Annotated in this window: 42 protein-coding genes; 18 read left to right on the top strand and 24 right to left on the bottom strand. The window is 60.5% G+C overall.

Annotated elements, in window-relative coordinates:
- Nucleotides 1–56: 56 nt before the first annotated feature.
- On the bottom strand, nt 57–557 hold the full coding sequence (locus ACNPM8_RS06125) for a hypothetical protein (RefSeq protein ID WP_448939457.1): 501 nt from the start codon (nt 555–557) through the stop codon (nt 57–59).
- A gap of 311 nt (nt 558–868) precedes the next feature.
- Nucleotides 869–1,747 (bottom strand): zinc metalloprotease HtpX, encoded by an 879-nt coding sequence (gene htpX / locus ACNPM8_RS06120; RefSeq protein WP_105656899.1) that lies wholly within the window; start codon nt 1,745–1,747, stop codon nt 869–871.
- A 238-nt stretch (nt 1,748–1,985) separates the two neighbouring features.
- Between htpX and rarD the strand changes: the two genes are divergently transcribed.
- Nucleotides 1,986–2,924, top strand: a complete 939-nt coding sequence (gene rarD, locus ACNPM8_RS06115; protein WP_448939456.1) for an EamA family transporter RarD — start codon at nt 1,986–1,988, stop codon at nt 2,922–2,924.
- A 94-nt stretch (nt 2,925–3,018) separates the two neighbouring features.
- On the opposite strand, the gene gabT is transcribed toward rarD, so the two are convergent.
- From gabT to ACNPM8_RS06100, 3 genes are all read right to left on the bottom strand, one after another.
- Nucleotides 3,019–4,362 carry a 4-aminobutyrate--2-oxoglutarate transaminase gene (gabT, locus tag ACNPM8_RS06110; protein ID WP_426733806.1) on the bottom strand — a complete coding sequence of 448 codons (1,344 nt, stop codon included), beginning with the start codon at nt 4,360–4,362 and terminating at the stop codon, nt 3,019–3,021.
- Between the two features lie 203 nt (nt 4,363–4,565).
- Nucleotides 4,566–4,709 (bottom strand): methionine/alanine import family NSS transporter small subunit, encoded by a 144-nt coding sequence (locus tag ACNPM8_RS06105; protein WP_332487043.1) that lies wholly within the window; start codon nt 4,707–4,709, stop codon nt 4,566–4,568.
- Nucleotides 4,710–4,711: 2 nt separating this feature from the next.
- Nucleotides 4,712–6,319, bottom strand: a complete 1,608-nt coding sequence (locus ACNPM8_RS06100; protein ID WP_426733804.1) for a sodium-dependent transporter — start codon at nt 6,317–6,319, stop codon at nt 4,712–4,714.
- Nucleotides 6,320–6,433: 114 nt separating this feature from the next.
- Between ACNPM8_RS06100 and ACNPM8_RS06095 the strand changes: the two genes are divergently transcribed.
- From ACNPM8_RS06095 to ACNPM8_RS06080, 4 genes are all read left to right on the top strand, one after another.
- On the top strand, nt 6,434–7,837 hold the full coding sequence (locus ACNPM8_RS06095) for a PucR family transcriptional regulator (RefSeq protein ID WP_400342025.1): 1,404 nt from the start codon (nt 6,434–6,436) through the stop codon (nt 7,835–7,837).
- 18 nt (nt 7,838–7,855) lie between these two features.
- Nucleotides 7,856–8,290: a hypothetical protein gene (locus ACNPM8_RS06090; RefSeq protein ID WP_105656905.1), complete on the top strand. Its 435-nt coding sequence runs from the start codon at nt 7,856–7,858 to the stop codon at nt 8,288–8,290.
- A complete protein-coding gene (locus tag ACNPM8_RS06085) occupies nt 8,290–8,802 on the top strand; it encodes an HIT family protein (protein ID WP_388022801.1) in 513 nt (170 codons plus the stop codon). Before ACNPM8_RS06090 ends, ACNPM8_RS06085 begins: the two co-directional genes overlap by 1 nt.
- Nucleotides 8,803–8,985: 183 nt before the next feature.
- Nucleotides 8,986–9,156 (top strand): hypothetical protein, encoded by a 171-nt coding sequence (locus ACNPM8_RS06080; RefSeq protein ID WP_166650716.1) that lies wholly within the window; start codon nt 8,986–8,988, stop codon nt 9,154–9,156.
- An 83-nt stretch (nt 9,157–9,239) separates the two neighbouring features.
- Here ACNPM8_RS06080 and ACNPM8_RS06075 read toward each other — a convergent pair whose 3' ends face one another.
- Nucleotides 9,240–10,337, bottom strand: a complete 1,098-nt coding sequence (locus ACNPM8_RS06075; RefSeq protein ID WP_133833595.1) for a polyprenyl synthetase family protein — start codon at nt 10,335–10,337, stop codon at nt 9,240–9,242.
- Between the two features lie 290 nt (nt 10,338–10,627).
- Between ACNPM8_RS06075 and ACNPM8_RS06070 the strand changes: the two genes are divergently transcribed.
- From ACNPM8_RS06070 to ACNPM8_RS06055, 4 genes are all read left to right on the top strand, one after another.
- On the top strand, nt 10,628–11,965 hold the full coding sequence (locus ACNPM8_RS06070) for an isochorismate synthase (protein WP_426733798.1): 1,338 nt from the start codon (nt 10,628–10,630) through the stop codon (nt 11,963–11,965).
- Between the two features lie 166 nt (nt 11,966–12,131).
- Nucleotides 12,132–12,920 (top strand): transporter substrate-binding domain-containing protein, encoded by a 789-nt coding sequence (locus ACNPM8_RS06065; protein WP_448939455.1) that lies wholly within the window; start codon nt 12,132–12,134, stop codon nt 12,918–12,920.
- A 98-nt stretch (nt 12,921–13,018) separates the two neighbouring features.
- On the top strand, nt 13,019–13,810 hold the full coding sequence (locus ACNPM8_RS06060) for an amino acid ABC transporter permease (protein ID WP_105656910.1): 792 nt from the start codon (nt 13,019–13,021) through the stop codon (nt 13,808–13,810).
- Between the two features lie 13 nt (nt 13,811–13,823).
- On the top strand, nt 13,824–14,606 hold the full coding sequence (locus ACNPM8_RS06055; RefSeq protein ID WP_133833593.1) for an amino acid ABC transporter ATP-binding protein: 783 nt from the start codon (nt 13,824–13,826) through the stop codon (nt 14,604–14,606).
- 71 nt (nt 14,607–14,677) lie between these two features.
- On the opposite strand, the gene menD is transcribed toward ACNPM8_RS06055, so the two are convergent.
- The 3 genes from menD to ACNPM8_RS06040 all read right to left on the bottom strand — a co-directional run bounded on the left by menD (nt 14,678) and on the right by ACNPM8_RS06040 (nt 19,769).
- Nucleotides 14,678–16,369, bottom strand: coding sequence for a 2-succinyl-5-enolpyruvyl-6-hydroxy-3-cyclohexene-1-carboxylic-acid synthase (gene menD / locus ACNPM8_RS06050; RefSeq protein ID WP_448939616.1), 1,692 nt, complete (start codon nt 16,367–16,369; stop codon nt 14,678–14,680).
- 155 nt (nt 16,370–16,524) lie between these two features.
- Nucleotides 16,525–18,648 carry a PhoX family protein gene (locus tag ACNPM8_RS06045; RefSeq protein ID WP_448939454.1) on the bottom strand — a complete coding sequence of 708 codons (2,124 nt, stop codon included), beginning with the start codon at nt 18,646–18,648 and terminating at the stop codon, nt 16,525–16,527.
- Between the two features lie 125 nt (nt 18,649–18,773).
- Entirely contained in the window at nt 18,774–19,769 is a 996-nt protein-coding gene (locus ACNPM8_RS06040; protein WP_448939453.1) for an o-succinylbenzoate synthase, read from the bottom strand.
- A gap of 80 nt (nt 19,770–19,849) precedes the next feature.
- Here ACNPM8_RS06040 and ACNPM8_RS06035 point away from each other — a divergent pair, with 80 nt between their 5' ends.
- The gene (locus ACNPM8_RS06035; protein ID WP_332503350.1) at nt 19,850–20,713 is read left to right on the top strand and encodes a phosphatase PAP2 family protein; all 864 of its coding nucleotides are present in this window, start codon (nt 19,850–19,852) and stop codon (nt 20,711–20,713) included.
- 25 nt (nt 20,714–20,738) lie between these two features.
- Here ACNPM8_RS06035 and ACNPM8_RS06030 read toward each other — a convergent pair whose 3' ends face one another.
- From ACNPM8_RS06030 to pdhA, 4 genes are all read right to left on the bottom strand, one after another.
- Complete coding sequence (locus ACNPM8_RS06030; RefSeq protein ID WP_448939452.1) at nt 20,739–21,764, bottom strand: hypothetical protein; 1,026 nt, start codon at nt 21,762–21,764, stop codon at nt 20,739–20,741.
- A 234-nt stretch (nt 21,765–21,998) separates the two neighbouring features.
- Nucleotides 21,999–23,408 carry a dihydrolipoamide acetyltransferase family protein gene (locus ACNPM8_RS06025; RefSeq protein ID WP_448939451.1) on the bottom strand — a complete coding sequence of 470 codons (1,410 nt, stop codon included), beginning with the start codon at nt 23,406–23,408 and terminating at the stop codon, nt 21,999–22,001.
- Nucleotides 23,409–24,491 carry an alpha-ketoacid dehydrogenase subunit beta gene (locus ACNPM8_RS06020; protein WP_448939450.1) on the bottom strand — a complete coding sequence of 361 codons (1,083 nt, stop codon included), beginning with the start codon at nt 24,489–24,491 and terminating at the stop codon, nt 23,409–23,411.
- Between the two features lies 1 nt (nt 24,492).
- Entirely contained in the window at nt 24,493–25,656 is a 1,164-nt protein-coding gene (pdhA, locus tag ACNPM8_RS06015) for a pyruvate dehydrogenase (acetyl-transferring) E1 component subunit alpha (protein WP_105656919.1), read from the bottom strand.
- 226 nt (nt 25,657–25,882) lie between these two features.
- Between pdhA and ACNPM8_RS06010 the strand changes: the two genes are divergently transcribed.
- The gene (locus ACNPM8_RS06010; RefSeq protein ID WP_013349765.1) at nt 25,883–26,335 is read left to right on the top strand and encodes an Lrp/AsnC family transcriptional regulator; all 453 of its coding nucleotides are present in this window, start codon (nt 25,883–25,885) and stop codon (nt 26,333–26,335) included.
- A gap of 76 nt (nt 26,336–26,411) precedes the next feature.
- Here ACNPM8_RS06010 and ACNPM8_RS06005 read toward each other — a convergent pair whose 3' ends face one another.
- The 9 genes from ACNPM8_RS06005 to ACNPM8_RS05965 form a co-directional block, all read right to left on the bottom strand.
- A complete protein-coding gene (locus ACNPM8_RS06005) occupies nt 26,412–27,197 on the bottom strand; it encodes an enoyl-CoA hydratase/isomerase family protein (protein WP_332595042.1) in 786 nt (261 codons plus the stop codon).
- An 18-nt stretch (nt 27,198–27,215) separates the two neighbouring features.
- A complete protein-coding gene (gene paaE / locus ACNPM8_RS06000; protein WP_105656922.1) occupies nt 27,216–28,376 on the bottom strand; it encodes a 1,2-phenylacetyl-CoA epoxidase subunit PaaE in 1,161 nt (386 codons plus the stop codon).
- The gene (paaD, locus tag ACNPM8_RS05995) at nt 28,373–28,870 is read right to left on the bottom strand and encodes a 1,2-phenylacetyl-CoA epoxidase subunit PaaD (protein ID WP_105657077.1); all 498 of its coding nucleotides are present in this window, start codon (nt 28,868–28,870) and stop codon (nt 28,373–28,375) included. The genes paaE and paaD overlap by 4 nt, the downstream gene beginning before the upstream one ends.
- A gap of 37 nt (nt 28,871–28,907) precedes the next feature.
- A complete protein-coding gene (gene paaC / locus ACNPM8_RS05990; RefSeq protein WP_388022829.1) occupies nt 28,908–29,768 on the bottom strand; it encodes a 1,2-phenylacetyl-CoA epoxidase subunit PaaC in 861 nt (286 codons plus the stop codon).
- Nucleotides 29,765–30,055 carry a 1,2-phenylacetyl-CoA epoxidase subunit PaaB gene (paaB, locus tag ACNPM8_RS05985; RefSeq protein WP_105656924.1) on the bottom strand — a complete coding sequence of 97 codons (291 nt, stop codon included), beginning with the start codon at nt 30,053–30,055 and terminating at the stop codon, nt 29,765–29,767. The genes paaC and paaB overlap by 4 nt, the downstream gene beginning before the upstream one ends.
- A gap of 1 nt (nt 30,056) precedes the next feature.
- Entirely contained in the window at nt 30,057–31,043 is a 987-nt protein-coding gene (gene paaA / locus ACNPM8_RS05980; RefSeq protein ID WP_105656925.1) for a 1,2-phenylacetyl-CoA epoxidase subunit PaaA, read from the bottom strand.
- A 141-nt stretch (nt 31,044–31,184) separates the two neighbouring features.
- Nucleotides 31,185–31,634 carry a DoxX family protein gene (locus ACNPM8_RS05975; protein ID WP_332489071.1) on the bottom strand — a complete coding sequence of 150 codons (450 nt, stop codon included), beginning with the start codon at nt 31,632–31,634 and terminating at the stop codon, nt 31,185–31,187.
- Between the two features lie 195 nt (nt 31,635–31,829).
- The gene (locus ACNPM8_RS05970) at nt 31,830–32,585 is read right to left on the bottom strand and encodes an amino acid ABC transporter ATP-binding protein (protein ID WP_105656927.1); all 756 of its coding nucleotides are present in this window, start codon (nt 32,583–32,585) and stop codon (nt 31,830–31,832) included.
- Nucleotides 32,582–34,048 (bottom strand): amino acid ABC transporter substrate-binding protein/permease, encoded by a 1,467-nt coding sequence (locus tag ACNPM8_RS05965; protein WP_388022837.1) that lies wholly within the window; start codon nt 34,046–34,048, stop codon nt 32,582–32,584. The genes ACNPM8_RS05970 and ACNPM8_RS05965 overlap by 4 nt, the downstream gene beginning before the upstream one ends.
- Nucleotides 34,049–34,250: 202 nt before the next feature.
- Here ACNPM8_RS05965 and ACNPM8_RS05960 point away from each other — a divergent pair, with 202 nt between their 5' ends.
- From ACNPM8_RS05960 to ACNPM8_RS05935, 6 genes are all read left to right on the top strand, one after another.
- Entirely contained in the window at nt 34,251–36,404 is a 2,154-nt protein-coding gene (locus ACNPM8_RS05960) for a S9 family peptidase (RefSeq protein ID WP_448939449.1), read from the top strand.
- Nucleotides 36,405–36,424: 20 nt separating this feature from the next.
- On the top strand, nt 36,425–37,438 hold the full coding sequence (locus tag ACNPM8_RS05955; RefSeq protein WP_400342009.1) for a GNAT family N-acetyltransferase: 1,014 nt from the start codon (nt 36,425–36,427) through the stop codon (nt 37,436–37,438).
- Between the two features lie 116 nt (nt 37,439–37,554).
- The gene (locus ACNPM8_RS05950; RefSeq protein ID WP_448939448.1) at nt 37,555–38,001 is read left to right on the top strand and encodes a hotdog fold thioesterase; all 447 of its coding nucleotides are present in this window, start codon (nt 37,555–37,557) and stop codon (nt 37,999–38,001) included.
- A 32-nt stretch (nt 38,002–38,033) separates the two neighbouring features.
- Nucleotides 38,034–39,353, top strand: a complete 1,320-nt coding sequence (locus tag ACNPM8_RS05945) for a phenylacetate--CoA ligase family protein (RefSeq protein WP_400342008.1) — start codon at nt 38,034–38,036, stop codon at nt 39,351–39,353.
- A 32-nt stretch (nt 39,354–39,385) separates the two neighbouring features.
- Nucleotides 39,386–40,003 carry a TetR/AcrR family transcriptional regulator gene (locus ACNPM8_RS05940; protein WP_105656933.1) on the top strand — a complete coding sequence of 206 codons (618 nt, stop codon included), beginning with the start codon at nt 39,386–39,388 and terminating at the stop codon, nt 40,001–40,003.
- Nucleotides 40,004–40,219: 216 nt separating this feature from the next.
- Nucleotides 40,220–40,948 (top strand): nicotinamide mononucleotide transporter, encoded by a 729-nt coding sequence (locus ACNPM8_RS05935; protein ID WP_448939447.1) that lies wholly within the window; start codon nt 40,220–40,222, stop codon nt 40,946–40,948.
- A gap of 83 nt (nt 40,949–41,031) precedes the next feature.
- On the opposite strand, the gene paaZ is transcribed toward ACNPM8_RS05935, so the two are convergent.
- Together paaZ and ACNPM8_RS05925 are read right to left on the bottom strand one after the other, a co-directional pair.
- Nucleotides 41,032–43,155, bottom strand: coding sequence for a phenylacetic acid degradation bifunctional protein PaaZ (paaZ, locus tag ACNPM8_RS05930; RefSeq protein ID WP_400342005.1), 2,124 nt, complete (start codon nt 43,153–43,155; stop codon nt 41,032–41,034).
- Between the two features lie 110 nt (nt 43,156–43,265).
- Nucleotides 43,266–43,982 (bottom strand): tyrosine-protein phosphatase, encoded by a 717-nt coding sequence (locus ACNPM8_RS05925; protein WP_448939446.1) that lies wholly within the window; start codon nt 43,980–43,982, stop codon nt 43,266–43,268.
- 140 nt (nt 43,983–44,122) lie between these two features.
- On the opposite strand from ACNPM8_RS05925, the gene ACNPM8_RS05920 reads away from it, so the two are divergent.
- Nucleotides 44,123–45,025: a serine protein kinase RIO gene (locus ACNPM8_RS05920; protein ID WP_448939445.1), complete on the top strand. Its 903-nt coding sequence runs from the start codon at nt 44,123–44,125 to the stop codon at nt 45,023–45,025.
- Nucleotides 45,026–45,056: the final 31 nt, after the last annotated feature.

Below are 45,056 nucleotides of genomic sequence, written 5' to 3'. Positions count from 1 at the left end.
GGAAACCCCCCCGCGCTGCCATTCTGCGCACCACTGGAGCATGGACCCGGAAAGGATCAGCGCTGATCCTCGTCGCGCTTCTGCTTCTTCAGCCTCTTTGCTTCTTCGCGGGCCTTCTTCGCGTAGTACTGTTCACGAGTCCTTTCCCTGGCCCGCCGCTTGATATCAGCAACATCATCAGCGAAGTGGTCCTGGGTCATGGCTTTGAATTCATTGAACTTCGCGGCCATCTCTTCCGGCGAAGGTCCCGGCACCCATGGTTTGATCCAGAGGATCTCAGCGGCGTTGCATGCGGCAACGAGCACTGTCACAAAACTGCTGTCACGCAATGAGCTGGTAACTGCATAGGCCGCAGCAAAGCTGACCACGATGGACACCACGAATGGAAGGACGACGTACAGCACTCCCCCGGGGTTGGGACGGCGTTCTTTCAGGACAATCGGTCGAGCGATGATGGCGCCGAGGATTTCCGAGAGGAGATACGAGATCGCCAGCGCGATAGCGAATGTGCCGAAAGCAGTGTCGAGGGCAATCCATGATGAGCAAATCCAGGCCACTAGCAGGCAAGCCAATCCTTTGACCGTTCCGGTGGCCAGTTGACCGGCTATGGCATCCCCAAGCCTGGGCAGAAGTGCCGCGTCGTCGTCTCGCGTCCTTGCTCCTTGCTCCTTCATCAGACGGCAGGGAGTCTTCTCCTCGGTGCCGCTACGATCAGCCTATTTTTGCCTAACTAGGGCAGACAAAGATCTTCACCTCATCCTTTAGTAGGAGGGTAGATAACTAACTGTTCAACGGGAAAGGCCCAAAACAAGCTAAAGGCCGCATCTCCATATGAGATGCGGCCTTAAGCCCAGGAGCTGCTTTGCACTTAGTACCCGCGTCCGCCAGCCATCGCTTCAAGCCGTGCGATGCGATCCTCCATAGGCGGGTGGGTGGAGAACATGCGCTTGAGGCGCGAGCCGAATGGATTGGCGATCATCAGGTGCGAGCTGTTGACCAGCTTCTGGTCATTGGAAGCCAGCGGAGCCTGCGTAATCCCCGATTCCAGTTTCCGAAGCGCGCTCGCCAACGCCAGCGGATCATTGGTCAGCTTGGCTCCGTCCTCGTCTGCATCATATTCGCGGGTGCGGCTCACGGCCATCTGGATGATCGACGCTGCCAGTGGCGCCAGCAGGGAAAGGGCAATCAAGGCGATCGGATTCACCCCGCGGTTGTCATTGCTGTTGCCGCCGCCGAAGAACATCAGGAACTGGGCAACGGAGGTGATAACGCCCGCAACCGCGGCGGCGACCGAAGAAGTGAGGATGTCCCGGTTGTAGACATGCATCAGCTCGTGACCCAGCACCCCGCGCAATTCGCGTTCGTTCAGCAATTGCAGGATGCCTTCGGTGCAGCACACCGCCGAATTCTGCGGGTTGCGGCCGGTGGCAAAGGCGTTCGGCGAAGTGGTTGGCGAAACGTACAGTCGCGGCATCGGTTGCTGCGCGTTCATCGACAGCTCACGCACGATTCGGTACATTCCCGGCTGTTCCGCTTCGCTGACCGGGTAGGCGTGCATCGAGCGCAGAGCCAGCTTGTCGCTATTCCAATAGCTGTAGGCAGTAGTTCCGAGGCCGATCAAGGCAAATATCCAAATGAACATTGAACGGCCGGTGCCCGCAGATATCAGCGAGCCAATGGCCAGCAGCAGGGCAAACATTCCGCCCATCAAAAAGGCGGTTTTGAGTCCGTTGTTATGTCCATGCACGGCGATGCACTCCCTCAATGAAGCAAACCAAGTTGGTGTTCTCTAGTCTAGTCAACGACTGGAATTCCATTTATGTTCCGGTGAAAATATCACAGTGCCGTGTGGAATGGCAGGCACCGCCGGCCTCGGGGAATATCCAGACGGCGGGAACGTTGTAGTTTTAAGATGCGGTTCCACAACTTATTTCCCGGTGGGCCGCTCCCTTGATCCATTTTGTTTCTGAAAGTGTGCGTCCTGCATGTCCGTAAGTACCGCTAAACCGATCCGTTCAGAACATAGCTACGGACTGATCCAAGGCACCACCGCGTACCTGATTTGGGGCATGCTCCCGGCTTACTTCCTATTGCTGCCTGACATCTCGGCCTTCGAATTCGTTGGCGTTCGCGTGATCTTCTCGCTGGTTTTCTGCCTGCTGCTGCTGGCGTTCACACGCCAGGTCAAGCAGTTCCTTGCGATGTTCAAGGATTCCAAGACCATCTGGCAGTTGGGACTGGCTAGTGTTCTGATTGCAGCTAACTGGACTCTCTATGCACTGGCGGTCTTGACCGGACATGTGCTGGAAGCCTCGCTGGGCTACTTCATCAACCCAATTGTGGCAATCCTTCTGGGTGTCGTCGTCCTGAAAGAAAAATTGCGTCGGCTGCAATGGATCGCTGTTGCCATAGCCACCGTTGCTGTACTTGTCTTGACGATCGGCTTGGGACAGGTCCCTTGGATTTCCCTCGGCTTGGCTTTCTCCTTTGGCTTCTATGGCCTGGTGAAGAACAAAGTGGGCCAAAGCGGAACTGCGCTGGGGTCCTTGACCATTGAAACCGTCTGGCTGACCCCGTTGGCCATCGGCTATCTGGTTTGGCTGGCCGTTGACGGGAAGTCTGCGCTGTTCTCGGCTGATGTTCTTGGCCTCTCGCTTTTGGCAGCGAGCGGCATCATCACCGCAGTACCGCTCCTGCTCTTCGGGGGTGCAGCTCGTCGCCTGCCTTTGAGCACCCTGGGCTCATTGCAATTCCTCGCCCCGCTCTTGCAGTTCATCCTGGGCCTGCTGGTCTTTGGCGAGCACATGCCATTCGAACGCTGGGTTGGTTTCGCCTTGGTATGGGTTGCGGTGCTCTTCGTGCTCGTGGACATGATGCGAATTCCACGCATTGGCTCCATGCCGGAACCGAAAAAGTTGGTCTGAACGCCCGGTTGCACTCACCGCCGATACAGCGAATGCCTCGAATCTCCCGTGGGAGGTTCGAGGCATTCGCCGTCTAGGACCAGTTTTGAGCTACTTAGGCGATAGCCTTGCGGATCGCATCTTCCAATACGTTGAATGCATCTTCGAGCAGCTCGTCGCCGATCACCAGCGGAGGCAAGAGGCGAACCACGTTGCCATAGGTGCCGCAGGTGAGGATCAAGACGCCCTGGGCCAGGCATTCGGCTGCGATGGCCTTGGTCAGCTCGGCGTCCGGCTCCTTGCCACCAGCCTTGACGAATTCCATTGCGACCATGCCGCCACGGCCACGGATGTCGCCCAGTTCCTTGATGTCCTTCTGCAGCGCACCGAAGCGGGTGAAGAACTTCTCTTCGATCTCGCGGGCGCGGCCCGCCAAGTCCTGCTCTTCCATGAACTTGATGGATTCCAGAGCCGCGGCCACAGCAACCGGGTTGCCGCCGTAGGTGCCGCCCAGGCCGCCACCGTGCACCGAGTCCAGCAGTTCGGCACGGCCGATAATGCCAGACAGCGGCATGCCGCCGGCGATGCCCTTGGCCAGGGTGATGATGTCAGGCTCAATGCCTTCGATGTCCGAGGCGAACCAGGCACCGGAGCGTGCGAAGCCTGCCTGGACTTCGTCGGCAACGAAGACAATGCCGTTTTCCTTGGCCCATTCGGCGATGCGCGGCAGGAAGCCGGTGGCCGGAACGATGAAGCCGCCCTCGCCCTGGATCGGCTCGATGATGATCGCAGCGATCTGGTCGCCGCCGATCTGCTTCTCCATTGCCAGGATCGCGCGCTCGGCTGCTTCCTTGCCGGAGATGTTCGGGTTCTCTTCGCGGTATGGGTAGCTCATTGGCATGCGGTAGATCTCCGGTGCCAGTGGGCCGAAGCCGCGCTTGTATGGGGCGGCCTTGGCGGTCAAGCCCATGGTGAGGTTGGTGCGGCCGTGGTAGGCGTGGTCGAAGGCGACTACTGCCTGGCGGCCGGTGGCAATGCGGGCTACCTTGATGGCGTTCTCTACCGCTTCGGCACCGGAGTTGAAGAAGACTGCACGCTTCTCGAAGTTGCCCGGAGTGATGGCAGCCAGCTTCTCGGCCAGCTCGATGTAGTTCTCGTACGGAGCGACCATGAAGCAGGTGTGGGTGAAGCGCGCTGCCTGTTCGGCGACGGCTTTGGCTACTGCCTGATTCGAGGCGCCAATGGTCGTTACGGCGATGCCGGAGCCCAGGTCAATCAGCTGGTTGCCATCGACATCGACAATGATGCCGCCATCAACCTCTGCCGCATACACCGGCAGGCTGGAAGCTACGCCGGCAGCAACTGCCTTGGCTCGGCGTGCGGTCAGTTCCTGCGACTTCGGGCCGGGGAACGGACCATTGATCTTGCGCTTCTGGTCAATGCGGTAGGTAACGTCCATGTGATTGTCCTTCCAGAAATTATTCGTGAGCTCACTGGCCCTATTGTCTCTATAACTAGAGAGTATTCTCCCGGCTGCCCGGCCACTACGCGGATCGGCACAACACGTTTCGTGTCGCATAGTGCATCTGCACAGGAAAAGGCCTCTTCATTCCAAGCCGGGGCTTGAAACGAAGAGGCCTTCGATCCAGATGCTTGCAGGTTCTAGTTGCCTGCCGAGCCAGCAGGCTCGATCACATCGTCATCGTGCTTTTCAGGATGGCGATTCAGGCTGATCAAGGCGATGGCCAGGCCTCCCCAAATGGTCAGCATGGAGATAATCATGAAGACAATCGCTATAGGACTCATGGCTAGTATTCCTTCCTGGACACTTCAGGGACTTCTTCTGCCTCGACGTTCGCACGATGCTGATCGAACTCGGGGTCGTTTTTCTTGGAGTTCTTGCTCCAAGGGACCAGGGACAGCAGGACCGCGCCGACAATCAATGCCCCGGCCATGCCCCAACCGAAGATCCCGAGGAACCAAACAGGGTAGTCCTCATAGGGAGTTGCAAGCTTGGTCTGGATTTCATTGATCAGCATGTAGCCCAAGACAGCTGGGCCCACGCCGCCGACCAGGACCATCCAGCCGGTACCCAGCTTGATGGAGCTGTGGCGGTTCAAGTGCTTGGCCAGCTTAGGCAGCATGCCCAGGCCTGCACCGAAGACGATCACGATCACCAGTGCGCAAGCGAGGATGCCGAACTGGTTCACGAACGCATCCATGGTGTCCAGCAAATACAATCCAGTGGTGGTTGGGAACAAGATCATGGAGATCAATGCCACTGGAACGACAACAACCAGGGTGGCCGACTGGCGCTTCCAGCCCAGCTTGTCCTGGAAAGCCGCAACAATCACCTCGAGGATCGAGATCAACGAGGTAATGCCGGCAAAGACCAGCGAACCGAAGAACAGCACGCCGATGACGCCGCCCAAGGGAGCCTGCGAAACGATGGTCGGGAAGGCGATGAAGGCCAGGCCGATTCCGCTGGTTGCCACATCGTCGACGGAGCTGCCGGCGTTGTACGCCATGAATCCCAGGGCCGCGAAGACGCCGATGCCGGCGAGCAGCTCGAAGCTGGAGTTGGCGAAAGCTACAACGTAGCCCGAACCGGTGAGGTCGCTCTTGCGCTTCATGTAGGACGAGTAGGTCACCATGATGCCGAAGGCCACCGACAGCGAGAAGAAGATATGGCCGAATGCCGCTGCCCACACCGAAGGATTCGACAGCGCCTCGAAGTTCGGCGTGAAGAAGGTATTCAAGCCGTCCACAGCACCTGGCAGGAAGACCGACTGGATAACGAGAATCAGGAACATCACGATCAGCAAAGGCATGAAGATCGCGTTGGCCCGCGAAATGCCCTTGTTCACGCCAGCAACCATGATCACGATGGCGATCAGCCAAACGCACAGCATCGGGAAGAAGACGCTGCCGACGAAGTCGAACCCGACAGTGACATCGTCCGCGACCTGCAGGAAGTCGCCCATGAAGAATCCGGCAGCCCCGTCCGGGTTCTTATCCCACGCCTTGGTGACCGAGAACCAGCAGTACATCGCGGCCCACGCAATGATGGCCGCGTAGTAGATGGCGATGATGAAGCAGACCAGCACCTGCCACCAGCCCAGGGCCTCGGCCTTGCGGTTGGCCCGGCGGTATGCCAGCGGAGCAGAGCCGCGGTAGCGGTGACCGATGGAGTAGTCGAGGAACAGCAACGGAATGCCGGCGCAGAGAATTGCGACCAGATATGGGATCAAGAATGCGCCGCCGCCGTTTTCGTAGGCGACGTAAGGGAAACGCCAGATGTTTCCCAGACCAACGGCCGAACCAATCGCTGAAAGGATGAACAACTTTCGGGAGCTGAAAGTTTCACGCTTCTCGGTTGCGAGTGGAGCGCCCTGTGATGAAGATGGAGTGCTCATGTGTCTAAGCTACTGCAAAATTTTCACATTGTGGTCATTTTTCGAGGTCGCGTGTCCATATTTTGAGCAATTTGCTGAATCGGGAACTTTTCGCCATCCCTCTAGAATGGCTACATGGCAATTAGTTTACGCGGTCTTCTGGAACATGACGAGCTCGACCTTCGACCGCTGACTGAACACACTCATCGCGATGGCATGGTCATCACCTGGGGTGCGGTGACCGAGCTGCTTGACCCGTCGCAGTTCCTCACCGGGCGAGAAATCGTGTTGACCACCGGGGTGCGCCAGAAGACCAAGGCCGCACAGCGGCAGTTCGTCAAAGTCCTTGCGGCCAACGATGCCGTAGCCCTGGGTTTCGGCACAGGCCTGGAACACGCCTCAGTCCCGCAAGCGACGGTTGAAGCGGCCCGCGAAGTAGGGCTTCCGGTCTTCGAGGTGCCCTATCAGATACCCTTTGCCGCAATTACCCGGCTGATCGCCGAAGCACTGAATTCCGACCACCTCAAGCGTGTTGAAAGCCTGCTGAAATCCCACCAGAAGCTGGCCCAGACACTGCTTTCCTCGGATCTGGACAGCATGCTCGAGGAACTCGAGCGAATGCTCGGCACCCAGGTAGCGCTGACTCTGCACGGCGAAGTGATCAGCGGGGACTATGATCCTGCACGTTCCTGGAATGAACGACCGGTGGCCACGGGTCTGCGTGATAAGTGCACCCTGCATATTGCAGAACCCTATGTCCACCATCCAGTGGTCGATTACGCGCAGTCGCTGATCGGGCTGGAACTGGCTAATAAATCCCGTCTGCGCGCCTCGCAGCGCCAGGCCAACGGCCAGGTGCTCGAGGACCTCGCCACTGGAGCCCTGGTTGGCGCCGATGCCGCTGGCCGGCTGGGGGCACTTGGCTTGAATACCCAGCGTGAGCACTCGGTCATCCTGGTGCAGGCTCCGGCACAGGTCGAGCGCTTGCAAACCCTGCCGCTGCCCGCCGATCTGTCCTCGCAGGTCTCAGCCATCATAGATGGCCGCTTGGCGATCATTGTCGCGCACAGCAAGCTGCAGCTGTCCATCAAGCACCTCGACGAGTATCTGCTCGCGGCCGGCCTTCCGGCTCGGGTGGGCTACGGCGGGCGCTACCCGAATACCACCGGCATCCGCTGGAGCTACTTCGAGGCCCTGGAGTCCCTGCGCCACGGAGAGCGGGTCAACGAACCCACCAAGCTTTCTCTCACCTCGCTCCTGCTCGCCGCCCACGATGTTCCGCTGCAGGATTTGGCCATCGAAGCCCTGGGCCCGCTGCAGGAATTCGACGCCTCCCACGATTCCGACCTATTGCTGACCTTGCGTGAATACCTCAACCGCGATGGCTCGGTGGGGGCCGTGGCCGAGTCCTTGGGCCTGCATCGCAACACAGTGCGCTACCGGATCCAGCAAATTTCAGATCTCTCGGGCTACGACCCGAATGTGACTAGCGACCGAGTCCAGCTCTGGATCGCGTTGAGTGCCCTTGAGCTGGGCTAATCTCGATAGGATAAGGACATGGCAGACATGTTTCTAGAGAAGTTCTGTTCCCTGGTTCCCAAGTACTTAGAAGACCAGTGGAACGAAGCCGATGGCTTGAGCGCCGAAGAATTGCGCGAAGGGCTGGCGCAGTCCGAGGTTTCAATTCCATTTGTCCTTGAAGAGTTCTATCGTGCTCTGGGCAACAATGAGGATTTCATGGAGGCCTACCACTACTTCTTCGACCCTGAAGAACTGGAAATCGAAGACGGCTACCTCCTGTTCCTGGAAGATGAGGAAGAGAAGTTCGTGTGGGGCTTCAAGGCATCCCAGCTCGATGTTCCGGATCCAATCGTCTACCGCCGCAGCAATGCCAAGGGAAAATGGACCAGCGAGGAAGGCACCTTCAGCGAGTTCACCCTGGACATGTACACCTGGGTGTTTGAAGAGCTGGCCGCCGAATTGGAGGACTAGTGCTCCACCGTTCCCATGAACCAGCCAACTACCAGTGTCCCTTCTGCGAGCTGGTCAACGACCAGCCTTTCAGCCAGGACAACTTGTGCGCGCCCACGGATCTGATCTACCAGACAGATCTGGTGGCAGCAATCATGGCTTGTGATGGGTTCGGCAATTACGGAGGGCACGTGATGATCATTCCGACCGCGCATCTGGAAGCGCTCTACGATCTGGATGAGCAGACCGGCGCCGCGATCATGCGGGAGACCAAGCGCGTTGCCTTGGCGATGAAGCTCGCCTGGAATCCCGAGGGCACGAGCACTCGGCAGCACAATGAGCCTGCGGGCAATCAGCATGTTTGGCATTACCATCAGCACGTTTTCCCGCGCTACGCCGATGACGAGCTCTATCGGCAGCTGCGCCACCGGGTATCGATCCAGGATCGGGCCAGCAAAGCGCAGCAGCTGCGCCAAGCGCTCTTTTCCCCCGAGCATCCGCAGCCGCTGGTCCCGGAGAACATCGTCCGATAAGCACGAGGGCATGACGCTGGCGCGCGCGGGCCCCGGGAACGAGAATTCGTTGCCGGGGCCTGCTTGCCACTTATGGGAGACCTCAGGCATTTTCCGCTCAGCACTAGGGCCATGCTCCCGGTTTACAGGAATATCATCATTAAGGTGGTACTGCATCTGTCAGGACCTTCATAAGATGTAAACATGAATCCCCTGGTCCCGAATACCTACGAACTGATTATTTTCTACATCATCCCGGCCCTCGTGGCCATTGGCCTGGTCATTCTCGCCGTCAGGTTCTTTACCGCCAGCAAGAATCGTCCTGGGAGTAAAGCGTCAACCGACGACGGGCAGAACTGCAACGACCAGCTCTAGCAGGGATCTGGCAGCAGCCGCGGGCAAAACAGAACCCCGGAAGACCTTTGCAGTCTTCCGGGGTTTTGCTTGTTCGAGCTTGCCTAGGCTTCGCGGGTAACAACCGCATCCGCGAAGGAAATCAGCGCCTGCTTCACGGTGCCCTCGGGCAGTGGAGCCAAGACGGCAATCGCGTCATCGGCCCACTGGCGTGCGGCCTTCCATGCATCATGGATTGCCTGGTGCGAGGTGACAGCTTCCACAGCGGCCGCCAGTGCTTCATCGGTGGCCAGATCCGCATCAACCAGCTCGATAGCCTGCTGCGCTTGCGCGTCGCCCTCGGCTGCTGCCTGGCGCAGCAGCAGAATTGGCAAGGTCGGCACGCCTTCACGCAAATCGGTGCCCGGAGTCTTGCCCGAGTCGGCTTCCGTGGATGCCAAGTCGATCACGTCATCGGCGACCTGGAAGGCAACGCCAACCTTTTCGCCATACTCGCGCAGTACCTCAATGTACTGCGGGGCGCCACCGAAACGGGCGCCGAAGGCTCCGGAGGTGGAGAGCAACGACGCGGTCTTGTCGCTGATTACCTGGATGTGGTGCTCGATGGCATCGTCGCCCTCGCGCGGGCCGATGGATTCATGCAGCTGTCCGAGGCACAAGCGCTCGAAGGTGCGCGACTGCCACATGACTGCTTCTGGGCCCAGCTCGGATCCGAAGACCGATGCACGGGCGAAGATCAGGTCGCCAGCGAGAATCGCCACCGAGTTGCCCCACACCTCGTGAGCAGTTGGTGCACCGCGGCGCATTGGAGCAGAGTCCATGACGTCATCGTGGTACAGGGTTGCCAGGTGGGTGAGTTCCACTACGGCAGCGGCCTTGATGACATCGTCATTCACGCCGTCGCCCAGCAGGGAAGTCAGCAGCACCAGCAGGGGACGCACTCGCTTGCCTCCGGCCTCAACGAGGTGGCGGCTGGATGCGTCGATCAAGGGGTCGGAGTTGGCCAGCGCGTCGCGCAGCAGCTTCTCCACCTTCGCCATGCCGATGGAAATAGCCGGACCGAAGTCCGGGTCCTCGGCCAGCAAAGCGAAGCCCGAGGGAAGATTGATGGCCGCAGCTAATGCAGCGGTTTCAGGATTCAGCTCAATCGAGTCGGACACGTCGTGTCCGGCTGCGGTCCAGTTGCTCTTCGAATCAGTCACTGTTCTACGGCTTACTTATCTTTCATCGGGTTGGCCATCGCGGTATGCGAAGGCAATCTGCCTGCAAGATGCACGCAAACATCTCTTCACTCTAGCCGATGCTTTCCACTGCACATTGCCGGCATGGCCAGACCGGGCATACCGGTCTGGTACCAGCGACCTAGGAGGTCGATTTAGAGTTTACCGGGTTCCCCCAGCACTTCTCACCAGACCCGGCCGATCTCACAGGGGTGACCACGGACACCCGCAAGCCTTTTCCCCCGGCATTGCGCGGTAGGCTTAGCGTTATCATGTCTGCAGATTCGCCCGTTCTCAGCGCCAGCGCTCATCAGCCGTCGGCTCCTGTTCTCACCAGCATCACCTTTGAATACCTTGATGCCCCCGAAACACTAATTGCCGACTCATTGCGTCACCGAAGCTTGGTCTGGACCCGCAATGGCCACGGGCTGGTTGGATTTGGCACTGCGGCCCGCTTGCACACCCACGGCGAAGAGCGCTTTGCGCGTGCCCGTGCCTGGCTTGCACAGGTAATAGAACAGGCACAGATCATTGACCCGATCGCCCGCCCCGGCAGCGGCCTGGTGTCCTTCGGTTCTTTTGCGTTCTCCTTCACCAGCGTCTTTGAATCGCGCATGGTGATCCCGCAGCTGGTGATCGGACGCGATGAGGAAAAGTCCTGGATTACCATCACCGGCAGCGCAGAGGAACTCGACGGGCTGACCTACCAGCAGGCTTTGGCACGCGCCGAAGCCGCGATGGCCGATGCGTCGTTGCCAGCGAGCGAACCGGGCAGCATTGAACTGACCAGCGGGCAGCTGACCGCCGGTTCCTACCTTGATGCCGTGGATCAGGCGCTGGGCCGTTTCGAGGAACGCGGAATTTCCAAGCTGGTGCTGGCCCGCGATGTGTTGGCGCATAGTTCCACCCCGATCAATCTTGCCCGCGTGGTCGATGCGCTGACCGAGCACTATGGCAATTGCTGGACCTATTCAGTGGACGGCCTGGTAGGCGCTACCCCGGAGATGCTGGTGCGCGTTACCGACGGCTTGGCCGAGGCCCGCGTATTAGCTGGCACGCTGGACCGCGCGGCCACTGGCGCCGAGGACCCCGGTTTCGCGCACCGCAACCTCTTTGAAGATCCGAAGCAGCGCAACGAGCACCAGCTGGCCATAGATTCGCTCACGGCTTCCCTGAATCCCATTTCGCACGGCATGAGCGCGCCGGAAGAACCTTTTATTCTGCAGCTTCCCAATGTTTGGCATTTGGCCAGCGACGTACGCGCCCAGTTGCGCGCCGATGCCGCCGGCGTTCTGCCTACCGCACTGGATGTTGCCGAGATTTTCCATCCGACCGCTGCCGTGTGCGGCACGCCGACCAAGAAGGCTGGCGTGCTCTTGCGCGAGCTGGAAGGCATGGACCGCGGACCGTATGCCGGCCCCGTGGGCTGGGTTGACAGCCGTGGCGATGGCGAATTCGGCATCGCGCTGCGTGGCGGAATCCTGGAAGACGAAAAGCTGATGCGCCTGTACGCGGGTTGCGGCATTGTTCCGGGCTCGGTGCCCGAGGATGAACTAGCCGAATCATGGGCGAAGATGCGCCCCATGCGCCAAGCCCTCGGAGCCGAGTAGGCGCAGGCTGCACAGCGGATCAAGGCCGCTAGGATCGCACTGAGCATAAATAATACTTAGCCTCGACGCGACATGTGTGAGGTGAATCTCAGCCTAGTGTTGCCCCGGTTATGATTGTGGCTACGCACTGATCCACTCGCATAACCCGAAAGTAGGTTCTGATCCTATGCGTAGTCTCAAGAAGAAGTTCGCCTCCGCTGTTGCCGTCACGTCCGTTGCACTGCTGGCTCTCACCGCCTGCGGTTCCGGCTCCAGTTCCGAAGGTGAAGCCGAAGCTGGTTCCTTCCCGCTCAACGAAGGCAAACTCACCATTTGCTCAGACATTCCTTACGAACCATTCGAATTCGTCAAGGACGGCAAGAACGTCGGCTTCGATATGGATATCGCTGCCGAGATTGCCAAGGATGCAGAACTGGATCTGAACGTCATCGACGCCAGCTTCGACTCCATTGAATCCGGCCTGTTCAGCACCCAGTGCGATATCGCGATCTCCTCGGTATCGATCACCGAAGAGCGTTCGGCCAAGATGGACTTCTCCACCCCTTATATGGATGACGATCTGGTGCTGATTTCGGCTGACGGTTCTGAAATCAAGGATCTTGAATCCGCCAAGGACAAGAAGGTCGGCGTCCAGCAGGCCACCACCGGCGAGAAGTACGCCAAGGAACAGGGCTTGAGCAACATCGTTGGCTTCGAGGATGCCGGTTTGCAAACCCAGGCACTTCTGGCTGGCCAAGTGGATGCATTGCTGGGCAACCAGTCGGTATTGGGCTACGCGATCAAGGATAAGGACGGCTTCAGCGTCGTGGCCGCCTTCAAGACCGGCGAGCAGCTGGGCATTGCAGTTCCGCAGGACCAGCCCAAGACCCTGGAACTGGTCAATGGCACCCTCAAGCGGCTGGCCGATGCAGGAACCATGGAAGAACTGACTGTGAAGTGGTTCGGCGAGAAGTAATTCTCGAGCATCAACTGATTCCAAGGCAAGCGGGGGCATGGACTGCACCCACAGGTTGGCAGTCCAGCTTCCGCTTCCTTTATGAGAGGTAATCAAGCATGGCAATGACTACACGTCAGCGCGCCCGCATGAGCAAGACCATTCAAATCGCCATCTTCATCATCGCGATCATCGCACTGGTCTTGGCCGTTGATTGGAACAAGGCCATTTATGCCTTCTTCTCCTTCGACAAATTGGGACCGATGTTCCCTGGCATGATCTTGGTCGGTCTGAAGAACACGATCTTCTACACGATCATCTCCTTCGCCTTCGGCCTCATCCTGGGTCTGCTTCTGGCCCTGATGAAAATGGCGTCCTTCGCGCCATATCGCTGGTTCGCCACTGCATTTATCGAATTCTTCCGCGGTATTCCAGCCATCCTGGTCCTATTGGCCTTCGGCTTCGGCTTGCCTCAGGCGTTCGGAACCCAGTGGCCGCAGCCGGTCAATGTCATGTGCGCCTTGGGCCTGGTCTCGGCCGCCTACATCGCTGAGACCCTGCGTGCAGGCCTGCAGGCGGTGCCCAAGGGGCAGACCGAAGCTGCCCGTTCGTTGGGCATGCCAGCGTGGCGTGCCATGGTCACCATCGTGATTCCGCAGGCGTTCAAGATCGTCTTGCCGCCCATGACCAACGAAATCATCTTGCTGACCAAGGACACCTCGTTGGCATTCATCCTCGGTGCGTCGATGGCCCAGTACGAAATGACCAAGTTTGGCCGTGACGGCATCTCGCAAATCGATGCCGGCATCACCCCGCTGGTCGTCGCCGGCCTGTTCTACTTGGTGATCACCATCCCGCTGAGCTTGGTGGCCCGCAAGTTTGAATCCCGCGCCGCCAAGACCAAGCGATAGATAGGACTTGAAAATGTCGACTGACACCAATGAACTTTCAGTCCATGCTTCGGGCGTGGAAATCACCGGACTGCGCAAGTCCTACGGTAGCAACGAAGTGCTCAAGGGCATTGACCTGAATGTTGCTCCGGGCGAGGTTGTCTGCCTGATCGGCCCATCCGGTTCAGGCAAGTCCACTCTGCTGCGTTGCGTGAATTTGCTGGAGCAGCCAAACGGAGGAACCATTATGGTCGGTGGCTTCAATGTCACCGATCCCGATGTGAACCTGGACAAGATGCGCCAGCAAGTAGGCATGGTCTTCCAGCAGTTCAACCTCTTCCCGCACCTGACCGTGCTGGAGAACTGCACGATATCCCCTATCAAGGTGCTCAAGCGCAAGAAGGCCGACGCCCAGAAGGTCGCGTTGCGCAATCTGGAACGTGTAGGCCTGGGCGACTTCGGCGATCGCTACCCCGACCAGCTTTCCGGCGGCCAGCAGCAGCGCGTGGCCATTGCCCGAGCGCTATCCATGGAACCAACGCTGATGCTCTTCGATGAGCCAACCAGTGCATTGGATCCGGAGACCGTGGGCGAGGTCCTGTCCATTATGAAGAATCTGGCCCAAGCGGGCATGACCATGCTGGTGGTCACCCACGAGATGGCTTTCGCCAAGGAAGTTGCTGACCGCGTGTTCTTCATGGACGGTGGCGTCGTGGTGGAAGAAGGCAAGGCCGTGGATGTCATTGGCAATCCGCAGCAGCCACGTACCCAGGACTTCCTGCGTCGCGTGCTCGATCCCACGCACGTGGATATCTGAGTTCAACTGCAAAAATTCCCCTGCGTTGCCCATCGTTGCCGATGGTCGACGCAGGGGAATTTCTTTTTTCCCTACAGCTCTGGCCAGGCTAGCTGCCCGATCTGTTGATTTAATTCAAGATTCTCGGCGCGCAGGCTGCTCCGCGACGCAGGCACTTCAATCAGGCGCAGGTTCGCCGGCTGCGTTGAAGCCAAGACGGCGCTGAGCTCTTCCTTGCTTGCGACTCTGGCGTACTGCCAGCCATAGGCTTCGGCGAGCGCAGGCAGGCTCAGCTGCTGCGGTGTGGCAAAGAACCGTTCCACCGCATTGGCGTACCGGCCCGAGGCATCCACGGCACCATGCTCCAGGGTGGAGAAGATTGCTCCTCCCCCGTCGTTGTAGACCACGATATCCACCATTGGCTGCTCTTCGCCGGGGGTCCAGGACAGCGAGCTGGCGTCATGGGCGAAGGTAATATCTCCCATCACCGCAAGCGTCCGCTTTTTGCTTCCCCGGGCCAGGCCCAGGGCGGTGGCAATGGTCCCATCGATTCCGGCAAGACCGCGGTTGGCGTGCACGGTCATAGTTGGTTCGGGTGCCGGTCGGGCCGCCAGGTCGAAGTCGCGAACGATGTTGGATGAGCCCAGCAGCAGGACTTCCGGCGCGTGATCCCAAATAGCTTCGGCAACATCTACCCCGTTAATCAGCGATTCGCGGCTTAGGCGTTGCCGTACTTCCAAAGCTTGGGCATCAAGCTGCTGCCATGCTTCCAGCCATCCCTTTGCACCGGTTCCGGCGAACTCCTGCAATTCGCTCCACGAGCTGACCGGTGTCTCGCGTCGCCGTCCCGCTTCATACCAGGCCGCTGGCGCAGGCTGCCAAATCACCGATTCGATCGCTGGGTTGGCCAGGAGCTGGCCCACCGGGCGGCTCAACGTCGGACGGCCAAAGAGCACCACGCGTTCAATGCGGTCCAGGCCTGCCGCGATCAGGGGACGGTAGTGGCCGATGGCGTTGGCCGAGAAGCGTGCGTTAGAAGATGGTTCGGCAAATAATGGCAGCCCCAAAGCCTGGGCGAAACGTTGCGCCTCTTCTCCGGCGCCATGCCCGGCAATGACAACACTCCGGCGTGGCTCCAGCTGCTGGACCGGCAAGCTCGCTCTGTCCAGCTGGTCGTGTGCCTTCCACTGCCCCGGCTCAACTGCCGTCCAGCTTTGGCTCTCGATCCTCTCGTCCTGTGCGGGGGTGAGCGGATCCCGGAACTGCAGATTCAATTGGACCGGACCTGCGGCAGTGTGCTGGTCACCGGCCAAGGCCAGTAATGCGCGTTGGACCTCGTGTTGCGGATTGGCCCCAGCGGGGACATTGGCGGCCAGGCGAACGTGCTCGCCAAAGAGGGTTTTCTGGCGCGTGCTCTGGCTGGCTCCGGTGCCGTGCAGTTCATCGGGACGGTCGGCAGAAAGGACCAGAAGTGGTGTCGCGGTGTGGTTGCCTTCCATTACTGCAGGCAGCATCTGCCCGATGGCCGAGCCGCTGGTGGCGGCGAGGGCTACCGGCCGCATGGTGCTTTGGGCGAGGCCCAGTGCCATGAAGGCCGCGGAGCGTTCGTCGATGCGCACATGGATATCCAGGATCCCCGCGGCTTCTGCCTCGGCTGCAGCATAGGCCAAGGGCGCGCTGCGCGAACCGGGAGAAATCACCAGATCCCTGATCCCGGCACTGATCAGGGCGGAGAGCACATGGCGAGCTGTAGTGATGGCGCGTTGCTCGCCAGGTTGCTGCATTCCCACGCCGCATGACTCCTTAGATTCCAAAGCTGAAGGCAATGATCCAAGTCTATGCCTTGACGTGCCGGTCAACCGACTTGGAACGGCAAAGGGCGCCGGCCGGATCCCGGAGAGGATCCTGCCGACGCCCTTGCACTGCAGGCTAGTCCGACTTATTTGTCGTGACCCTTGCCTTTGTCGTGTCCCTTGCCCTTGCCGTTTCCTTTGCCCGGCTTCGCATCTTGCTTGAAGACCTGGACGACCGATGGGCGCGGGCCGTAGAACTCGCCCTTGCCGGCTCCTCCTGCGTTCTTCACGAAGTCCGGGAACAGCGAGGTAGGGCTGGCGAAACTGCCGCCTTCACCCGGGTGCTGCACCGCGACGAAGACCGAGTTGTCCTTGTCATGGATCAGCGGGCCGCAGGTCTCTGCGCCGGTTGGCACGGCCAGGAACTGCTCGACACGGCCGCGATCCTTGCCGGTCAGGGTGACCTTGTGCAGTGCATCGGAGTAGCCGATGGTGCCAGGGGCGCCGTCGGTGGAGATCCACAGGTCGCCCTTGGAATCGAATGCCAGGTTATCCGGGCAGGAAATCGGCGAGACCTTGTCCGTTGGGTAGCCGGAGAAGTAGGTCGATCCGTTCACATTTGGATCACCGGCAACCAACAAGATGTTCCAGGTGAACTTCGCGGCGGTGGCGTCGTTGCCGGCTTCGGTGATTTCCAGGACGTGGCCGTCGCGGTTGCGTACCCGTGGGCTGACCTCGGTTGCGCCTTCCTTGCCGTCCTTGCCGCGGTCGGTGTTGTTGGTCAGTGCCACATAGACCTTGCCGGATACCGGGCTTGGCTCAACATCTTCGGGACGGTCCAGCTTGGTGGCGCCGACCTTGTCAGCTGCTTGGCGGGTGTAGACCAGCACCTCGTCGATGCCCATGCCCTCCACCTTGGATTCGCCGTTCTTCACCAGTGGCAGCCAGGTTCCCATGCCGTCGAAAGCACCATCAGACGGAACTGCGCCGCTGCCGTCGATCTCGCTAGCTGGAGAGTTGCCGGCGAACGTGGCAACGTACAGGTCGCCTTCGGAGAGCAAGCCCATATTGTGCTTGCGATCGTGCTTGGAGAAAGTGTTTTTCGAGACGAACTTGTACAGGTACTCGAAGCGCGAGTCATCGCCGGAGTAGGCAACAGCCTTGCCGTTCTTGGCAATGCGAACGTTGGCGCCCTCGTGCTTGAAACGGCCCAGGCTGGTGTGCTTGACCGGGGTGGACGAAGGGTCCTGCGGATCGATTTCGACTACCCAGCCGAAACGGTTGGCTTCGTTTTCGTAGCCTTCGTTGTGCAGGCCGAAGCGCGGGTCGCTTTCTTCCCAGCCGCGGTCGGTCGCGGTGGTGCCAATGCCGTAGCGGGATTCCTCGGCGGTGCCCTTGCCGCGGAAATACTGGTCGAAGTTTTCTTCACCGGAGAGTACGGTGCCCCATGGGGTGGTGCCTCCGGCGCAGTTGTTCAAGGTGCCAAGAACCTTGGTACCGGTTGGATCTGCGGCGGTCTTGAGCAGGTCGCTGCCTGCGGCTGGGCCATCGACCCGGAATTCAGTACTGGCGGTGATGCGGCGGTTGCGTTCGCCGCCCTGCACGTAGCTCCACTTCTTGTCATTCTTCTTGCGCTTGACCTCGACCACGGAGAAGCCATGCGCGTTCATCGCGATCTTGCGGGCTTCTTCCTGGTTCGCTTCGAACCAAGCCGAGTCGAACATCATGTCTTCATTGGTGTATTCGTGGTTGGCAACCAGCACGCCGGTGCGTCCCGAGTACTTGTCGACAATGATGTCCAGGTAGTCGCAGTTGTAGCCGAACTGCTCAGCCTGCTTGCGGGCGGACTGCTTGGAAGCATCGAATTCCGCGGTGTTCTTGAAGAGCGGGTCGCCCCAGCGGATGATGGCATTCCAGTCATAGCCTTCCGGGACGGAAACAGTATCCACCGAACGCGACACCGGCTCAATGGCGTCGAAGGAAAGGTGCCCGCCCTTGCCCGGCTTCATTGGCACCAGTGGTGCCGCGGTAGCGTCGGCTGCACCGAAAAGCTGCGGGCCGATGACCAGGGCTGAAGCACCGACGGCGCCCAGGCCCAGCATGCTGCGGCGGGAGAGCGATTTGTCGGCAATGTCCTTGAAGTAGCCGTTGGACGAAGTGTTGCAATCTGGCTTGGTGCAGGCGTCGGCGCACTTGAAGTGGCAAGTAGCTGCAGAACGACCGCCGCGGGTGTGGCCCAGCATTGGCAAAAGGGTACGGGTTGGATTCATGATCCGCTCACTTCCTCAGTATGTGGCTCATTGTCAGGGGAATGACTCGAACTGAGGTTTTCACTTGGAAGTGTTCTAAATGCAACGCAAAGGTTAACGCCGGGGAAATAGATTCTTGCCTGGGGTTATCCCCTAGTCAGCTCGGCATAACAGGACTCCAGGCGTTGCAGCCACCAGCGCACGCGCGCCTCTTGCGGACGCAAGCCATCCAATTTCTGGTGATCCGGCTCAATGCGACGCACCGGCAAGTACCCGGCGGTGGCCAGCAACGGCTCGGCACATACGTCTTCGGCGAACAAGGTGCCCGTCGCAAGGCCGCAGGCATAGGGCAGTTCTGGCAGCGCGCTGGCTAAGGCGGCGGCTTGGGCCAGCCCTACCGAAGTATCCAGGGCGCTGGACACGACAACATCCAGTTCGGCTTGCTTGGCAATTTCGAGCACCGCACCGATGCCGCCCAGCGGTTGGGCCTTGATGACCATCAGATCTGCGGCGCCCAACCGCGAGACTTCCAAGGGGTCGGTGTGCTTCCGCACCGCTTCATCAGCGGCGATCTTCAAGGGGTTGCCGGCGTTGCGCAGTTGCTCGCGGACTTCTGCCAGCCCGGTAATGCCAGGCACGGGTTGCTCTGCGTATTGCAGGTCGTACTCGCTCAGGGCCTTCAAGGCCGGGACCGCCTGGGCAATATCCCATCCCATATTCGCGTCCACGCGCAGCGCTGCTTGCGGGTAGAGCCGACGGGCCTCAGCTACACGCGCCAGGTCCTGCTCAATCCCCTGGCCTTTTTCTGCCACTTTGATCTTGATGGTGTGCGGCGCGTCATAGCGTTCGAGAACCGCTCCGACATCTTTGACCGCAACTGCAGGCAAGGTGGCGTTGACCGGAATGCTGGTGCGCAACGGTTCCGGGAACGGCTGGTAAGCGGCCTCGATTCCGGCGGCTAGCCACAGTGAGGCTTCGGCCGGTCCGTACTCGGTAAATGCGGAGAACTCGCCCCAACCTTCCGGCCCGTTGATCAGCAGCGCTTCACGCTGGGTGACACCACGGAATTTCACACGCATCGGCAACCGGACAACATGGGAATTTGCCAGCAGATCTTCAAGGGGCGGAAGTTCAACACTCATGCTCTAAGCCTATCGAGGGTGGGCATAGTTACATGCCTGAACTGTGCCGTTCCCCGTGCCGGATATGACACCCTAGAGATATGCCTCGCAATCCAGCATCCGCGCGCCCGCACCATATCAGGTGGTGGTGGGCTCTGCTGTTGCTGATTTCGCTGTTCTGCCTCGAATACGTATTTTTCGTCCAGCAGCGTGTGGGGCAATGGGCCGATCAGGCTGGATTCATAGCGTGGTCGCGATGGTGGCCCCGGACGGACCTGATTAATCCGATCCGTGAATTCCTGAATCTCTTGCCGGCAATCTGCGGCATCATTGCGGCAGTTTTCCTGCTGTATCGCGTGATTCGAGACCGGCGCTTCCTGCGGGCCATCGTGGCGGTCATCGCGGCCGCAGCCGCAGCGGGCAGCACGCAATTGCTCAAGCACGAGATCTTGTCCCGCCCGGATTTCAACTTCGGCACCACAGGAAATTCTTTTCCCTCAGGACACACCACCGCCGCTGCCGCCGCAATGGGACTGATGTACCTGGTTTCACCACCGAAACTGCGTCCGGTAGTCCAGCCGATCGCGTGGTTGTTCGCGACGGTGACCGGGGTGGCCACTTTGATCTGCGGTTGGCACCGTCCAAGTGACATTGCAGCTGGTTTCGTGGTGGCCGGATTCTGGATGGTCTTGGCCTCGGTCGTGCTCCAGCGCATCCAGCCGCTGAGCCATGAACTGCCAAAGGGCACCTGGTCGAGGAAAGTTGGGGCCGGCAGCCTGGTTGTCTGGGCTGCGGTAATCGGGCTCTCGTTCCTCCTGCCGCACCCGCATATCCAGAAGATCCCGGAGTTCCTGCAATTGGTCTACGCGGCATTGGGGATCATCCATGTCGTGGCCGCTTCGCTGGTATCCGGCTTGGTGCTGCGCTCGGTGGTTATCGGGCCCATGCGCACCTTCAATAAGTAGGGCGCAGGCCCAGAAACGTTATTCGCTACTGTTTCCCGCAGGCCATGCGGGCATTGAGCAAGTCTGCGGCTTGCTGCGATTCCGGGATGGTCACGGCGAAACGCTTCTTGTTCTTGAGTTCGAAAACGAGGCCTTCGTGTTCTTTCATCACGATGGCCGAACCGCCTGGAATGATTCGCCAGCCCCAGCCTCCCCACATCATGGGAACGATCTTTTCGCTGGTCGCAGATTCAATTTCGTCGATTTTGATGGTTCGCATCGGGAACCCCAAGACCGCTGATGATACCCGGAAGCGATCACCGCTGATCGATACCCGAATCCAGATCAAACCCAGAATCGATACGCACGCCACGGCCGACAGGGTCATGGCAACGATGAAGCCCACCCAGTCGCCATCTTGGCTGTCACCGGTCAGCAGCGGCAACGCAACAGCAATGAAAAGCGCCACGAACACCACCAGGCATAGCAGCCACATCCACCACGGTGCTGCCATCGTTTGATTGAATTCTTGCCGTGCCATGGCTGGTGTCCCCGCCGCAACAGGCCGCTGGATGCCCTGCGCTGCATCACTTCGTGCCTGGCGGGCCTCAACGGATTGCCTGGTGTATTGCTGGTAGATGCCGCTGACCCACAGTGGCGCAATGCCCAGCAGCGAGCAGGCAATCAGCACAGCCATCATGCCGCCCAGCACTGCGGTTTCAGGTGTCTCGGCGAGCGCTGTAGGCACCGCCGAGCCGACGAATACGCCAGCTGCACTCCAGGAGAGCAACCCGCCGGCGAAGAGCAGCACCATGAGCAGTGCCGGTTTGCGGCGCAGCGCCAAGGAAATCACTCCGGTGATGGCACCAAGAATGCATAGCCCGATGCAGACGGGAACAAACACCGCGGTGCGGGTAAACCTGTCCGGATAGGTCGAACTCCAGTGAGTGGCGGTCATTTCCGGCAGTTTGCCGGCGAGCAGGGCGTAGGCGCCCAGCACAATGGCCGTCGGTAGCAGGAGCAGCAGGTAGATGAATGGCCGGTTCTTGATTCCGGTCCCCGCTGTTGACATCTCAATCCCCTGTTCCTGCTGCCTAGCCCGCGTCATAAGCGGCTGGAAAGCAACCCAACATATTTCCATCATAGAAATAATAATTGGTTCAATTCTAGCAACCTATATTTGACATGCTGATAAATGATCGAACATAGATGAAATATCAGCAAAAAGGGTGATGCCCGTCAATCCTCGTGAGGTTCGACGGGCATCAAGATCACTCTTGAGAGCGAGCACTGCGCACAGTAGGCGCTAGAGCGAAGCCAGCGCAGTCTTTGGATCCGTCATCGCGTCGGCAACATAGCGCATGAAGCCGGCAGCGGTTCCGCCATCGCAGACCCGGTGGTCAAAGCTCAGTGTCATCTCGCAGATGGATCGGACCTTGATCTTGCCATTGACCACCCACGGCTTCTCGATGATGCGCCCCAGCCCCAGAATGGCCGCTTCCGGGTAGTTGATGATGGCCGCGGAGCCATCAACATTGAACACGCCGTAGTTGTTGATGGTGAAGGTGCTGCCGGACAGGTCGGCGACACCGGCCTTGCCCTCGCGGGCCACCGTAGCCAGTCGAGCGAACTCGGCTGACAGTTCCTTGGCGTTCAGCTTGTGGGCGTTGCGCACATTTGGCACAACCAGGCCGCGATCGGTCTGGGCTGCGAACCCGAGGTTCACGCCCTCGAAGAGGGTATGGCGCAAGCCCCCATCAGCTTCAGCCTCAATGCGGCTGTTCAGTTCAGGGAAGCGCCGCAAGCCGGCCACCGCGAAACGGGAGATCAGTGCCATGACGCTTGGAGCTTGGCCTTCGGCTTCCTTGATCTTCGATCGCAGCTTCAGCAGCTTGGTGACATCGACATCCACCCACACGGTAGCCTCGGGGATCTCGCGGCGCGAAGTGCTCATCGCGGTGGCGATGGTCTTGCGCACGCCCGAGAGCACCTGGGAAGATGCGACCGGCAGGCCGGTCTTCGAATCCGCCTCGCCAGCCTGGGCTGGTGCAGCGGGCACCGCGGCTGCGGAAGCCGGGGTCGGTGCTGCCGGGGCAGCGGCCGCCGCAGCTGCAGGCAGCCCCGCATCAGCCGACAAGGCGGCTTCCACGTCGGTGCGCAGAATCAGCCCTTCTGGACCAGAGCCTCGAACCGTTGTGATATCCAAGGCGTTATCCCGCGCCAGTTTGCGTACCAGCGGGTTGATCACGCGGGCCGCTTCGGCCGGTGCCTGTGCCGCTGGCGCGGCTACCCCGCCGCGCGGCTTGCGCCGACGGCTGGTCTTGCGCTGGGCAGAGGAAGTGCCGTAGCCAATGAGCACGTTGCCGCTACCCTCATCGGCTTCTGCTGATTCTTCGGCAGGTACCTGGGTGCCAGCACGCTCTTCCTCGCGGTAGGACTGCGCACGTTCGGCTTCAGGCGCTTCAGCTTCTTCGCCGCCGGTGTTCACGGAGATGAAAGGCTCATCCACCAGCATCATCTGGCCGGCGTCCCCATGCAGGGTCGAGACTACGCCTTCAAACGGGCAAGGGATCTCCACCAGCGACTTCGCGGTTTCCACCTCCGCTATGGGCTGGTCAACTGCGACAACGTCACCGGCGGCAACCATCCAGCGCACCAGCTCGGCTTCGGTCAGGCCTTCGCCAAGGTCTGGCAAGAGAAAAGTCTTGATGCTCATTTACGCCTCCCACTGAAGCTGGTCAACCGCGTCGAGAATGCGTTCGGCGCTTGGAAGATGGAACTTTTCCAGCGTTGGGGCCGGGTATGGAATGTCGAATCCGGTCACGCGAAGCACTGGAGCGGCCAACGAGTGGAAGCAGCGCTCCTGCACCCGGGCCACGATTTCACTGGCTACCGAGGCGAAGCCCTGGGCTTCGGCAACCACGATAGCGCGTCCGGTCTTGCGCACCGATGCGCAGACGGTCTCGTCATCGAAGGGCACAATGCTCCGGATGTCGAGAACTTCCAGGCTGATGCCTTCCTCGGCTGCCAACTTGGCAGCTTCCAATGCGGTGGAAACGCTTGGACCATAGGTAATCAGCGTGGCATCGCTGCCCGGACGGGCGATGCGCGCCTGGCCCTCGGTCCTAGCGCTCTTCTTGGCCTCGTACTGCTCGGCCAGCTGCGCCAAGTCCACCTGCTCCTTGGACCAGTACAGCTTCTTCGGCTCGAAGAAGACCACCGGATCATCCGAATCGATGGCTTCGCGCAGCATCAGGTAGGCATCCTCTACGCACGAGGGCGTGAAGACCTTCAGACCTGGAGTGTGGGCGTAGTAGGCTTCCGAGGAATCGCAGTGGTGCTCCACGCCGCCCACGCCGCCGGCGTACGGAATGCGGATGACCATCGGCAGGTTCAGCTTGCCCTGGGTTCGGTTGCGCATCTTGGCGACATGCGAAGCGATCTGCTCGAACGCCGGGTAGGCGAATGCATCGAACTGCATCTCGATAACCGGGCGCATGCCGTTGATGGCCATGCCCACGGCCATGCCGACAATGCCGGATTCGGCCAGCGGGGTGTCAAAGCAGCGTTCGGAACCAAAGCGTGCGGTCAGCCCATCGGTGATGCGGAAAACGCCGCCAAGGGTTCCCACATCCTCGCCGAAGATCACTACCGAGTTGTCGGCAACCAGCGAATCAGCCAGGGCGGTATTCAGCGCCTTGCCGAAGGTCACCGGCTGGTGCTCTTTGGCGGCCTTGGCTGCGGCTCGTGCGGTGGCAGCGCTGACGTTCGGGTTCAAGCGCGAAGTAGTGGCAGTCATCCTAGGCCTCCTCACGGTCTAGTTCGTCGACGAGCATGGCTTGCTGTTCAGCCAGCTGCGGGGTCTTGGCCGAGTACACGTGCTCGAACAGCTCACGTGGATCGGTGTTGGCTTCCTGGTTCATGCCATCACGCAGGGTCTTGGCGACCGACTCGGCGTCTGCGGTGATCTTGGCGACGGTGCTATCGGTCAAGAGCCCGGCATCGTCCAGGTACGCCTTCATGCGGGTCACCGGATCCTTGGCGATCCATTCCTGGACTTCGGAGTCCTCGCGGTAGCGCTTGTCGTCATCTGCGTTGGTGTGCGCCTGCATGCGGTAGGTGTGGGCCTCGATCAGCAGCGGGCCATTGCCTTCGCGGGCCATGCGCACCGCACGGGTCATGATTGCCATCAAGGCCATCAGGTCATTGCCATCCACGCGCTCGCCGGCCATGCCGTAGCCAACAGCCTTGTGGGCCAGGGACGGGGCGGCACTTTGCTGCGAGAGCGGAACCGAGATGGCGTACTTGTTGTTTTGCACGAAGAAGATCACCGGAAGGTTGAAGACCGCGGCGAAGTTCAGCGCTTCGTGGAAGTCGCCCTCGCTGGTGGCGCCATCGCCGCACATGGCCACCACTACGGTGTCTTCGCCGCGCAGCTTGGCAGCGTGGGCGACACCCACTGCGTGCAGCAGCTGGGTCGTGAGCGGGGTGGACATCGGTGCGCAGTTATACGCCTTCGGGTCATAGCCGCAGTGCCATTCGCCGCGGAAGCTGGTCATGACTTCCATCGGGGCTACGCCCTTGGTCAGCACCGCTACCGTGTCGCGGTAGGTTGGGAAAAGCCAGTCGTTCTCGCCCAGGCACAGGGCTGCTGCGATTTGGCAGGCTTCCTGCCCGTGGCTGGAGGGGTAGACAGCCATGCGGCCCTGGCGGACCAGTGCGGAGTTCTGGTCGTTGACGCGGCGGCCGGTGACCAGAGCCGCATAGGCTTCCAGCAGCCGGGCCGGGCTTGGCAGCGGGTACTCGTGGCCAGGTTCAGTGCCCTGCTGGTCCTCTGGGCGCAGGGTTCCGTCCGGGTTCAACAGGTTGATCATGTGGCGTGCTGGCAGCATGTAGTCTTCGGGGGTAATCCCGAATTTCTTGCTGACATCAGAGATGCGATCTGCATGCGCTTCAGTGCTCATGTTCTCCCACCTTTCGTGGTTCTGGCTCGGTCCATGAGCACAACTGCTTGTGACTCACTTCACCTAAGCATCATTTGCAATCAATTATGGGTATGCGTGGCATTCTGTATCCAGTCCGGCGTGGAATCGTGGAAAGTTGTGATTGGTATCCTTATACTCGTAGACGAAAAGTTTCGATAGATTGTGTTTGGAACAGAGACGTCCGACACGTCAACAAGGAGTACCAATGGCCGCGGAAGCGGAGTTAAAACTCGATGATGTCGACCATGCGATCCTCGCTGAGCTAACCAGCGACGGGCGCCAGTCGGTCACCACCGTGGCACAAAAGGTGCATGTATCGCGTGCCCACGCCTATTCCCGTATCGCAAAGCTCCAAGATGCCGGGGTGATCACTCGTTATACGGCGGTGATTGATCCGGTGAAGGCAGGGCTCAAGGCCAGCGCCTACGTGACCTTGAAACTCCGCCAGCATTCCTGGCGCGAACTGCGCGATCACTTGGCGTCCATTCCCGAGGTGCATCATGTGGGCTTGGTCGGAGGCAATTTCGATGTGATCCTGCTGGTGCGAGCCAAGGACAATCTGGATCTGCGCCGCGTGGTCTTCGAGCAATTGCAGTCTTTGCCAACGGTCCTGGATACGCAGACCCTGCTGATCTTCGAAGACACCGACACCCGATAGGCAGTGATTCACCGGAAGATACGAGAAGAGCACCTGGATACCATTTCCAGGTGCTCTTCTCGTGTCTGCTGGGAAACTACTTCTGGCCGGTGAACACCGGCTTGCGCTTCTCCTGGAAGGACTTGAAACCTTCGGCGTAGTCAGCGGTGTCGCACAGGGCTGCCTGCGCCCGGTTCTCGGTACGCATCGATTCCCACAGTCCCGCACGCTGGTCACGGATTTCCTTGACCAGCTGCTTGGAAGCGATGAATGCCTGAGTTGCACCCTGGGCTACCTTGGCAATGATTTCTTCGCTGCGCTCCACCAGTTCCCCGGGCGCGAACGCACGCGAGAACAATCCCGAACGCACCGCTTCAGCACCGGAGATCAGTTCGGCGGTGTAGATCAGATCCAGCGTGCGGTGTGCCCCGAGACGCTCGGTGAACAGCCAGTGCCCGCCCGAGTCCAAGGTGGCACCGAGGTTCGCGAACGGCGAGCCGATCTTGGCGTTCTCTGCCACGTAGACTACGTCGGTAGCGATCGCCAGCCCCAATCCCACGCCCAGGCAGGCACCCTGCACCAGCGCGAAGGTTGGCGCAGGGAAGCTGGACATCTTTTCCAGCAGCGGCTGGACCTTGCCGTCAAGATAGCCGATCACGTCATCGTCCGCGGGATCTACCCCGGAGATGTCGCGACCTGCGCAGAATCCGCGTCCCTCGCCGGTCAGTACCAGCGCGCGCACGGTGCCCGCAGCCACTGCGGCGGCCGCTTTGTCATAGGCTTCCGAGAGCTGCGCCAAGGCAGCTTCATCCAGCGAGTTCATCTTCTGTGGAGCGTTGAGCACCACCCGCGCGATGGAATCTTCAATCGTCAGTTCGATCATGGATCCGTCCTGGCCTTTCTAGGCGTCGAAGTCGACGCTCAGCTTTTCGCTGGTTGGGTGCGACTGGCAGGTCAGTACGTAGCCGGCTTCGACTTCGTCGGGTTCCAGCGCGTAGTTCTCGGCCATGGTGACCGTACCGCAGGTGACCTTGGCACGGCAGGTGCCGCACACGCCGCCAGCGCAAGCGAACGGCACATCCGGACGCACGCGCAAGGCAGCGTTCAGCACGGTTTCGTTGGCCCGCACCGGCGACTTGACCTCGCCCTTCAGGCCGTCGAGGTTGAAGCTGATCTCGTAGCTTTCCTCATTCTCGTCCGCCACCACGGGACGGCCGATATGCCCTTGCGGCTTCGTCGGCTCGCCGGTGGTGAATAGCTCGAAACGGACCTTCTCGGCGGGAACGTCCAAGCTGGCCAGCTGGTCGCGGACCAACTGGACGAGCTCGAATGGGCCGCAAAGGAACCACTCGTCAACATTCGGTGCCTGGACCACGCTGGTCAGCAGCGTGGTGAGCTTCTCGGCGTCGATGCGGCCCGAAAGCAACGGCGAAATGCGCTGTTCGCGGCTGAGCACGTGGTGCAGTGCCAGCCGGGATGTGTAGCGGTCCTTCAGGTCGGCCAGTTCCTCCAGGAACATGACGTCCATGGCGGCCTTGTTCGCGTAGATCAGGTCGAAGCGGGTGTGCTCATTGGCTTCGAGGATCGTGCGGGCAATGGCCAGCACCGGGGTAATGCCCGAGCCGGCGGCGACGGCCACGAAACGGTCCTGCGCTTTGGTGTCGATGGTCGACGGGTTATTGATCTGGGTGAGCTTGTGCTTGGAGATGAAAGCGCCGGCAGGGCTCATCACATCGATCTGGTCCCCTGCGGCCAGGGACTCGTTGGCCCAGGTGGAGAACAGGCCGCCCAGGTCGCGCTTGATCGCCACCTTGATCTCGTCGCCCGTCGGGGCGGCGCAGATCGAGTACGAACGGCGCAGTTCGACCAGCTCGCCTTCGGCGTTGGGGATTTCCTTGCGCAACGCCACGTACTGGCCTGCGACGTAGTCGTATTCCTCGCTCAAGTCGCCAGGGATGGCGAAGCTGACTTCAATTGAGTCCTTGGTCAACCGGCGCACGTTCGAGACGGTGAGCCGATGGAAGGATGCCCGGCGTCGGGTGGGAGTGGTTTTTTCGGTCATGAGAGCACCTTGAAGTAGTCGAAGGGTTCCAAGCAGTCTTTGCAGGTGTAGAGCGCCTTGCAGGAAGTCGAGGCGAAGCGGGCCAACTCCCGGGTGTTCAGCGAGTGGCACCGCGGGCATTTCACGCTCATGCCCAGGGTGACGCGGCCTGCGTGGCCCTGGCCGGTCGGTGGGGCAATCCCGTACTCTTCGAGCTTGGCCTTGCCTTCCGCGGTCATCCAGTCCGTTGACCACGCCGGGCTCAGTACCAGCTTGACGTCAACCTTTTCATATCCGGCGTCTGCGAAAGCGGTGTACAGGTCGCCATTGATGGCATCCATCGCCGGGCAACCTGAATAGGTCGGGGTGATGACTACCTGCACGGTTCCGTCCTCGGCCATCTCCACCTCGCGCAGGATTCCCAGGTCCGCGATGGATAGCACCGGAATTTCCGGGTCGGTCACCTGGGAGGCGATAGCGAACAGGTCCTTGGCGCCAGCGATCGTCTTGCTCAAGACTGCTTCCCCCTTTTCGGGCAAAAATGTTGCGTAGTTACCAGCTGGCACCGGGATGCTTGCGGGCGAGAACTTGCATCTCTGCCAGCAGGTAGCCCAGGTGCTCCGAATGCTCGCCGCGGCGTCCGTAGGCCATGGCCTGTCCGGTTGCAGGAATCTCCAGTCCGGCGTCGGCCAGTACCGCAGTGATTTCTTCATCCCATGCACCGCGCAGGGTGGAGGGCAGCGCGGCGATGCCCGCAAGGTCCTGGTGGACTTCCTCATCGCGGAACATCTCATCGACGTACGGCCAGAGGATTTCCAGGGCATGGCGCATCCTGGACGCTGATTCCTCGGTCCCCAGGCCCAGGCGGATGGTCCACTGGATGGCGTGGTCGCGGTGGTAGTCGACTTCCTTGACTGCCTTGGCCGAGATGGCGGCCAGGGTTTCGTCCTTGGACTGCGCCAGCTGCTTGTAGAGCAGGTTCTGGAAGATCGAAACGATCAGCTGGCGGATGATCGTCACGCCGAAGTGGCCGTTAGGCTGTTCGACAATCCACAGCGAAGTGAATTCTTCTTCCTCGCGCCAGTAGGCCAATTCGTCTTCGGTCTTGTCCCAGGCCAGTCCGGCGTAGGTCAGGAACGAGCGGGCGTGGCCCAGGATATCCAGGGCGATATTGCCCAGGGCAACATCTTCTTCCAGTTCCGGAGCCCGGGAAATCCAGTGCGACATGCGCTGCGCCAGGATCAGGGCATCGTCGCCCAGGGTCAGCGCGTAGCGCGCGACCTCTTCGCTTGGCTTGACGCCGTCCACAGCGATGTCCTCCGGACGCAGGGCATTGCCCGGGGTGACGCGGGTGGCCGAGGCCAGCGCGTCGCCGAAGCTATCGAGCGCTTCGTCGAGTTCTTCGTGCTTCACAGGTGCTTCACTCCCTCGCTGGCCTTGTAATAGGTCGCGTGGCGGTAGTCCTTGCCCTGCGGGGATTCGAAGAAGGAATCCTTTTCACCGGGGTCGGAGCTGATGATGTCCGAGGACTTTACGACCCATAGCGAGACGCCTTCATTGCGGCGGGTGTACAGATCGCGGGCGTTGCGCAGTGCCATCTGCTGATCCGGTGCATGCAGGGATCCGGCGTGGACGTGCGAGAGTCCTCGGGACGAACGGACGAATACTTCCCACAGGGGCCAATTGCTCTGTTGGCTCATGCTAGGCGACCTCACTTCGTGCTTGTTTTGCTGCGTATGCTGCGGCGGCTTCTCGGACCCAGGCACCTTCGCGGTGCGCTTCACGGCGGCGTTCCAGCCGCTGCGCGTTGGCCGGGCCGTTGCCCTTGATCACTGCCATGAATTCATCCCAGTTCAAATCCTTGTGGATCCACTGCTTCTTTTCTTCATCGAAGTGCAGCTGGGGATCCGGCAGGGTCAGGCCCAGGACCTTGACCTGCTCGGCGATCATGCCAACGAAGCGCTGGCGCAGTTCGTCATTGGAGAAACGCTTGATCTTCCAGGCCATGGACTGCTGGGAGTTCGGCGACTGGTCATCTGGCGGACCGAACATCATCAGCGAGGGCTCGTAGAAGCGGTTGATGGCGTCCTGGGCCATCTTCTTCTGCGCCTCGGTGCCGCGGGAGAGCGAGAGCAGGATTTCGAAGCCCTGGCGCTGGTGGAAGGATTCTTCCTTGCACACGCGCACCATCGCACGGCCGTAGGGGCCGTAGGAGGCGCGGCACAGCGGAACCTGGTTGGCGATGGCCGCACCATCGACCAGCCAGCCGATAGCACCCATATCCGCCCAGGTGCGTGCGGGGTAGTTGAAGATCGAGGAGTACTTGGCCTTGCCGGAGAGCAGCTGCTCGTTGTACTCGTCGCGGGTGGTGCCCAGGGTCTCGGCAGCCGAGTAGAGGTAGAGCCCGTGCCCGGCTTCATCCTGCACCTTGGCCATCAGAATGGACTTGCGCTTCAGCGAGGGAGCGCGGGTGATCCAGTTGGCCTCAGGCTGCATGCCGATGATTTCGGAGTGCGCGTGCTGGGAGATCTGGCGGCTGAGGGTCTTGCGGTACTTCTCAGGCATCCAGTCGCGTGGCTCGACGCGGGAGTCCTGATCGATCAAGGCGTCGAAACGCGCTTGGGACTGCTCTTCTTCGTAGCTCGGGACGGCACTCAGTCCCGGCTCCTGCGGTGTGGTCGGGGCCATGGGTTCACCTCATCGAAAACAAATTACATACTGACCGTTCGTTCAGTATGTCAGAGTGCGCTCGATCACGTCAACACCAACCCCCTCCAGGCACAACAAAACCCCGGGAAAGAATTCCCGGGGTTTCCTTGAAGCTGGGGATTAGGCGTTAGCCAGCGCCTTTTCCGAGTTCTTGCCCTTGAATATCAGCGCATCAAGCGAGATGCGGCCTGGGCCAGTCAAGAGCAGTGCCAGCGCGCCGGCAGCCAGTGCCAGGACAAGCTCGAAGCCGCCATTTTCCACGAACACGCCACCTGAGGCATGAACCATGAACAGGGCGGCAATCATCTGCAGGCCCAGCAGGCCAGCGAAGACGCGGGTCAGCAGGCCAAGGATGATCGCGGCGCCGCCGGCGATCTCCAGGGTTGCCGCCACTGGAGCAATCAAGCCGGCAGCAGGAACGCCCATCTGGCCAAAGGCCGCAGTGGTGCCCTCGATGGTGAACTGGAAGTACTTCTGCCAGCCATGAGCCAGGAAGAGGAAGCCGAAGGCCAAGCGAAGCAGGGTACGCGCAGCGGTCTGCAGACCCGGGTTGTTTTCCAGAGCGGACATATTTTAACTCCTAGGGATTGGGGCACGGGAAGATCCCGTGTGGCTACTGCTCCAACCCTACAAGGGAATAAGTTGAACCTTCAAGCATATGAAGGTTTTTGTCCCGTAAGCTTCGTCACGAAAAAACCGTGCTGCCCGCAACCAGTTTCATCTGGTCGTGGACAGCACGGTTTTCCGCTGGCTTGGCGGTACGGCTCAGAGAACCTTGGACAAGAAGTCCTGGGTACGCGCCTGCTGCGGGTTGCCGAACAGCTGTTCGGGCGCACCCTGCTCGCAGACAACACCATCAGCCATGAAGACCACGCGGTCAGCGACTTCGCGTGCAAAGCCCATCTCGTGGGTCACCAGAACCATGGTCATTCCGGTGTCGGCCAGCTCCTTGATAACCTGCAGCACTTCTCCGACCATCTCCGGGTCAAGAGCGCTGGTAGCCTCATCGAAGAGCATGATGCCCGGGGCCATGGCAAGCGCGCGGGCGATGGCCACACGCTGCTTCTGGCCGCCAGAGAGCGAGGCCGGACGGGCGTTGGCCTTCTCGCGCAAGCCCACGCGTTCCAGCAGCTCAAGTGCGCGCTCCCGGCCTTCCGCCTTGCTCATCTTCTTGAGCTCGACCGGCGCCAGCATGATGTTCTCTGCCACGCTCATATGCGGGAACAGGTTGAAGTGCTGGAACACCATGCCTACATGGCGGCGCACCTCATTGATGTCCACCTTGGGGTCGGTGACATCAAAGCCATCGACAACCACCTTGCCCGAGGTAATGTCCTCAAGCTTGTTCAGGCAACGCAGCAAGGTGGACTTGCCGGACCCCGAAGGGCCGATCACGCACACCACTTCGCCTTCGCGGACATCCATGTCGATGCCCTTGAGGACATTGTTGGAGCCAAAGGACTTGTGCAAGTCCTTGACCTGGATCTTCACGTTGGAGCTTTGCTCAGTTACGGTGCTCACTTGTTGAACCTCCGATCGGCATAATTTGCCAATTTGGTCAGCGCCATAATGGCAATGAAGTAGATAATGCCCACGATCAGCAGGGTCTCAGTGACACGGAAGTTCGCCGCGTAGATCTGCTGGCCCTGGTAGAGCAGCTCGGTGAAGCCGATAGCCAGCAGCAACGAGGAGTCCTTCAGGCTGATGATCAACTGGTTGATCAGCGACGGGGTCATCATCTTGAAAGCCTGCGGGATCACGACCTTCTGCATCGACTTGCCATAGCCCAGGCCCAGCGAACGGGATGCTTCAAGTTGCCCTGGATCCACCGACTGGATACCGCCGCGAACGATTTCGGCGACATAGGCACCGGCGTTCAGCGACAGCGTCAGCACGCCTGCGGTCCAGACGCTGATCTCCCAGCCGGTCAGCTGCGGCAGGCCGAAGTAGAACATGAAGGCCCAGAGCAGCAACGGGGTGCCGCGGAAGATGTTCACGAAGGTCGTGGCGATGCCGCGCAGCACGATGTTCCCGGAGATCTTCATGAAGCCGAAGACCAGGCCCAATGCCATGGCAATGGCGAAGGAAATCGCGGTCACCAGCAGGGTGTGCCACAGACCGGTCATCAATGCGGGAATGGACTTGACCAGCAGGTCGAAGAAGTTGCTTGGCGCCGCTGCGGTCGGGTCGGCAAGGTAGGAGTCCAGGATCTGCTGGTACTCGCCGTTGGCCTTCAGCTCGGCCAAGCCGTCGTTGAACGCTGCCAGCAGCGCGGTGTTCTCGCCCTTGTTCACGGCGAAGCCATAGGAACCGCCCGGGACCTTGTCGGTGACGGTCTTCAGGCCATTGCCCTGGGCAATGCCGTAGGCCAGCACCGGGTAGTCGTCGAAGACGGCAACTGCAGAACCGGCCTTGACCGATTCGTACATGGTGGCCGACTGGTCCAAGGACTTGACCTGGAAGCCGTATTCCTCGGCGATGGACTTTGCATAGCTTTCGCCCTCGGCGCCGGTCTTGGCGACAACGGTCTTGCCTTCCAAGTCCTCGTAACCGGTGATCTCGTCATTGCCGGCAGCGACAGCCATCTGCACGCCGGACTCGAAGTACGGCTCGGAGAAGTCGTAGATCTCCTTGCGCTCGTCGGTAATCGACATGCCGGCGATCACGCCATCCACCTGGTTGGAGGAAAGGGCGGCCAAAGCGGCGTTGAAGCCCAGGGACCTGATCTCGACTTCAAAACCCTGGTCTTCGGCAATGGCGCGCAAAAGATCCATGTCGATACCGGTCAGTTCGCCGTTCTGGCGGAACTCGAAGGGCGCGAAAGTCGTATCCGTGCCGATGACGTAGGTCTGGCCCTCGACGCTTTCACTGCCTTGGGCCACGGCCGAGGGTGCCCCGACGACCAGGGCCATCAAACCGATGGCAGCCGCGGCTATCCATCGGGCCAGGCGCCCTGTGGGGGCAGCTGTTCTTTTCTTTTCCACTGATGTATCGCTTTCTCGTACTGAAGGGCGAATGGCCCAAGTTGCAGATGATACGTTCTGCCTGCAAGCCTAGGACTTATAAAGCCTAGCCGGTACCCCGCGACTCGCCTGCACTTGCATCGTTATCGGTTTGAAACCGCTGTTCTGTCCGCGCTGAGCATAGCTGCACCCGCATAGCACGGTAGTGGGATTGAATAGGGGTATGACTCCAGAATCGTTGACCGCCAATGCACCGCGTGCCGCAAAGCTGCCCACCACCCGCAGCTTCCACGGCGATGACTTCATCGACAACTACGAGTGGCTGCGGGAGAAAGCCAACCCGGATGTCATCGCGCATCTGACCGCAGAAAACGAGTACACCGACACCATTACCGCTAGCCAGCAGCCGCTGCGCGATGCCTTGTTCAGCGAGATCAAGGCACGCACCGTTGAAACCGACTTGTCGGTTCCAGTGCGCCGCCGCGGCTGGTGGTACTTCACCCGTTCGGCCGAAGGCAAGCCCTACACCATCCAGTGCCGCGTCAAGGCATCGGACACCGGGGACCTTGTTGCCGACTGGACTCCCCCGGTCATCGACGCGGAAACTGCATTGCCTGCCGAAGAGGTGCTGCTTGATGGCAACGCCTTAGCCGAAGGGCAGCCGTTCTTCTCGCTCGGCGGCATGGCGTTGAATGAAGCAGGCAACTTGCTTGCCTACTGTGTCGATAATGCGGGCGATGAGCGATTCACCCTTTTCATCAAGGACCTGGACACCGGCCTGCTGCTGAGCGACACCATTGAAGGAGTGTTCTACGGCCTGGCCTTCTCCCCCGATTCTTCAACTGTCTTCTACACGGTGGTTGACGAAACCTGGCGGCCACACCAGATTCGTGCTCACCTGCTGGGGACCCTCCCAACGCAGGACAAGATCATTTTCGAGGAAAATGATCCTGGCATGTGGCTCGGCTTCGATCTGAGCCCGGACCGCAACACCCTGATGATCTCCAGCGGCAACTCCGAATACGCCGAAACCAGCATGCTGGATCTGGCCGATCCTTCGGCTGCCGTGACCTTGCTGGTGCCGCGCTCCTTGCGCCTGCTGCACGGAATCGACCTGATGCCGGGCGCCGGCCAGGCCTTGATCACCCACGACCACCAGGCACCGAACAACATGGTGTCGCTGGCATCCCTGGACCAGCTGGGCGAAAACGCCGACCCGGCGCACTGGCAGACCGTGGTGGCCCACGAGGACACGGTCAAGATCGAAGGCACCGCGCTGACCGGTTCGCACGTGGTGCTCTCGGTGCGCCGAGATACCTGCGAGCGCGTGCAGCTGATCGCCTTGGACGGATTGGGCACCAAAGCCCAGCAGCCGGCCATTGAACCGGATTTCGATGATGAGCTGTTCACTGCCTCGGCGACCTTTGCCGAGCTGGATGCTCCGTTGATCCGCATCGGCTACACCGCAGACTTCACCCCGGCCCGCGTATACGACCTGTGGCTCCAGAACCAGTCGCTGGTGCTGCGCAAGCAGACCCCGGTGAACAACTTCGATCCCGCCAAGTACCTGTCCACCCGCGAGTGGGCCACCGCGGCCGATGGCGCCAAGATCCCCTTGACCATCATGCGCCGTGCCGACCTGGATACCTCGGTTCCCCAGCCGGTGCTGATCTACGGCTACGGTTCCTACGAGGCCTCCATGGATCCTGGTTTCGGCATCCCCCGCTTGAGCGTGCTGGATCGCGGAGTGGTCTTTGTCATTGCCCACGTGCGCGGCGGCGGCGAGCTGGGCCGCAACTGGTACCTGCAGGGCAAGAAGCTGCACAAGAAGAACACCTTCACCGACTTCATTGATTCCACACAGTACCTGCTCGATTCCGGGTGGGCCGATCCGCAGCGCATCGCCGCCCTGGGCGGTTCGGCCGGCGGACTGCTGATGGGCGCTGTCGCGAATATGGCTCCGCAGCTGTATACCGCGATCATCGCCCAGGTGCCGTTCGTCGATGCCTTGACCTCCATCCTGGATCCAGAGCTTCCGCTCTCGGCACTGGAATGGGAAGAATGGGGCAACCCGATCGAGAGCAAGGAGGTCTACGACTACATGAAGTCCTACACTCCCTACGAAAACGTCACAGCACAGGATTACCCGAAGATCGCTGCGGTCACCTCGCTCAATGACACCCGTGTACTGTATGTGGAGCCAGCCAAATGGGTGGCCAAGCTGCGGGAAGTCGGTACCGGACAGGCCCCGATTGTGCTGAAGACCGAAATGGATGGCGGTCACGGCGGCGCTTCGGGACGTTACGAGTCCTGGAAGGCCCGCGCGTGGGACTACGCCTTCGCCTTGGACGCCCTGGGATGCACCGACGAAATCTAAGTAGCAAAGGAACGGCGGCCATGCACCACATCAAGATCAGCGACTACCGCAACGACCCTGCGATTCGCCGCTTGCTGGTGCTGGCCGCCGAACCTGCCAACGAGCAGGCGCTTGAAGTGCTGCTCGATGAATGCGAAGGCCTTGAGGTGCTTGCCATCGCCACTGCCGCGGGCGATATTGCGGCACTGGCCGCCTACCGGCACAGCGGCAAATACGCGGTGTGCGTTGAATACCTGGCCGTGGAAACATCCCACCAGGGCCGGGGGCTGGGTTCGAGGCTGCTCGCTGAGCTGCGCGACTGCCATGAGAAGAACGTTTGGGCCACCACTGCAGAGGATGCGGTGGGTTTTTACCGCTCGCTGGGTTGCGTTGTTTCGCAGTCTTCTGCCGACCCGCGCTGGCCGGATGCCCGGCGGTACCTGTGCACCTTGCCTTTCTACCCGCTGCTCACCAGCCAGCCAGATGAAGATCCGGAATACGAGGCCGTGGGTGGAGAGCTGATGCGCGGCCTCATTGAGATTGCCGAGCCATCGAAGCAATGGGCCAGGGACTTCCACCGCCTGCACCATCGAATCGCCAGCGCCCTGGGGGCCACCGCGTTGGCCATTGAACACACCGGCTCGACATCCGTTCCGGACCTGCCCGCCAAGCCGATCATCGACATCGTCTTGCTGGTCCCCGACGCGGATCAGGAAGCGTCCTACGTTCCGGCGCTGGAATCCAGCGGCATGCTTCTTTGGCATCGTGAACCTGGCTGGTATGGCCACCGCATGCTCAAGCCCGCTGCCGGTTCGCGGCTCCCCGAGGCCAATATCCATGTCTTCAGCGCAGGAAGCCCCGAGTATCTGCGGCTCGTGATTTTCCGCGAGCATCTGAAACACCATGAAGCCGACCGTTTGGCATACGCCGCGGTAAAGCGGGAAGCCGCCCGCGCAATGGCTGCAAGCGACGGCGAGAACGGCCTGGTCATGGACTACAACCGGATCAAGGAACCTTTCATCCTTGACGTCCATCAACGAATTTTCACTGCCTGAATCCGCTGCGCTTCATCGCTGAAACAGTACGGCCAATACGGCCGCATAACTTGACTTAGCTCACATAATGTTATTACCTAATGATCGTTCGGTAAATAATTCGGCGAAGGAAGATGATGAGCGAAACACAGCTAGAGAATTCGGTCCCGCACGCCATTCTCCGCAATGACTACGCCACCCAGTGGATGGGAATCGAAGTCGTCGAGGTCTCCGACGGCCCCGCAGTCATCACCATGGCGCTCCGGCAGGAAATGCTCAACGGCTTCGGCATTGGCCACGGCGGAATGATCTTCGCTCTGGCCGACACTGCGTTCGCACTGAGCTGCAATCCGCAGGCAGGCTCCGACGAGACCATCACGGTAGCCTCCGGCGCCGACGTCAACTTCCTCAAGCCAGCCATTCCCGGACGAGTGCTGACTGCCACCGGCAACCGTGTCTCGCAGCAAGGCCGCAGCGGGATCTACGACATCAAGGTGACCCAGCCAGCGGCCGACGGCTCAATTGAAACCGTCGCAGAGTTCCGCGGACGATCGCGCACCGTCCCGAAACCGAAGAACCGCTAAGCACCCTGCCCACTCGACACGAAAGTTTCAGCATGTCCCAGAACACCGACCGCGACAGCCTTCCGAATCCGCTTGATCCAGAAGAAACCATGAGCCGTGAGCAGATCGAAGCGATCCAGCTGACCCGCTTGAAGGAAACTCTGCACCATGCCTACAACAACGTGCCGTACTACAAGGCAAAGTACGATGCCGTTGGCGTGCACCCTGATGACCTGAAGGAACTGAGCGACCTCGCCAAGTTCCCCTTCACCGACAAGGAAGATCTGCGCAAGAACTACCCATTCGGCATGTTCGCCGTCCCGCAGCATGAAGTCGCCCGCATCCATGCCTCCTCGGGTACCACTGGCCAGCCCACCGTGGTTGGCTACACCAAGAAGGACCTGGAGGACTGGGCCAAGCTCGGCGCCCGCTGCCTGCGCCTGGCCGGAGTCAAGCCAGGCTGGAAGGTCCACAACGCCTACGGCTACGGCCTGTTCACCGGCGGCCTGGGTGCGCATGCCGCCGCCGAGCACCTCGGAGCGACGGTCATCCCCATGTCCGGAGGCCAGACCGACAAGCAGATCTCGCTGATCCAGGACTTCGAGCCTGATGCGATCCTGTGCACGCCGACCTACCTGTTGACCATTGGCGATGCCATGCAGCGCAAGGGCCTTGATCCGCGGTCCACCTCGCTGAAGGTGGCCGTCCTCGGTGCCGAACCATGGACCGAAGAGATGCGCCACGAGCTGGAAGAGATGTTCAACATCACCGCCTGCGACATCTACGGCCTCTCCGAGGTCATGGGCCCCGGGGTGGCCGGCGAATCCGGAGAAGGCAAGGATGGCAGCCACATCTGGGAAGACCACTTCCGCCCGGAAATCATTGATGCCTTCGACGAAACCAAGGTGCTGCCCGATGGCGAGCACGGTGAATTGGTCTTCACCTCGCTGACCAAGCAGGCCCTGCCGATCATCCGCTACCGCACCCACGATTTGACCCGCCTGATGCCTGGCACCAGCCGACCGGGCCACCGCCGCATGGGCCGCATCACCGGACGCAGCGATGACATGATCATCCTGCGCGGCGTGAACCTGTTCCCAAGCCAGATCGAGGAATTGATCCTGAAGGTGCCGACCCTGTCGCCGCACTTCCAGCTGATCCTGACCCGTCCGGATCGCATGGACCAGCTGGCGGTGAAGGTGGAGCGCCGCGGCGAGGCGTCCATCGAAGATGCCACCAACGGCGCCAAGGAACTGGCCAAGCTGATCAAGATCCATGTCGGTTCTTCCTGCGCCATCGACGTTGTCGAACCGGAATCCCTGGAACGCTCCATGGGCAAGCTCAAGCGCATCTACGACATGCGCGCTAACTAGCCTCCGCCGGGACATGGGATAATCAACTAATCATGGAAACTACCGATACTGCCAACCGTCCGGCCAAGCGTGGCCGCCCTGGTTACGATCAAGAAACCGTTTTGCGCATTGCTGTCGAGGCATTCAACGAATACGGCTACGACGCGACCTCCATGGGCAAGCTCGCCGACCGACTGGGTATCAGCAAATCCGCGATTTACCACCATGTCCCGTCGAAAGAGGACCTGCTGCGCCTAGCGTTAGATGAGGCGCTGATTCCCCTGGAGGCGGTGATCGCCGAGGTCCGCTCGCATGAGGGCACCGCGGATGAGCGTCTGGAATTCTTCCTGCGCGCAACCTTCAGGATCCTGCTGGCTAAGCGTTCCTACGTGACCTTGTTGTTGCGTCTGCGTGGCAACACTGATCTGGAACGCCAGGCGCTGGAACGCCGCCGCGCAATGGACCGCCAGCTGGCAGAATTGGTGACTGCCGCGCAGTCGGATGGCAAGTTGCGTGCCGACTTGGAACCTCGGGCCACCGCCAGGCTGCTTTTCGGCTTGATCAACTCAGTGGTGGACTGGTACCGCGCTGACGGGCCGATCGACGGACCCGAGTTGGAGGACCAGGCTGTTTCGCTGCTCTTCAACGGCCTGCATACCGGCGGCGCCTGATTCCAAGTCCGGGCTCCCCATATCGGCTCCCGCCTTCCAGCCGGGCGCCGACGTCGCTAACCGGGCTGGGCGTCCGCTGCAATGTGGCGCAGCCAACCTTGTAATCTTGCCGTCCTCACAGAAATCACCGTTAGCATCGAAGGGGTGCTTTAGCACCTGTCATTCTCGATCAACCAAGTGAAGAGCGCTGTGGATTCCATCTTAGAAACCCTTTTCATGGCTACCGCCGACAGCAGTAGTTCCTTTGCCCAGATTTTGCTCTCGGCTGCGAGCATGCTGCTCGTCTTCGTCTCCGCCGCACTGCTGGCGCACCGCAACGACCTGGGTTGGTGGACCCTGATCCTGGGTGTCTTCGTAGGCCCGGTCATTTCTTCGATGCAGTTCGACCTGCTGGGCCTGATCTACGCCGTTCCGCTGCTGCTGATTGCAATCTTCGGCCTCTGGCGCTTCTCCCGCTACGAGCTCAAGGGAAAGTTCACCCGCATGGTCACGAGCACCGCGGTGACAGTGTGGTCCGCGCTCGGCCTGCTCGTGGGCCTGATCCTGCTGGTCGCCTTGCGCTTCGGCCCGTTCCTCTTCAATGGCGGCTTCATGAGTGCAACCCCGGAAATCTGGGTGCTGTACTTCGCTGATGCGGCCATCTTCGCATCGTTCGTCATGGTTGCCCGCGGTGTGCGAGCTGGCTGGCTGGTGCTGGCCGTGGCCGCCGTTGCCGATCTGGTCGTCTACTTCCTGATCTCCCCAATGCTGGGCATGCTGGGCCTGTTCGTCTTCATCGCCTTGGCGGCACTGTACGGCTTCTTCCTCTGGCGCAACCTGCCAGCCGCCGGCCAGGCCGGTCAAGGCATTGCAGAGCTCTCCGAGGCCGAGCTGGCACTGGATGCCGCCAAGGAAGCTACCTTGGCGAAGCTGAACAAGCAGCACGGAAGCAACGGCGCTTCCTAGGCTTCGCGAAAATGGGTTGGACCACGATTTCCTCATCGTGGCCCAACGCCATTTCTTGTTTCCCGCGAAGGGGTCAGCCGGACTTAGCCGTTCCAGTTGGCATAGGTCGAGTCGGTCTTTTCAACCAAGGTCAGCACGTCGTAGGTGGCGACCAGTTCATCGTTCTGGTTGTGCAGCACCGCATCCCAAGCAACCTCGCCGTATTCGTCGGTGACGCGCGGGGTGATTTTCTTGGCCGTCAGGGTGACGCGAATCGAGTCGCCGGCAGCTACAGGGGTGATGAATCGCAGTGATTCAAGGCCGTAGTTAGCCAAGACGGGTCCCGGAGCGGGCTCCACGAACAGTCCCGCGGCCCAGGAAACCAGCAAGTAGCCGTGGGCCACGATTCCCGGGAAGAACGGGTTGGCTTCGGCGGCGGCCTGATCGGTGTGCGCATAGAAGGTATCGCCGGTTTCGTGAGCGAATTCGGTGATCTTCTCCAAGCTGACTTCACGCAGATCCGAGACGAAACCGTCACCGATCTTCAGCTCAGCCAGCGACTTGCGGAACGGGTGGACGTTCTGCGGCTTACCGCCAAACTGCTGGCTGCCAGCAAGGGACTGCTGGGCACCGGTGTGCCAGACGCCGCTCAGCGCGGTGATCATGTTGGGTGAGCCCTGCACCGCGGTGCGCTGCATGTGGTGCTTGACCGAACGGATGCCGCCCAGTTCTTCGCCGCCTCCGGCCCGGCCTGGACCGCCATGGACCAGATGCGGAACCGGAGAGCCGTGGCCGGTGGTGGATCGTGCGGTTTCGCGGTTCAGGATGTGGACGCGCCCGTGGTGCGCGGCGATGCCCAAGGCCAGGGCGCGCATGGCTTCGGCGTCATTGGTGCACACGGTTGCGACCAGCGAGCCGGCGCCCATGGCAGCCAGTTCCACGGCCTCGTCAACGCTGCTGTAGCCGATGACGGAACTGACTGGGCCGAAGGCTTCGCGCGAGTGCACCATCGGGTTGCGCGCGTCGTTCCAGCGAAGGACCACTGGGGACATGAAGGCTCCGCCTTCTGCCACGGCGTCCTTTTCGGGAGCGACACGTACCGCAGGGGCATCCAGGCGGCCGTAGGCCAGTTCGCCGCCGGCAGCGATCATGTCCTCGACGGCCCCGCGCACATCGGCCAGCTGTTCCAGCGAAGCCAGGGCACCCATGGTGACGCCCTCAACTCGAGGATCGCCGATGACCACCCGTTCATCGATGCGCTTGCCAACGGCCGAAATGACCGCATCCACCTGTGCTGCAGGCACGATGTTGCGACGGATGGCGGTGCATTTCTGGCCGGCCTTCGACGTCATTTCATTGACGACAACCTTGACGAAAGCGTCGAATTCCGGGGTGCCTTCCACAGCGTCGGGGCCGAGGATGGCTGCATTCAGGGAATCGGTTTCAGCCGCGAAGCGCACGCCTCCGTCGATAACGTTGCGGTGCGACTTGAGCTTGCTTGCGGTGGATGCCGATCCGGTGAAGGCGAACATATCGCGGTAGTCCAGGTGGTCCATGATGTCGCGAGCAGAGCCGGAAAGCAGCTGCAGGGAACCCTCTGGAAGGATGCCCGAGTCCAGCATCATGCGCACAGCCGCTTCGGTGAGGTACCCGGTGGGGGTTGCCGGCTTGACGATTGTCGGCACACCGGCGATGAAGGCCGGTGCGAACTTCTCGAGCATCCCCCAGACAGGGAAGTTGAAGGCATTGACCTGGACGACTACGCCGGCCATCGCGGTGTAGATGTGGGTGCCAATGAAGGAAGCGTCCTTGCTCAGCGGCTCGGTGGGGCCATCGAGGATCACGTTGGAATTGGGCAGTTCGCGCCGGCCCTTGGAAGAGAAGGTGAACAGCACGCCAATGCCACCGTCGATGTCGACCATCGAGTCGATTTTGGTGGCACCGGTCTTGAAGGAAACCTCGTACAGGTCCTTGCGCCGCTCATTGAGGTACAGCGCTAGTGCCTTGAGCTTGAGCGCCCGCTCATGCAAGGAGAGCTTGGCTAGTTCGCGCTGGCCGGTCTGTCGGCCGTATGCCACGGCGCCAGCAACATCCAAGTTGTCCTTGGTGACGGTGACCAGCACTTCGCCGGTATTGGCGTCGCGGACCTCGGTTCCGCCTTGTGCCGCTGGGCTGTGCCAGTTCCCCGCGATATAGCTGGGTACTACGGTGATCTGTTCTGTCGTCATTGACGCAATTCCTTCCTGAACGGTCGGTCAGTATTACCGTTAACCATAGCAGGAAGGGGTGATCGAGGACACTTGTGCGCCTCGCTGCTTCGCCAGCGCTCCCCTGGCCCTTAGCGTGCCAGCTGGCGCAGGCGCTCCACGGCGTTCTCGCTCATTCCCTGGTCCAGCAAATACCTCCGCGTGGACCCGAGCCACCTGAGGAAATTCTCCAGTTCGCCAGCTCGGCCATGAATGATTTCCCGCAGTTGCTCTTCACTGCGGTAGCTCTCGTACGGGTGCTTGCGAGGGGAAATGCGATGCCACTCATTGATCCCCCTGACCGCGAGTTCATCATGGAGCAGGATCTGGCCATCCAAGCCAGCCAGCTGAAGCAGCATTGTGGCTATCAATCCCGATCGGTCGCGTCCAGCCGAGCAGTGGACCACCATGCCCTGCTCCGCGGTCGCGAGGCTCTCGAACACTGCCCGCAGGTGGTCGCCGAATTCCTCGCAGACCAGCTGGTACATCCCGGTGTGATTCATGTACGGCACCGCCACCGACTCGAAACGCTCATTGCCTGGCGATTCCAGCGGCAGATTCACCAGCTCGATCCCTGCGAGGCTTGCCGCGGGCACCGCTGGGTCATGCTCGCGACGGCGGATTTCGTCCGGGTTGCGCAGGTCGATGACCCTATTGACGCCAGCAGCGTGCATTTGCTGCCAGCCCTCAGCCGTCAGCCACTCATGCCTGCCCATGCGGTAGAAGGCTCCGCAGATGTGGCGCGCATTAACGGCTCCGCTCCAGTCCAGGTCCCCGGCTTGCTTGCGGTAGTTAAGGCTGTGGCTCATAAGCCTATTGCAACACATTGCCCGGCTGTTGTATTGTTCTAGTCATTGGCAAACGTCAATCAGTCTATTGAAGGAGGGGTAACGATGATTGCTTACCGCCTGAACAAGCCATTTCCCCCTTCTCCCAAGGACTACTTCCGATGCATTTTCCCGCTGGCCTCGAGGCCGCAAATTCGCCACTGATCGCCACTGCCTCCACGGATGCCGATCAACAACTGAAATTCAGCAAGCACAAGCCGGTCTGGAACGACTCCGAGACCGGTGATCCGGCAAACGGCCAACGTTATTCGACATGGCCATTTATCGAGAAGGGCTTGCGCGGACCCAAACCGTATCCGCACTGGCTCATCGAAGAGGCCGCAGCCATCGACACCGAGCTGGGCATCTTGAAAACGGGCAAGGAAGGCGATGTCTTCCTGCTGGAACGTGCCACCGAAGATCGCAGCAGCCTTCTGGCAGCAAAGCGCTATCGTTCGCGCGAGCAAATGCAGTTCAGCCGCTCGCAGTCCTATAGCGACGGGCGCTCCGCACGGCGTTCGCGTGATAACCGCGCTATCCGCAACAACTCCACGTACGGCAAGCAGATCGCCGCTCTGCAGTGGGCCAATGCCGAATGGAGCTATTTGCTCCGTTGCTACGAGGCGGGCATACCTGTTCCCTACCCTGTGCAAATAGATGGCACCGAAATCCTCATGGAGTTCATTGCCGATCCAGACGATCAGCATGCGGCAGCGCCTCGCCTGCAGCAGCTCTCGCGCTTTGACCCGCGCCTTCCATCGCTATGGGACCAGCTCACCGGAGCACTGGAGAAATTTGCCGGGCTCGGCATCGCCCACGGAGACCTCTCCGCGTACAACATTCTTGTCTCCGGCGAAAGGCTGGTAGTAATCGATGTTCCGCAGTGCGTAGATCTGGCCGGCAACCCGAACGGCTTGGACTTCCTGCACCGTGATTGCGTGAATCTTTGCGATTGGTTCACTTCCAAGGGCTTGCCCAATGACCCCGATGAATTGTTCTCCTCGCTGATGAGCTACCTCTTCTGAGGACAGCCAGAACTGGGCGCGGGGGACGAAT

The sequence above is a fragment of the Glutamicibacter sp. AGC46 genome (assembly GCF_053543715.1).
This window is presented reverse-complemented; position numbering and strand designations above follow the sequence as displayed.

Excerpts from the sequence above, each read along its gene's own strand:
- rarD (WP_448939456.1), top strand. The coding sequence starts at position 1,986 with ATGTCCGTAAGTACCGCTAAACCGATCCGTTCAGAACATAGCTACGGA.
- gabT (WP_426733806.1), bottom strand. The coding sequence starts at position 4,362 with ATGGACGTTACCTACCGCATTGACCAGAAGCGCAAGATCAATGGTCCG.
- ACNPM8_RS06105 (WP_332487043.1), bottom strand. The coding sequence starts at position 4,709 with ATGAGTCCTATAGCGATTGTCTTCATGATTATCTCCATGCTGACCATT.
- ACNPM8_RS06100 (WP_426733804.1), bottom strand. The coding sequence starts at position 6,319 with ATGAGCACTCCATCTTCATCACAGGGCGCTCCACTCGCAACCGAGAAG.
- ACNPM8_RS06095 (WP_400342025.1), top strand. The coding sequence starts at position 6,434 with ATGGCAATTAGTTTACGCGGTCTTCTGGAACATGACGAGCTCGACCTT.
- ACNPM8_RS06090 (WP_105656905.1), top strand. The coding sequence starts at position 7,856 with ATGGCAGACATGTTTCTAGAGAAGTTCTGTTCCCTGGTTCCCAAGTAC.
- ACNPM8_RS06080 (WP_166650716.1), top strand. The coding sequence starts at position 8,986 with ATGAATCCCCTGGTCCCGAATACCTACGAACTGATTATTTTCTACATC.
- ACNPM8_RS06070 (WP_426733798.1), top strand. The coding sequence starts at position 10,628 with ATGTCTGCAGATTCGCCCGTTCTCAGCGCCAGCGCTCATCAGCCGTCG.
- ACNPM8_RS06065 (WP_448939455.1), top strand. The coding sequence starts at position 12,132 with ATGCGTAGTCTCAAGAAGAAGTTCGCCTCCGCTGTTGCCGTCACGTCC.
- ACNPM8_RS06060 (WP_105656910.1), top strand. The coding sequence starts at position 13,019 with ATGGCAATGACTACACGTCAGCGCGCCCGCATGAGCAAGACCATTCAA.
- ACNPM8_RS06055 (WP_133833593.1), top strand. The coding sequence starts at position 13,824 with ATGTCGACTGACACCAATGAACTTTCAGTCCATGCTTCGGGCGTGGAA.
- menD (WP_448939616.1), bottom strand. The coding sequence starts at position 16,369 with ATGCAGCAACCTGGCGAGCAACGCGCCATCACTACAGCTCGCCATGTG.
- ACNPM8_RS06045 (WP_448939454.1), bottom strand. The coding sequence starts at position 18,648 with ATGAATCCAACCCGTACCCTTTTGCCAATGCTGGGCCACACCCGCGGC.
- ACNPM8_RS06040 (WP_448939453.1), bottom strand. The coding sequence starts at position 19,769 with ATGAGTGTTGAACTTCCGCCCCTTGAAGATCTGCTGGCAAATTCCCAT.
- ACNPM8_RS06035 (WP_332503350.1), top strand. The coding sequence starts at position 19,850 with ATGCCTCGCAATCCAGCATCCGCGCGCCCGCACCATATCAGGTGGTGG.
- ACNPM8_RS06030 (WP_448939452.1), bottom strand. The coding sequence starts at position 21,764 with ATGTCAACAGCGGGGACCGGAATCAAGAACCGGCCATTCATCTACCTG.
- ACNPM8_RS06025 (WP_448939451.1), bottom strand. The coding sequence starts at position 23,408 with ATGAGCATCAAGACTTTTCTCTTGCCAGACCTTGGCGAAGGCCTGACC.
- ACNPM8_RS06020 (WP_448939450.1), bottom strand. The coding sequence starts at position 24,491 with ATGACTGCCACTACTTCGCGCTTGAACCCGAACGTCAGCGCTGCCACC.
- pdhA (WP_105656919.1), bottom strand. The coding sequence starts at position 25,656 with ATGAGCACTGAAGCGCATGCAGATCGCATCTCTGATGTCAGCAAGAAA.
- ACNPM8_RS06010 (WP_013349765.1), top strand. The coding sequence starts at position 25,883 with ATGGCCGCGGAAGCGGAGTTAAAACTCGATGATGTCGACCATGCGATC.
- ACNPM8_RS06005 (WP_332595042.1), bottom strand. The coding sequence starts at position 27,197 with ATGATCGAACTGACGATTGAAGATTCCATCGCGCGGGTGGTGCTCAAC.
- paaE (WP_105656922.1), bottom strand. The coding sequence starts at position 28,376 with ATGACCGAAAAAACCACTCCCACCCGACGCCGGGCATCCTTCCATCGG.
- paaB (WP_105656924.1), bottom strand. The coding sequence starts at position 30,055 with ATGAGCCAACAGAGCAATTGGCCCCTGTGGGAAGTATTCGTCCGTTCG.
- paaA (WP_105656925.1), bottom strand. The coding sequence starts at position 31,043 with ATGGCCCCGACCACACCGCAGGAGCCGGGACTGAGTGCCGTCCCGAGC.
- ACNPM8_RS05975 (WP_332489071.1), bottom strand. The coding sequence starts at position 31,634 with ATGTCCGCTCTGGAAAACAACCCGGGTCTGCAGACCGCTGCGCGTACC.
- ACNPM8_RS05960 (WP_448939449.1), top strand. The coding sequence starts at position 34,251 with ATGACTCCAGAATCGTTGACCGCCAATGCACCGCGTGCCGCAAAGCTG.
- ACNPM8_RS05955 (WP_400342009.1), top strand. The coding sequence starts at position 36,425 with ATGCACCACATCAAGATCAGCGACTACCGCAACGACCCTGCGATTCGC.
- ACNPM8_RS05950 (WP_448939448.1), top strand. The coding sequence starts at position 37,555 with ATGAGCGAAACACAGCTAGAGAATTCGGTCCCGCACGCCATTCTCCGC.
- ACNPM8_RS05945 (WP_400342008.1), top strand. The coding sequence starts at position 38,034 with ATGTCCCAGAACACCGACCGCGACAGCCTTCCGAATCCGCTTGATCCA.
- ACNPM8_RS05940 (WP_105656933.1), top strand. The coding sequence starts at position 39,386 with ATGGAAACTACCGATACTGCCAACCGTCCGGCCAAGCGTGGCCGCCCT.
- ACNPM8_RS05935 (WP_448939447.1), top strand. The coding sequence starts at position 40,220 with ATGGCTACCGCCGACAGCAGTAGTTCCTTTGCCCAGATTTTGCTCTCG.
- paaZ (WP_400342005.1), bottom strand. The coding sequence starts at position 43,155 with ATGACGACAGAACAGATCACCGTAGTACCCAGCTATATCGCGGGGAAC.
- ACNPM8_RS05925 (WP_448939446.1), bottom strand. The coding sequence starts at position 43,982 with ATGAGCCACAGCCTTAACTACCGCAAGCAAGCCGGGGACCTGGACTGG.
- ACNPM8_RS05920 (WP_448939445.1), top strand. The coding sequence starts at position 44,123 with ATGCATTTTCCCGCTGGCCTCGAGGCCGCAAATTCGCCACTGATCGCC.